This is a genomic window from Aeromonas sp. YN13HZO-058 (assembly GCF_001921245.1).
In the GTDB taxonomy this organism is placed as follows: Bacteria; Pseudomonadota; Gammaproteobacteria; order Enterobacterales; family Aeromonadaceae; genus Aeromonas; species Aeromonas allosaccharophila.
In genome coordinates this window covers 537-45,991 of record NZ_MQSY01000063.1, presented here as the reverse complement: position 1 = coordinate 45,991, position 45,455 = coordinate 537, and the positions used below count along the sequence as shown (strand labels likewise).

Here is a 45,455-nt window from a genome sequence, read left to right as displayed (position 1 = left end):
CTGCTGTTCTGGGGTCAGTGCTTTGCTGATTGGGGTTGTACCACAGCGTTCCGATTGCAGTTGCTGAACCCAGCGACGAAGCACGGTTTCACCGACATCCAGTGAACGGCTTGCTTCGGGGACAGAATATCCCTGGTCGAGCACCAGGGATGCGGCTTCGAGTTTGAATTCGGCAGTAAATGAGCGACGTAATCTTGTCATTGAACACCTCAGGTCATGGTGGCGACTGTACCACCTAAAATGGTGTCCGGGATGATTAGACCACTACAGACTGCCATCAATCCCCCATCAGGCGAGTGGTTTGTTACAATGGGGCGTCCCGACCGCCAAGAGTGCCCCATGTCAACTATCCGGCCACACCTGCTCATCATCGATGCCCTCAACCTCATTCGCCGTCTGCACGCGGTACAGGCCCAGCAGGCACTGACTCCTGCCCAGGCGCTGGTAGCCACCCGCGCCAACCTTATCAATACCTGCCGCAAGCTGCTGACCAATAGCGAACCGACCCATGTCATCGCGGTCTTTGACGGCGAGGTGCATAGCTGGCGCAAAGAGGTCTATCCGGCCTACAAGGAGGGGCGCACGCCCATGCCCCCCGAACTGCGTGAGGGGTTGGCGACCCTGCAGGATGCGTTCTGGGAGTGCGGTGTCGATGCCCTGCTCTCCGAGACCGATGAGGCGGATGATCTCATCGCCACTCTCGCCTGCGGCATCGCCAGCCACGGCCATCAGGCGACCATCATCTCCACCGACAAGGGGTTCTGCCAGCTCATCTGCCCGCAGATCCGGGTGCGCGACTACTTCAACAAACGCTGGCTGGATGCGGCCTTCGTCCAGCAGCAGTATGGGGTAACCCCCGCGCAGCTGGTCGACTTCTGGGCCCTGACCGGTATCAGCGGCTCCAATATCAAGGGAGTACCCGGTATTGGCCCCAAGACCGCCACCCAGCTGTTGCAGCAGTATGGCAATCTGGCGGCCATGCTCGAGGTCTGCCAGCAAGAGGATGCCACCAAACCGTTGATCAAGCTGCGCCAGCACCAGGATGAAGCCCTGCTGGCCCAGCGGCTGGTGCGCTTGCAGCGGGATATTGTGCTGGGATTCAACCTGCGGGACATCCGCTACCCGCCCCAGTCAGACTAAATGGCCGAACAAAAATGCAGGCAAGGGTGCGAACCATGACGAGACTCACCCTCGCTGTTGATGAAAGTGAGTAGAATGTAAAGGAATGTGGTTGGTTTGCTGAGTAAATGCTATAAAGCAGCCCCATCCTCCCCTATACCCTGGAAGTGGAACCCTCTCATGTCCAAAAGAAAAATTACCGTGATCCCCGGCGACGGCATCGGCCCCAGCATCATTGAATCAGCCATCCAGATCCTGACCCATGCGGGCTGCGATTTCGAATACGAATATGCTGATGCAGGTCTGGTTGCCCTCGAGAAACATGGCGAGCTGCTGCCCCAGGCTACCCTGGATCTGATCGAGAAGAACAAGGTAAGCCTGAAAGGGCCATTGACCACGCCGGTCGGCGGTGGTTTTACCTCCATCAACGTCTCCCTGCGCAAGAAATTCAATCTCTACGCCAACGTGCGTCCGGTCATCTCCTTCAAAGGTACCAAGAGCCGTTACGACAACATCGACATCATCACGGTGCGTGAAAATACCGAAGGGATGTACTCGGGTGCAGGCCAAAAGCGCAGCGATGACAACAAGAGCGCCGAGGCGATGAGCATCATCACCCGCGAAGGGGCCGAGCGCATCGTCAAGTTTGCCTTCGAGCTGGCTCGTCAGGAAGGGCGCAAGAAGGTCACCATCATCCACAAGGCGAACATCCTCAAGTCGACCTCCGGCCTGTTCCTCGAAGTGGCCCGTGAAATCGCCAGCCACTACCCGGATATCCAGAGCGAAGAGATGATCGTCGATGCCGCCTGCATGAATCTGGTGATGTATCCGGAGCGTTTCGATGTCATGGTCACCACCAACCTGTTCGGCGACATCCTCTCGGATCTCTGCGCCGGTCTGGTCGGTGGCCTGGGCATGGCACCCGGCGCCAACATCGGCGATGGCGCCGCCATTTTCGAGGCGGTCCATGGCTCTGCGCCCGACATCGCAGGCAAGAACATTGCCAACCCGACCTCGGTGATCCTCGCCTCCATCCAGATGCTGGAATACCTCGGCATGCAGGATAAAGCAGAGCGGATCCGCGAGGCCGTACGAGCTACCATCGAATCCGGTGACCGGGTCACCCGCGATCTGGGCGGCAGCGCCTCCACCAGTGAATTCACCCAGGCGATCATCGATCGACTGTGAGTTAATCCATTGATTTAAAAAGGGAGCTTCGGCTCCCTTTTTTATATTTCCGAATCCTTTGCCACTCCCCGAACAGCAACTATGTTCAATAGAGAAGAAGAACAGGGAGTGTTTTTCATGAAGGGATACGGGTGCTATCTGGTTTCGGGTCTACTGCTGGTGGGTGGCACTGCCAGTGCCTTCGAACAGGCGCAATCAACCCAAACCGCCAAACTGCCGCAGCAGGAAAAACGGACTGCCACCGAGGGATGGCGCTCTAGCCTGGATACCAACGACCTGCTCAAGACGCCCAAACCCCTGTCATTTGGTATTGAAGTCTCCACCGACAACTTCGGTAATCAAAAGATCACCTCCTACCCGCAGCTCAATCTGACCCCGGAGAAGAGCGTCAGTCTGTCGGTCGAACGCTTCAGACCCAAGGTCAAGTTCAAGGCTGGCGGCATGAACACCGCCGTCAGACTGAGAGGAGACGGGATAAAAATGCAGTTCAATCCGGTCGACAAAACCATCCCGCTGCAGATCGAGATCAAGGTGACCGACGACGAATCTTCCCTGCGCCTCGATTACCGTTTCTGATATTTTCCGGCAGCCGGATAGCAAAAGGCCGACAGGTTTCCCTGTCGGCCTTGGTATTTATCGTACGGGCTGAACGCTTACATCACGCCTTGGGCTCGAGCTTGGAGACCCAGTACTTGTTATAAACATGCACGGTGATCTCTTCCCGATCGTGATAGAGCTGCTTGGCCTGGATCACGAACGCGTTGTCGATCTCCTTGAGCATCTCGCGCAATACCTCGATATTGTGCACCGATTCGGCATAACGCTTCTTCATCGGCAGCTTGAGGTTGAACATCGCCTCCTGACAGTCGCCCTCACGGAACCAGTCCGCAATCATGTGAACGACCCGCGCCGGTTTATCGACCATGTCGCACACCAGCCAGTAGGTGTTCTTCTTGCTCGGACGCCAGACGAAACCGTCATCCCGGATATGCTTGACCTGACCGGTATCCATCAGGGATTGGGCCATCATGCCGTTGTCGACCGCCGTCACCATCATGCCACGACGCACCAGCTGATAGGTCCAACCGCCCGGGCAGGCGCCCAGATCCACCGCCTTCAGACCGGAGCAGAGACGCATATCCCACTCTTCCCGCGGCACGAACACGTAAAACGCCTCTTCCAGCTTGAGGCTGGAGCGGCTCGGTGCATCGGCCGGGAAGCGCAGACGCGGGATCCCCATGTGGAATCCAGAGTTGTTGAACGAATAGGAGTAGCCCAGCAACACGTGATCATTGGCCATGAAGAAGGCGTGGAACACCGGACGGTTCGGCGTCTCCTTCTTGGTCAGGATCTCGTTGCTGCGCAGCGCCTGACGAAGCGGTACGGTGAACTTGCGGCAGAAGGCCGACAGCTCTTTCGCTTCGTTGGTATCCGCGGTCTCGACCCGCAGATCGCCGCAAATGGTGTATTCGCGAACCGCCTCGATGATGGGAGTGATCCTGTCCGCGACATCCAGCGCCTTCAGCTCATGGGTCACCACCAGCATCTGACGGATGAAGATGAGCTCCCGGAACGGCAGCTTGCGAGCCAGCAGGTCCGCCTGCTCCTCGTCATACAGTTCGAAGATCACATAACCGCTGTCGTCCTTGACCCGGGCGAAACCGTAGCACTGCATGTTACCGGCACGCTCGGTGATCTCTGCAGCCGCCTCTTTCTCAAAACCGGGGCGGCAATAAAGCAGCAGATTATTCATTTTTTCCTCCAAGACGACAGCCGGCCCAAATCAAAGCCGCCCATCCCAACATAAAACAGAGGCCACCGGCCGGGGTAATCAACCCCAACCCCTTGCTGCCAAGCAGCACCATGGCGTAAATACTGCCGGAGAATCCGATGATCCCCAGCACAAAGGCGGTGCCAGCCAGGTGGATCACCTTGCTGCGCACACCACACCAGCCCAGAACCAGCAGGGCCAATGCGTGAAAAAACTGATACTGCACGGCGGTATTGAACGCCGCCAGACGCTCGGGCGTAATACCGGTCGCCGCCAATCCATGGGCGCCATACGCCCCCAGCATGGTGGCCGTCAACCCGAAGAGACCGGCCAGTATCAGCCAATGTCGATGGATCTGCATCCTCACTCTCCCTCTCTCATCACGGCTGGCCATAAGGCCAACCCTCTCGTGCTATCCGTGCCGGGCGATAAAATGGCTGATAGCCGCCGCCGCATGCTGCATATTCTCCTGCTCACTCACGCCACTGGCTTTACGCGGTTTGAAACCATGATCACCATCGGTCAACCAATGGACCGATACGGCGGGTGAGAAGGGGAAATCGGCCAGTTCGGCGCGACTACCGAAGGTGTCGCGCTCCCCCTGCAACAGCAGGGTTGGCACTGCAATATGCTTGAGTACCTCGCCTCGCCAACTGTCGGGCTTGGCCGGAGGGTGGAAAGGATACCCGAGAATGAGCAATCCTGCAGCATTCATCTCACCCTCGCCTTCACTATACAGCTCCGCCGCCATCCGCCCGCCCATCGACTTGCCCGCCAGAAACAGTCGTGGATGGGCAAACTCGCGGATCATTTCATGCCAATGGGCGAGCAGCACCGGAGCTCTGTCCGGCGGACGGCGTTTGCCATCCTCTGCCCGCCTTGTCATGTAGGGAAAGTTGAAGCGCACCACTTCGATGTCGGGGCCGGCCAGCAGGCGCGACAGCTCGGCAAGAAAGGGGTGATCCATCCCGGCGCCCGCACCGTGGGCCAGTAAAATGCGAACGGGGGCATCAACTGCCCCCTCGCGGATCACCTCAGGCATCGGCAAGCCTTGCCCTGCGACGCGCCTCTTCCTGCTCTACCAGCTCCAGCATCCAGTCGCGGAAGGCTACGATCTTGCCCTGATCCGACTGTTGCTCCTGGCACACCAGATAGAAGGCATTTTTGCTCACCAGTACCTGCTCGAACGGACAGATCAGGCGACCGGCCTCAATCTCGGGTTGCGCCAGCACGCTGTGACCCAGCGCCACACCCTGACCGTGGATCGCCGCCTGGATTACCATGGTGGAGTGGCTGAAGATAGGCCCCTGATTGACGTTGGGTGCATCGATATCGAGCTGGCGGAACCAGGCCTTCCAGTCGCGACGGGAGGTATCGTGCAACAGGGTATGAAGAGTCAAATCTTGCGGCGTACGCAGTGGCTTGGGCCCGGTCAGCAGCAAGGGGGAACAGACCGGGATCAGGTATTCGGTATGGAGCTTGTCGCAACGCAGACCCGGCCAGTTGCCGCGCCCGTAATAGATGGCCACATCCACATCGTCGGTGAGCGACCCTTCGTCAAGATCAACGGCCTTGATCCGCACGTCGATATCGGGGTGGCGCTCGCTGAACTTGACCAACCGCGGCACCAGCCACTGGATGGCGAAACTCGGCTGCAGACTGACGGTCAACGCCCCCTTGGCACTGCGGGCCAGCAGCTTGTCGGTCGCCTCAGAGATGGAGGCAAAGATATCCTTGATATCCAGGAAATAGCCTTGCCCCTCTTCGGTCAGCAACAAGGAGCGGTTTTTACGGCGGAACAGCTTGATGCCAAGATACTCCTCCAGCGCCTTGATCTGGTGACTGATGGCAGCCTGAGTCACAAACAACTCTTCTGCTGCGCGGGTAAAGCTTAAGTGACGAGCCGCTGCTTCAAACGCCTTGAGGGCATTGAGCGGAGGTAAACGACGAGACATGACACCAGCCGACGATGAGTTTTTCTAATGGGGCGCATTATAATTTGTCGGTTGCGGGTCGACCAGTGAATAAACATAATTCGCCCAGCAATCAGTCGTCATATGGCTCACATTTTCTACTACATGTTGGTTTACATGTGTTTTTCGTGAGTCTTTCGACTGTGATTGTGGTGTTGTGTTTCTTCCTCTGCGGGAAGAGGGGCTCAAATCTTCTCGATTTGACCCAGTCTGTCATCTGAATGTGTTTGGCGCCTCCAGCTGGATGGCGCCTTTTTTGATCCCGCTATACCTTGAACTGCCCCACCAGTTGCTGCTGTTTGTCAGCCAGCGCAGAGAGCTCGCGACCATTTTCGGCGGAGGTCGCCGCTTCGGCCCGAATGGTGTGGCTCACATCGCGAATGTTGCTGACGTTGCGGTTGATCTCGTCCGCGACCCGGCTCTGCTCCTGCGCCGCCCGGGCAATCTGCTCGTTCATCTGATGGATGGTGGAGACCGACTGGATGATTTGCTCCAGCACCTGCACCGAGAGATCCACCTTGGCGAGCGTCTCGTCAGCCTGGCCATGACCATCGCGGATCGCCTTGACCACGGCGCCAGTACCGGACTGCAGCTGGCTGATCAGAGTCTGGATCTCGACGATGGCATTCTGGGTACGACCGGCCAGATTGCGCACCTCATCGGCCACCACGGCAAAGCCACGCCCCTGCTCACCGGCTCGCGCCGCTTCAATGGCCGCGTTCAGCGCCAGCAAGTTGGTCTGCTCGGCAATCCCCTGAATAACGGTGAGAATGTCATTGATGTTGCCACTGTTGGCCGAGAGCCGCTCCACCACCGGCTGGGCATCGTTGATGATGGCCATCAGCTTGCGCATCGCCTCCTGGGTGTCAGCCACCACATATTTGCCCTCTTGCGCCGCGGCATCGGTGGTGTTGGCGGCCGCCACCGCCGAGCTGGCATTGCCGGAGACCTGCATCGCCGTGGCGCTCAGCTCTTCAAATGCCGTCGCCACCAGATCGATCTCCTGATACTGGGCCTGCATACCACTACTGGTGCGCTCGGCCACCTGCGCCGCCCGCTCGGCACTGTTGCGGGTGCCGGCAACGGTATCAATCACCTGGCTGATGGTCGATTGCAGCTTGTTGAGGAAGCTGTTGAACCACTTGGCCAGCTCGCCAATCTCGTCTTGCCGCTGGATCTCGATACGCTGGGTCAAATCCCCCTCGCCGCTGGCGATATCCTTGAGGCGAGCAACCACGGCGCGAATAGGTGCCACGATCTGGCGCGCCATCCACCAGATAAAGCTCAGGGCCACCAACGAGATCAGCACTCCGATAGAGAGTTGCGAGACCACGCTGCGATTGGCCTCACTGGCCAGATCATCCTGCAGTTGCTGGGCCGAGGCCAGCACTACGGCCCGTGGTAATTCAATGTAGATGCCCCATTTACGATCGGTACCACGCATGGATACCGGCACAAAACTCTGCAACAGGGCGCCATCGCGGCTCCAGCGCGTCTGTTCCTGACCCTGATTGAGCCAGCCTTGCAGCTCGCTGGCCAGCCCCTGATACTTCTGATCCAGCTCCCGCCCCAAGGTCACATCAAACTCATCGGCCCCCGCCACGCGCCCCTCATGACTGACCAGCAATATTCTGCCTTTGCCGTCATAGAGCTCCTTGTCCATGGTAGAGACCAGATCCTGCAAGGTCGTCAGGGAGATATCAACGCCAGCTACCCCCAGTAATGTTCCCTGCTCCAGCAAAGGTACTGAGACTGAGGTAATCAAGACTTTCTTGTCGCCGACATCGTCCAGATAGGGTTCCAGCAGGCAGAGTGCCCGGGTGCGAATGCTGCAGCGATACCACTCGTTTTCAACACCACCGGCCTCGGTCGGGCTGTCGTCAGCAAGCACATCTTCATTCTGCACCTCGGGCACCAGCTTGCCGTTGTCATACGCCCAATAACTGGAGAAGCGCCCCTTGTCGTTGGCGCCGAGCGCGGTCGAGCCCTCATAGTTACTGTCTTCCCCATCCAGCTGGTCAGGCTCGAACACCGTATAGACACCGAGCAGATTGGTCGATGAGGCGGCGGCATCGTGCAGTTGCTGATTGATGGCGCTGCGCAGCGCCTCTGACTGGACAAAGTTCTCGGCCCCATTCTTGCGCTGGAACAGTACGCTCTCAGCCAGCAAGCTGGCACGAAAATAGGCTTCATCGAGATAGCTGGTCACCTTGGCCGCCTGCTCCGAGCCCATCGCCTTCATCCAGTTTTCGGCTGACTGCTGCGCCTCGTGCAGGGTGGCTTGTCGCACCTGAGCTTGCATCTTGTTCGCGTTGTAAATCGAAGAGGCAACCAGGGCGGCGGCTGTCACTAACAGACAGCAACCGGTGATCAGGGTAATCCGACCCTGGACAGAAAGAGCACTCATGCCAATATTCCTACGTCATACAGATATGGATAGATTATCGACTTTATAAACAAAAACTTAACTCTCTCACAGCAAATCCAGCGAGAGTTGATTAACTTCACCCTCTTTTGGCAAACCCACCACCAATCCCAGCAGGCGAACTGAACGCCCTTGCGCCCGCAGTAGCCCCTCTTTGAGCAGCGGGGCAAACAAGGCTGGCTGATAGCCACCCTGACTGCGATAGACGGTGGTCTGGTGGAAGTCGGCAAACTTGAGTTTAATCCCCTGGCCCATCACCTGCCCGGCAGGACACGCGAGCTGGAATCGCCGCTCCAGCTCCGGCAACAGTTGTTGCAGTACCGTCAGGCAGGCGGCTTCGTCACAGAGATCGCTCGCCAGCGTGGTCTCCACCCCGATGGTTTTGCGGATCCGCTGCGCCTGCACCGGCTGTTCATCCAGCCCCCAGATCCGGGTCGTCAGCATCTCCCCCAGCTTGCCAAAACGACTGCACAGCTCTTGTGCCGACAAGGTTCGCGCATCCTCGCAGGTGTAGAGCCCCTGCGCCTCCAGCCGCTCGGCGGTCTTGCGGCCCACCCCGGGCAGTTTGCCAAGGGGCAACTGGCAGACAAACTCGGCCACCTCGTCGGGGCGAATGACAAACAGACCATCGGGTTTGCGCTGCTCCGAGGCGATCTTGGCGAGAAACTTGTTGGGCGCCACACCCGCCGAGGCGGTCAATCCCAGTTCGGTGACGATGGCTTGCCGGATCTCTTGCGCCATCAGGGTGGCACTGCCACCACAACAGCGACTGTGCGTCACGTCGAGATAGGCCTCATCCAGCGACAACGGTTCAACCTGATCGGTATAGCGCAGGAAAATGGCCCTGAGCTGACGGGAGATATCCTTGTACACCGCCATCCGCCCCGGGATCAGTACCAGCGGCGGGCAGAGCTTTTTCGCCAGGGCACTCGGCATGGCGGAACGCACCCCGAACCGGCGCGCCACGTAGTTGCAGGTCGAGATGACGCCGCGCCGTTCGGAGGCCCCACCGATGGCGAGCGGCACCTCCCGCAGCGCCGGGTTGTCCCGCATCTCTACCGCGGCAAAAAAACAGTCCATGTCGATATGGATGACCTTGCGCATACCACTGTATAAATAAACAGACATGGCATCATCTTACCCCAAGGATAACCGCAGCTCTATCTCTCTCATTGGAGCTAGAATCATAGACTCCAAGGAGACCTTTACCACCACAATGACAAGGAGCGTTCGGGATGAAATATCTTTGGCTGGGACTCGGGTTGCTGCCGCTGACCGGCATCGGCAAGAACAACCCGACGGCAGAGTGCCGCTGGCTGTACGACCGGATTGAGATACTGGAACAGGCCATCAAGAAAGGGGACACGCTCGGCACGGAGCAGGAGTTGTCACGCTGGCGCGAAGAGTTTCGCAAGAAGCAGTGCAAACAGTACGACTACTGAGCCTTACAATATGGCGTGACCGACAACGGCAGATAACAAACGGGCCCCGAACAAGATGATCGGGACCCGTTTTTCAACCCATGGCCAGCTGGATTCAGCAGCAGAGTGCGCTCAAGGCAGCACCATAGGGCCAGCGACGGCGGCCGCCACCTCATCCCCGCGCAGCACCCGTACCAGTTCGAGCGCAAACTCGATGGCACTGCCCGGCCCCTGACTGGTGATAAGGCGATGAGCCTCATCCCTGACTACCCGCTCATGTGACAGCTGCGATGTCGGTAGTCGGGACTGAAAGCCGCGATGACAGGTGACGATGGCACCCTCCAGCAGGCCATGATGTTGCAACACCACCACGGGGGCGGCGCAGATGGCAGCGCGCCAGCGACCAAGAGCAGCCTGCTCTTTGAGCAGAATGATGGCCAGCGGGGTATCGCGGATCACTTCACTGCCGGGCAAACCGCCGGGTACCACGATGGCTTCAAAGTCCCGGCGGGTCAGCTCATCGATATGACAATCAGCCACCAGCTGTACCCCGCGTGACGCTTTCACCTGCCGGGATCCGGCGGGGCAGCAAGAGGCCAGCACCACCTCGATGCTGGCACGCACCAGGGTATCGACAATGGCGACCGTCTCTATCTCTTCCGACCCGGGGGCCACCAGCACCAGTACACTCACTCCCGCCTCCTTGCAGCTTGCTCTGCCATGTAAAGGTCAGGCGGCCTGACTCTTCTCTTTGATCGCCTGATAGAGACCCTGATTGACCGGTACGGCGATGCCATGCCGGGCAGCCTTGGCCAGCAGGAAGCCGGTGATGGCCTCAATCTCGGTCTCTCGTCCCAGCTCCATATCCTGATACATGGAGGAGTAATTGTCAGCGGTCAGTTCCACCACTGTCATCACCCGGCGCTGCAACTCTTCTGCCGTGGTAGTAATGCCTTCGGCGCACATCACATCCGCCACTTCCACGCAGATCTGCTGCAGGGCGTCGGCAAAACGGGGGCCAGCCAGCTCGCCATTTTTCAGCTTGTAGAGGGCAGTCAGGGGATTGATGGCACAATTGATGGCCAGCTTCTGCCACTGACGTACCAATACCTGCTCATCCCAACCAGCCTGACCCAGCGCCAGCGCCAGCTCATCCGCGAGCGCGGCGTGGGCCTTGGCGGCTTCATTGATCGGGCCGAGCCAGGTTTCGCCCTTGCCAGTATGACGGAAGACGAAATGGCCACTCTGCATGGCACCATGGCTGGTGACGCCGGCAATCACCGGGTTGTGCGGGAACATCTCGACCACCTGCTCGGCAATGCCCATCCCGTTGTGCAGCAGCACGATCGGCACGCCAGCATCCAGTTTGCTTACCAGTGGTGCCAGTGCGGCAACCACCTGACTGGCCTTGGTCATCACCAGCAGGCGCTTGATCTTGCCGGGTTTGCTGACAAATCCACGCTCGATATTGAGCAGTTGTACCTGCCCCTCCAGCGAGGTGAAATCGAACCCCGGATGGAGCGTGGACTTATGGTGTTCGCGCAACAAGACTCGGGTGGATTGACCGCTCTGGGTCAGCAGGGAGGCAAAAACGCCGCCGAGGGCGCCACAACCCAACAGTGACCACTGCGGGATCACAGGTGGCATAACGGGCTGTCGGGAATTTTTTAATCCGCTTGGCATGGTGTGACTCTGTCAGGGTAAGGGTTGCAATCCTCTCAACCTGTTACCGGAGATAAGTGAAGAACTCGCTGGTGGACGCTAACGGGTCCACCCATCCTGTGCGCAGGGGATTCTAGCAGAGCAGCCCTATCAAAATCAGCAAATTTGCCCGTTTTCTGGTAGATTTGCCCCCCGATAACGCAACATGAGGAGCTCCGGCTATGCCGTCATTCGATATTGTCTCTGAAGTCAAAATGAACGAGGTGTTGAACGCAGTCGACAACGCCAATCGTGAACTGGCCACCCGTTTCGATTTTCGTGGGGTAGAAGCCAGCTTCGAGTTGAACAAGGAAGAGGTGAAACTGGAAGCCGATGCCGATTTCCAGCTCAAGCAGATGGTCGAAATCCTGCGCGCAGCCCTGCTCAAGCGCAACATCGAAAACAGCTCCATGGAGGTGGGGGACTCCGTTCACTCCGGCAAGCGCTTCCACCTGACCGTCAAGTTCAAGCAGGGGATCGAGAAAGAGATCGCCAAGAAGCTGGTCAAGCTGATCAAGGACTCCAAGATCAAGGTGCAGGTCGCCATCCAGGGTGATGAAGTACGTGTCACCGGCAAGAAGCGTGACGATCTGCAAGAGACCATGGCACTGGTCCGTGGCGCCGAACTGGGTCAACCGATGCAGTTCCAGAACTTCCGCGACTGATTTATCCACTCAGCCGTGGCGCACTCAATGACTCGCGCCACGCTACCTAAATCGCGGCCATAAAAAAACCGGAGCAGATGCTCCGGTTTTTTGTACCCCAAGTTTGATTAGAACTTGTAGGTAACAGAGAAGTAGTGGCCGAAACCGGTAGTATTAAGCACATTAAATGCGCCATTGTTCAGGCCATAAATTTCGTTGAAATACTTCAGACCATAGCCGACAGCATAGCGATCAGAGTGCCAGTAAATACCGTGGAAAGTACCCAGCCCATTAGATGAATAGAACTCATTGCCATGAGTATCACGGTCAAACAGGTAATCCAAATAGCCTTGATAGGAGACGAAGCTGCCGTTGGAGAAGGTATAGAAAGGTTTGAACCAGTTCATGGAGAACTGATAACCGTTCCAGTCACCTTCTTCTTCAGTGAAGCCGCTTTCGGTTGCATGGCGAGCATACAGGTTCATGCCAACTTTACCGAACCAAGGCACCTGAACATCAGCACCCAGACCAATCATATTTTCCATCATATTTGCATCGTCACCGTGTCCGGTTTCAACGCTGTTCAACGTGGCAATATAGAGTTCTTGTACCGGGCCGAAGGAGAGATCTTTACCAGTCAGGGCATCCAAGGAGAGGCGCGGAGCAAATTTCATGAAGATATTGCTGCCGTTATGTTTGTTACTGTGGCTGCTTTGGAAAATATCGAACACATCGACATAGCCATACAGATCAAACAGACCGGAACGACCACCAAATTCCATTTCCAGATAGGTATCGTTGTAATCACCATCAGATTTCAGGAAAGGACGCTGGTCAATGGTATGCATTACGTTGAACTGCATCCACTTGTAGTCATTTTTATGGATATCACCGCTGTAATCAGCAGCAAAGGCCGGAGTAGCGGCAGCAGCCAGCAGACCGGCAGCGATCAGAGTCTTGGTAAATTTGGCCATTTTATTGGTCTCTTGTGCGTTAGTTGAGGTTTTCCGTAGCCTGCCCACAAGGAGCGAGAGGAATTCTAATCAAATAAAATCAGGGGAGAAACAACTTCTCGGGAACTTTATCCGGAAGTGTGAATCTAATCACCCCCGATTCTACGCAAACGCTTGCTATTTGTCAGCCGCTGAGAGCAACTCGCTTCCTTTTCTGGCGACAAGCACTATCAACAACAACACGGGCAAGCCCAATAAACTGGTTCCGACAAAGAAGGCACTGTAGCCAATCTGCTCCACGACCTGCCCAGAAAAACCGGCCAGCAATTTGGGCAACAGCAACATCACCGAGCTGAACAGCGCGTACTGGGTCGCCGAAAATGCCACATTGGTCAGGCTGGAGAGATAGGTCACGAAGGCCGCAGTGGCGATACCGGCACTGAGGTTATCCAGCGAGATGATCAGGGTCAGCAGTTCCAGGTTGTGACCAACCTGATGGAGCAAGGCAAACAGCAGGTTGGTACTGGCGGTAAGCAGCGCCCCCAAAAATAGAATGCGCAACGTGCCAAAGCGCATCACCAGCACGCCCCCAAATGCAGCGCCGACCAGCGTCATAATGACGCCAAACACCTTGGTGATGGTGGCCACTTCAGTCTTGCTGAACTGCATATCCACATAGAAGCTGTTGGACATCACCCCCATCACCACATCGGCAACCCGATAGCAGGCGATCAACGCCAGGATCAGTAGCGCCGATCCGCCATAGCGGCGGAAGAAGTCGGCAAACGGACACCAGACCGCCTCATAGCCCCAGGCTCCGGCACTCGCCAGCGGCGCAGGCCATCCCTGTTCCAGCAGCAACGCCTTGCGCTCGGCCTGTTGCTTGCCCTGCCCGGCCAGATCGATATCCGGTTCGTGGCAAAACAGGGTGGTGATGACCCCGAGTGACATCAAGCCCGCCATCACCAGATAGGTGACCTGCCAGCCACGATAGTCGTAGCCGCTGTTGCTGCCAAACCAGGCCGCCAACGCCAGCGCACCGGCACCCGCCATGATCATCGCCAGCCGGTAGCCGGTCATGTAGGAGGCCGCCATCGCCGCCTGCAGCCGCTCGGGGGCGGATTCGATGCGATAGGCATCGATAACGATATCCTGCGTGGCCGAGGCAAAGGCCACCAGCAGGGCAAACAGCGCCAGCTGGGCCAGCTCGGTCTTGGGATCGCAGAACGCCATGCCGACCAGTGCAGCGGCAATCAGCAGCTGGGAGAACAACATCCAGCTGCGACGACGCCCCAGCAGCGTGGAGAGCAACGGCAGCGGCATGCGATCCACCAGCGGTGACCACAACCATTTAAAGCCATAGGCAAGCGCCACCCAGCTCATGTAGCCGATATCGGTCAGGCTGACATCGGCCTCACGCAACCAGAACGAGAGGGTACCGAACACCAGTAGTAGCGGCAGACCCGATGAAAAACCCATGGCAAAGAGAATAAACACCCGAAATTCGAGATAGACGGCGAGGGACTCTCTCCAGCTTGGTTTGCGGATCATGTTCAACTACCTGACGACGTTGGAAAAGTGCGTCATTTTGGCAGGTTGATGGCAGATAGCCAAGGCGAGCAAAAAGATAGGCCCAAAGAAGCCTTATAGAGACAAGGCCCATCCCAAGCGGGATGAGCCTTGCATTGTGGCATGACGGGATCGCGGTGCCGAACCACGTCCGGCGAGAGTTACTTGCCCGCTTTCTTGTCGACTTTCTTGTCCGCCGGGGTTTCTGCCAACAACACCACCTTCTTCAGAATGATGGGGCTGGTCGGCACATCGTTGGCACGCAGAATAGAGCTGTAACCGGTCTGCACCTGAGCCAGCTTGTCCAGCACCTCCATCCCCTGCACCACCTGACCGAACACGGTATAACCCGCGGCGCCACCGGCGTTGAGGTTGTTGTTGTCGACCAGATTGAAGTAGAACTGGCGAGTAGCGCTGTCGACCGCCTGGGTACGAGCCATGGCGATGGTGCCACGCTTGTTGGGCAAACCACCACGCGACTCGTTGACCACCGGCTCATAGGTAGGCAGTTGCTGGAACTGCTGGTTGTAGCCGCCCCCCTGCACCACGAAATCCTGGATCACCCGGTGAAAGATGCTGCCGTCGTAGCTGCCATCAGCCACGTAGCGCAGGAAGTTCTTTACAGTCTGCGGCGCCTGCTTGGACGCCAGCTCCACCACGATATTGCCGTGGTTGGTCTCCATTCTGACTTTAGGGCCCGCGAACGCCAGCGGGGCGATCAACATGGCCAGCAACCAGAGTTTTTTCATCATCAGACCCCTGCACCGTTCGGTTGACCTTTCAGGTAACCGCGCAGCGCATCATCCGCCATGATCTGCTGCAGCACGCTACCCAGTTGCAGGTTCAGTGTAGACTCCAGATCGGCCATGCTTGGCTCGCTTGGGCTCTCCTTGCTGGAGGACATGTTGAACTGCTTGGTCAGGCGGTTGCCCTGGAAATCGGCGATTACCTGCAGGCTGACACGGGACTTGGTGACATAGGTAAAGGTCTTCTCTTCCACATTGACTGCCGCATTGGAGATCACCAGCGTCAGGTTGGTGGTGCCACTGTTGCCCACTTCCAGACCCTGGCTACGCAGCCCTTCCGCCAGCCGTTCAGCCATCAGCAGGTTGAGTGGACGCTCACTGTTGACCAGCACCGGCGCCTTCTCTTTATGTTTAATGGAGAAGACGTAGGCAGCCTCACGCTTGTCTACCCCTTCCATGGTGATGCGATTGCCAGAGTAGTATTGCTGGTTGGCGGGGATCACCTGCGGATTGAGTAGCGCCGTCTCCGGCCAATGAGTGGCACACCCGCCCAGCATCAGGGCGGCCAGCAGCAAGAGTGACTTTTTCATCATGGTTTCCTTTGGCTTTAGCGTTTGATGGCTTTCAAAATAACGAATTTGCTGTTCGACGCAACGACTTGTGCGTTGGCAAACAAGCGCTTGAGTTTGTTGTGATAGTCCAGATGACGGTTGCCTACTATCCAGAGTTCACCCCCTTGAGGCAACACCCGGTGCGCATCGCTGAACATCTGCCAGGCAATATGATCGGTGATCGCCTGCAATTGATGGAAGGGGGGATTGCAGAGGATCCGATCCGCCGAGCCGACCGCCACCCCGTCGAGACAGTTATTGACCATAAAGCGGGCGCGCGGCAGAGCATCGGGCAGATTGTGCTCAACGTTGAGCTGTGCCGAGGCGACCGCCATATAGGATTCATCGATAAAGGTCACCTCCACCTCGCTGTCTTTGGCAAGCAGCGACAACCCCAGCACCCCGTTGCCACAGCCCAGATCGATCACCTTGCGGGCACTGTGGATGGGCAGGTTGTCCAGCATAAAGCGGGCACCGATATCGAGACTGGTGCGCGAGAAGACGTTGGCATGGTTGTGGATGAGCATGTCAGTTCCCTCCAGCGGCCACACGGTCGGGAAGGGATGGGCCAACGCGGGACGTTCTGCCTGCGGCTCGCAGTGAATGAGACGCGCCTTTTTCCAGGCCAGCGAGGTACGGGTCGGCCCCAGATACTTCTCGAACAGCTTGAGGGTGGAAGTATGAATATCCTTCGCCTTGCCGGCAGCGATGACGCAGGTCGCAGGTGTCACTACATCCCGCAATGCCAGCAGTTGCTGTTCCAGCAGTGCCTGATATTTGGAGACCTTGATCACCACCAGCGCAGGGGCGTCGGGCAACGGTGCCAGCGCATCCTGCAAGGTAATCCCGCCTGCATCCAGCCCGTTTTCAGCCAGATTGGCCAGGGTCGCCCGCTCGCTGATGTAGGAGTCGGTGACGCTACAGGGGGAGTGAGGATGCAGATAGGCTGCCAGTGCGCCAAAGCCGTCATTCATGATGATGACGGGGCCCGCCTGCTCGAGGGGGGACTCCGCCAGGGTGTTGATCAGATATTCGTCAGCCGCATCCCAGGCTTGCAGCGTCTCCTGACTCTGGCGCGGATAGCGGTAGAGCGTGAGCTGGCAATGGGGAGTGTCGAGAAGGGTTTGCATAGGAAGAGTCCAACCTCGGCTTGATTCGTGTATACAGGCGCCAGGGGCGACGCAAAGTGGCGCTATTCTAGCGAGGAGCAGGAATTTCACCAGTTCGATGCGCATCAAGGGGGCAACTGACCGGTGATTTCCCCCTTACGGGGGCTTATTCGATCGCACGACTGCCGATAGAATGGCCCGACATTCACTCTGGAAGCCGATCCGATGACCATCCAACAACTGATTGAAGCCAAGCTGACCGCCGCCCTCTCCCCCACCGTGCTGGAGGTGATCAACGAGAGCCACATGCACCGTGTGGAACCCGGCTCAGAGAGCCACTTCAAGGTGGTGATCGTCAGCGAGCAATTTACAGGGCAGCGGCTGCTGGCACGTCATCGCCAGGTCAATGCCGTGCTGGCCGACGAGCTGGCCGGCGCAATTCATGCACTGGCGCTGCATACCTACACGACAAGCGAGTGGCAGGAAAAAGGCCATGCCCCGCGCACCCCGAGCTGCGTTGGCAAACCGTCACTCTCCTGAACCGGGCGGTACCACACCACTCCCATCGCGCATCTGCCAACAAAAATGAAACAAATCTCCCCCATTGGCCCCGAAAAGACTACATCCAAGGGGGTGTTTTTCAGCATCAAGGCTTGTTGTTGGCAGTTAAAACAACAGCAAATACCCCCATTGAGGTGGTGAAATAAAAAAACCTTTAAAACCACGACTTACAAGGTGTCGGGGGCTTATTCATTGCAGGTTAATTTTGTGATGGCACGGGGATTTTGCCCATTTGGCATGGCAGAAAATGCACCTTAAGTGGTAAACTCAAGCGCTTTTGAGTGAGCTTGCATGTTGAATAATTGTTGAGCCTGACCACCTGGCGCAGCCACAACATCGACTCATTCAACCACCCGTCGTGATGTATTTCTCGGCGCTAACCAACCTCTCCCGTAACGGTAGTGCAATTGAGTATGATTACAATCAAAAGAGGACTGGACATCCCCGTGCTGGGTGCGCCAGAGCAAGTAATCTACGATGGCCCCGCCATCACCCGTGTTGCGACACTGGGCGAGGAGTTTGTGGGGATGCGACCTACTATGTTCGTCAAAGTAGGTGATCGCGTCATCAAAGGTCAGGATCTTTTTGAAGACAAGAAGAATCCGGGCGTTAAATTCACAGCTCCTGCCACCGGTGTGGTTTCAGAAATCAACCGTGGTGCCAAACGTGTTCTCCAGTCCGTGGTCATCGACCTCGACGGTTCCGATGAACAGGTGACATTTGAGCATTTTGCCTCTGCCGAGCTGGCCAAGCTCGAGCGCAGCAAGGTGCAAGAGATCCTGGTCGCATCAGGTCAGTGGACTGCGTTTCGTACCCGTCCGTTCAGCAAAGTCCCCGCGGTAGGCACAGCCCCGCGCGCTATCTTTGTGACCGCAATGGACACCAACCCGCTGGCAGCCGATGCCGAGCTGATCATCAAGGAACAGCCACAGGCCTTCCTCGATGGCCTGGCCGTATTGACCCGCCTGACCGACGGCACCGTCTACGTCTGCAAAGGCGAAGGCAGCCTGCCCCACTCTCCGCTGACCCAGGTCAAGGAAGAGATCTTTGTCGGTCCGCACCCTGCCGGTCTGCCGGGTACCCATATCCACTTCCTGGATCCGGTCAGCAGCACCAAGGTGCAGTGGCACATCAACTATCAGGATGTGATCGCGCTGGGCAAGCTGTTCACCACCGGTGAGATCTGCACCGACAAGGTGATCGCATTGGCTGGCCCGAACGTGCTCAAGCCGCGTCTGCTGCGTACCCGCCTGGGCGCCTGCATCAGCCAGCTCACCAACAACGAGCTGCGTGCCGACGAAAACCGTATCATCTCCGGTTCTATCCTGAGTGGTGCCAAAGCCGAAGGGGTTCACGACTACCTGGGTCGCTACCACAATCAGGTTTGCGTGCTGGGTGAAGGTCGCGAGAAAGAGTTCCTGGGCTGGATCAACCCCAGCGCCAACAAGTTCTCTATCACCCGGACCACCCTCTCTCATCTGATGAAGGGCAAGCTGATCAACTTCACCACCACTACCAACGGTAGTGACCGTTCCATGGTGCCTATCGGCAACTATGAGCGGGTGATGCCACTCGACATCCTGCCTACCCTGCTGCTGCGGGACATGGTCTCCGGCGATAGCGACGGTGCGCAAGCACTGGGCTGCCTGGAGCTGGATGAGGAAGATTTGGCGCTCTGTACCTTTGTCTGCCCCGGCAAGACAGAGTACGGCCCGATCTTGCGTGAGTGCCTGACCAAGATTGAACTGGAAGGTTAAGCGATGAGTTTCAAGCAACTTCTTGAAAATATGGAACACCACTTCGAACCAGGTGGAAAGTACGCCAAGTACTACGCCCTGTTCGAAGCGGCGTACACCCTGTTCTACACCCCGGGTACCGTTACCCGCAACGCCTCCCACGTTCGTGATGCGCTCGATCTGAAGCGCATGATGATCATGGTGTGGCTGGCCGTGTTCCCGGCCATGTTCTGGGGCATGTTCAACGTGGGTAACCAGGCGATTGCCGCCATTGCCCACATGGGCTCGGCTGCTGGTGCCAGCAGCTGGCAATATGCGCTGGCCACCATGCTGGGCGCCTCCCTCGATCCGGCTGTCGCCGGTATCGGCAGCAAGATGCTGATTGGCGCCACCCACTTCTTCCCGATCTACTTGACCGCGTTCCTGGTCGGCGGCTTCTGGGAAGTGCTGTTCGCCATGGTGCGCAAACACGAGATCAACGAAGGCTTCTTCGTAACCTCCATCCTGTTTGCCCTGATCGTGCCGCCCGAGCTGCCCCTGTGGCAAGCTGCGCTGGGTATCACCTTCGGTGTGGTGATGGCCAAAGAGGTGTTCGGTGGTACCGGCAAGAACTTCCTGAACCCGGCGCTTGCTGGTCGTGCGTTCCTGTTCTTCGCCTACCCGGGCCAGATCTCCGGTGACGCCGTATGGGTTGCCGTTGATGGCTTCTCCGGCGCGACTGCCCTGAGCCAGTGGGCCCAAGGCGGCCAGATGTCGCTGATCAACGGTGCAACCGGCCAGGCTATCAGCTGGATGGACGCTTTCCTGGGTAACCTGCCGGGTTCCATCGGTGAAGTCTCTACCCTGATGATCCTGCTGGGTGCAGCCATGATCGTCTACATGCGCATCGCCTCCTGGCGCATCATCGCCGGCGTGATGATCGGTATGATCGCCACCTCCCTGCTGTTCAACGTCATCGGTTCCGATACCAACCCCATGTTCAACATGCCGTGGCACTGGCATCTGGTACTGGGTGGCTTCGCCTTCGGTATGGCCTTCATGGCGACCGACCCTGTCTCCGCTGCCTTTACCAACAAGGGCAAGTGGTGGTATGGCGCCCTGATCGGCGTGATGGTCGTGCTGGTTCGCGTGGTCAACCCTGCGTTCCCGGAAGGCATGATGCTGGCCATTCTGTTTGCGAACCTGTTTGCTCCCCTGTTTGACCACTTCGTCGCTCAGGCAAACATCAAGCGGAGGATTGCACGTGGCGTTTAATAAAGATTCAACCCTCGGCACCGTCAGCGTAGTTACCGGCCTCTGTCTGGCCTGTTCCATCGTGGTATCCGTTGCCGCTGTGGGCCTGCGTTCTACCCAGCAGGAAAACAAGGCGCTCGACAAGCAAAGCAACATTCTCGCCGTAGCCGGTGTGGATGTGAGTGATGTCGCCAAGCGCGACCTGGCCAAACTGTATGGCGAGAAGATCGAAGCCCGTCTGGTGGACCTGACCACAGGTGAATTTGTTGACGGCGATGCCGACAACTTCGACACCAAGCTGGCAGCCAAAGATCCGGCCCGCAGCATCCGTCTTGCTGCCGCTGACGACAAGGCCAGCCTGCGCCAGATCTCCAAACTGGTTCCCGTGTTCTTCGCCAAAGATGCGCAAGGCAAGGTAGACAACATCATTCTGCCCATTTATGGCCAGGGTCTGTGGTCAACCATGTATGCCTTCGTCGCCGTTGCCGCTGATGGCCAGACCATCAAGGGCATCACCTACTACGACCACGGTGAGACTCCGGGTCTGGGTGGCGAGATCGAAAACCCGGCCTGGCAGGCGCTGTTCAAGGACAAGAAACTGTTCGACCAGAATGGCATGCCGGCGCTGCGCGTCATCAAGGGCCATGCCCCTGAAGGTTCCGAGCATGATATCGACGGCCTGTCCGGCGCTACCCTGACCGGTAACGGCGTACAGCATACCTTCGACTTCTGGATGGGTCCCAAGGGCTTCGGTCCTTTCCTGGCCAAGGTTCGTGCAGGAGAAATCAACAATGGCTGACAAGAGCGAAATGAAGAAGTTGCTGTTGACGCCTGTGCTGGGCAACAACCCCATCGCCTTGCAGGTGCTGGGTGTCTGTTCTGCACTGGCGGTTACCAGCCAGATGAAAACTGCGTTTGTAATGACCCTCGCGGTCATGGCGGTCACCGCCTTCTCAAACCTGTTCATCTCCCTGATCCGCAACCAGATCCCGAACAGCGTCCGGATCATCGTGCAGATGGCGATTATCGCCTCACTGGTTATCGTGGTTGACCAGGTGCTCAAGGCGTATGCCTATGACATCTCCAAGCAACTGTCGGTCTTCGTGGGTCTGATCATCACCAACTGTATCGTGATGGGCCGCGCCGAAGCGTACGCCATGAAGAGCGCCCCGCTGCCCTCCTTCCTGGATGGTATCGGCAACGGTCTGGGCTATGGCGCCATTCTGCTGAGCGTGGCAACCGTGCGTGAACTGCTGGGCTCCGGCACCTGGTTCGGCATCGAGCTGCTGCCGCTGGTGAACAACGGTGGCTGGTATGTCCCGAACGGCCTGCTGCTGCTGCCGCCGAGTGCATTCTTCATCATTGGTCTGATCATTTGGGGCGTGCGCACCAAGGATCCCAAGCAGGTGGAGGCGAAGGATTAAGGTATGGAACACTATCTGAGTCTGTTGATTAAATCGATCTTCATCGAAAACCTGGCACTCTCCTTCTTCCTGGGGATGTGTACCTTCCTGGCGGTGTCCAAGAAGGTAAAGACCTCCATGGGTCTGGGTATTGCCGTTATTGTGGTGCAGACCATCGCAGTTCCTGCCAACAACCTGATCTACAACTACGTGCTTAAAGATGGCGCTCTGGTATCCGGTCTGGATCTGAGCTTCCTGAGCTTCATCACCTTCATCGGTGTGATTGCAGCACTGGTACAGATCCTGGAGATGGCGCTGGACAAGTACTTCCCGGCACTCTACAACGCGCTGGGTATCTTCCTGCCGCTCATCACCGTGAACTGCGCCATCTTCGGTGGCGTCTCCTTCATGGTGCAGCGTGACTACAACTTCATGGAGTCTGTGGTCTACGGTGTGGGTTCAGGGGCAGGCTGGATGCTGGCGATCGTTGCGCTGGCAGGTATCCGCGAGAAGATGAAGTACTCCGATGTTCCGGAAGGCCTGCGCGGTCTGGGCATCACCTTCATCACCGCCGGTCTGATGGCGCTGGGCTTCATGTCCTTCTCTGGTATCTCCCTGTAATCGGCTTTCCTGCAATCAGAAAGGAACGATAGATGGAAATTATTTTGGGTGTGGTCATGTTTACCGTGATCCTGCTGGCACTGGTGGCAGTCATTCTGTTCGCCAAGTCCAAGCTGGTGACCGCGGGCGACGTGACAATCAGCATCAATGGTGACCCGGCCAAGGCTGTGACCAGCCCGGCCGGTGGCAAGCTGCTCGGCGTGCTGGCTGGCAGCGGTATCTTCGTCTCCTCCGCCTGTGGCGGCGGTGGCTCCTGCGGCCAGTGCAAGGTACGGGTGAAATCCGGTGGCGGCGACATTCTGCCGACCGAACTGGATCACATCAGCAAGGGCGAAGCCCGTCATGGCGAGCGTCTGGCCTGTCAGGTTACCGTTCGCTCCGACATGGATATCGAACTGCCGGAAGAGATTTTCGGGGTGAAGAAGTGGGAATGTACTGTTATCTCCAACGATAACAAGGCCACCTTCATTAAGGAGCTCAAGCTGCAGATCCCCGATGGCGAGAGCGTCCCGTTCCGCGCCGGTGGTTATATCCAGATTGAAGCTCCGGCTCACCACGTGCACTACAAGAACTTCGATATTCCCGAGGAGTATCGCGGTGACTGGGATCGCTTCAAGATTTTTGAGCTGGAGTCCAAGGTCGATGAGCCGATCATCCGTGCCTACTCCATGGCCAACTATCCGGAAGAGTTCGGCATTATCATGCTGAACGTGCGTATCGCGACCCCGCCCCCGAGCAACTGGACTGCCCCTCCGGGACAGATGTCCTCCTACATCTTCAGCCTGAAGGCTGGCGACAAGGTGACCATCTCCGGTCCGTTCGGTGAGTTCTTCGCCAAGGACACCGATGCCGAAATGGTATTCATCGGTGGTGGTGCAGGTATGGCGCCGATGCGTTCCCATATTTTCGACCAGCTGCGTCGCCTGAAGTCCAAGCGCAAGATGAGCTTCTGGTACGGTGCCCGTTCCAAGCGCGAAATGTTCTATGTCGAAGACTTTGACATGCTCGCCGCCGAGAACGAGAACTTCACCTGGAACGTCGCCCTGTCTGATCCGCAACCGGAAGACAACTGGGACGGCTACACCGGCTTCATCCACAACGTGCTCTACGAGAACTATCTCAAGAACCACGAGGCACCGGAAGATTGCGAGTTCTACATGTGTGGGCCTCCGGTGATGAACGCTGCCGTCATCAACATGCTCAAAGATCTGGGCGTTGAAGACGAAAACATCCTGTTGGATGACTTTGGTGGTTAATCCATGCACAGTGTTGTAAAGACCTGGCTAGCCTTCGGGCTAGCCTTTTTCTTGACTGGGTGCGGTCAGGAAACGGTCCAATCCAAACCGGAGATCCATATCACCGGTAGCACCATGGGCACTTACTACTCCATCAAGGTGGCGGACAGCGCCATCAGCGATCCGGCCAAATTACAGGCCGAGGTCGATGTCTTGCTGGAGCGGGTCAACGATCAGATGTCGACCTATCGCCCCGATTCCGAACTGTCGCGCTTTAACCAGCATCGCAGTGCCACGCCGATCGTGGTGTCCCGTGACACCGCGCGGGTCGTCACAGAGGCCATTCACATTGGCCGTGAGAGCCAGGGGGCGCTAGACGTCACCGTCGGCCCCTTGGTCAATCTGTGGGGCTTTGGCCCGGACAAGAAGCCGACCAAGATCCCCTCTGACGAGCTGATCACCCAGACTCGCCAGAAGACCGGCCTGGGCAACCTGCACGTAGTGACCTCGGTGGATGCCGACACCCTGCAAAAGGATATTCCCGACCTCTACGTCGATCTCTCCGCCATCGCCAAAGGCTTTGGTGTGGACAAAGTGGCCGAGTATCTGGAGTCCCTGGGTGCGCGCAACTATCTGGTCGAAATTGGCGGCGAGCTGCGGATCAATGGCGTCAACGGCAAGGGTCACCCCTGGCGCGTCGCCATCGAGAAGCCCACAGCGGGCACCGGCACGGTGCAAGAGGTGATTGTGCCCGGTGACAACGGGGTGGCCACCTCCGGCGATTACCGCAACTACTATGAACTGGATGGCCAGCGCTTCTCCCACACCATAGATCCGCGCAGCGGCAAACCGATCCAGCACCGTCTGGTATCGGTCACCGTGATCCACCCCTCCTGCATGACCGCAGACGGGCTGGCTACCGTGTTTATGGTGATGGGGACCGAGAAGAGCCTGGCCTATGCCAACGAGCGAGGCCTGGCGATCTTCGTGATCACCAAGACGGACAAGGGCTTTGAAGAAGCCTACTCCGATGCCTTCAAGCCCTATCTGGTCAAGAAGTAAGAGGTACAGATGCAGATTTTTCTGATCACCTTCGGGGTATTCATGCTGGTGATAGCCGCCATGGCTATCGGTTACATCTTCCAGAAGAAGACCATCTCCGGCTCCTGTGGCGGCCTGGGTAGCGTTGGCATCGAGAAAGAGTGCGATTGCCCGGAACCCTGCGACAACCGCAAGAAGAAGATGGCCAAGGAAGAGGCCCGTCGCAAGATGCTGGAAGAGAACCGCATCATCTGATGACCCTAACCTTTCGGTAAACAAAAGCGCGCCATCGGCGCGCTTTTTACTGGGCGTGATCTTGCTACTGCGGTCAGGGCTGACGCTCGATATAGAGGATCACCTCCCCCAGATCGATACCGAACTTGCTGATGGTAGCGCGATTGATCAGGCGATCCTCATCCAGCAGATACATCCAGTCATCGAAGCTCACCCGCACCACATCGCCATCCGGCAGCGCCAGATCGAGCTGGTAGCGCCAGTTGAGGGCAAAGCCTTGGGTTTTACCCACCGCCGCCCCCACCACATCGGAAGCAGTACCACGCCAGTGACCATCATCGCCCTTGCTCAGATACCAGGTACGGGTCTGCTGGCGGCCATCGTCAAAGTAGAACTGCTCGAACAGCTCTCCCTTGCCATCTTTCCAACGACCCACCATATCGACCCGAAAGCGACTGGTCACTTCGCCGCTGCGGTCGGTCACCAGACCGTGAGCCACCAGCTTGCCGTTGAAGAAACGGGCGAGATCCCAGTTTGGCCCCAGCCCCCGATAGTCATCGAGACCGGCACCACAGCCGCTCAGCAGAAAAACGGGGAGCAGCAGCAACCAGCGGTATGCACGATAGAAAGACATCAGAAACTCCATGTTCAGGGTTGGCCACGCAGGCGGCGGGTCAGGGCGGGATCGCGGCTGTTGTCAGCCAGCCAGATGGCAAGAAAAGCGGCCGAGAATTGTGGATCGGCCAGGGTGCCGAGCGGCTTCTCCTGCCACCAGAAGTGGCCTGTCCCGCCCTTGTCGACATAGAAGGTGAGCTTGTCGTCCGCCTGCACATCGGGCCAGAGTGCGGCGAGCTTCCCGAGCCAGCGCTGACGCTCGGCATCAGAGCCAAGACCGAGCCGCTGCCACTCGGCGGCGGTGGCGCTCAGCAAATCTTCCCGCTCGATGGATCTGGCATAGGTGAGGGTCAGAGCCTGTGGATAGTGACCGGGCTGATAGTGCCCGCTCGCACTGTAGAGGGTGGCATCGTAGAGCTTGAACCAGAGCCAGTTCATCTCCCCCTGCCCGACCGGGCGCAGCTGCTGCCAGGGGGCGGCAGAAGCCTGCACTGCGGTTGCTGCAAAGAGCGTAAATGCCAGCAGTAGCGGGTTAATTCCACCCCATATGCCAGTGGTTGGGGTCTTCCAGTTCATGCCAGTCCATCTCCTGTTCCTGCAGGGTGTTGATATCCTGCATCACCACCTGCATCAGCTCCCCTTTCGCGTTCCGCTGGCAGGCAACCACCAGATAGAAGCGCTCAGCGAGCTCGTGCTGGCTCTCTTTGGTCCATTTGGAAAAAAGCAACGAGTCGGTCGAAAAGGCGTTCATCATGACTCACCCTCCAGCTTGACCATTACCCACAGGAGTACGGGCAACCACCACATCCAGATCACTGCCAGCAGCGCCGTGCTGATCCGGATGCCCCAAGGTAAGTGTACTGCCCCCATGGCGGCCCCCGCCACATAGGAGGAGGCACCGCCAAACACGCCAAACAGCGCCTGCTGCCAGCGGGGCAAGCGCAGCAGCCAGCGCATGCCGTGACCCAGCGTCAGGGCAAAACCGAGCCAGAGCAGCACCAGCCAGAGGGGAAAACCGGAAGGAAACCGGAACAAGCCGAGCTGCCAGAGCAGGGCATCCAGCAGACAGCCAGCAACCGCGATGGGAAGCAGCCGCCAGTCACGCTGGCGGCTGGGTGAGAAGAGAAAGTGCAGCAGCAACATTGCCAGCAGCGGGCTCGGCTGCTGCCACTTCACCGCCAGCAACCAGTAGAGGTTGAATCCCAGCAGGTGAGCCCACTGCCACATGGTCAGTGACCGCTTACTGGCACATCACCCGACCAGCCAGCAGGCCCCGGCTTGGCGGCCTCCAGCTGCACCAGACTGATGCTGCGCTCCCAGAATCCCCCCTCGCAATAAGCGAAGTAGAAGTGCCACAACCGGATGAAATCTTGGCTGTAACCGAGCTTGGGCAGCTCGGGCGCCAGTCCCAGAAAACGCTCGCACCAGTGAGCCAACGTGCGGGCATAGTGATGGCCGTGATCGTGCAACCGCACCAGCTGCATGTCGGTTTCCCGCGCCAGCAAGCCAGCCATCTGGGAGACGCTCGGCAGGCAGCCACCGGGGAATATGTAGCGCTGGATGAAATCGACCCCGCGCAGATACTGGGCGTGGCGCTGATCGGCGATGGTGATGGCCTGAATGAGCAGGCGACCACCGGGCTTGAGCAGCCGCGACAGCTGGCGGAAATAGTCGGGCAGGAAGGCGTGACCCACCGCCTCGATCATCTCGATGGAGACCAGCTTGTCATAAGTGCCCTCCAGCTTGCGGTAATCCTCCAGCAGCAAGGTGATGCGATCCCCCAGCCCCTCCCGCGCAATCCACTCCTTGGCATAGTCATGCTGGGCTCGGGAGATGGTGGTGGTAGTCACCCGGCAGCCGTAGTGGCGGGCGGCATAGACGGCGAGACCGCCCCAGCCGGTGCCAATCTCCAGCAGATGATCGTCAGGCCCCAGTTCCAGCCGCTCGCAGATGGTGCGCAGCTTGGCCTGCTGCCCCTCTTCCAGAGTTGCCTCGGCGCTCGGATAGATGGCGCTCGAGTACTGCATATGGCTGTCGAGAAAACCCTGATAGAGGCTATTGCCGAGATCGTAGTGGGCGGCGATGTTGGAGCGCGACCCGGTCAGGGTATTGCGATTGAGCCAGTGGCGCACCTTGTTGAAGGGAAAACTGAGCCAGCCCAAGCGCCGCTCAAGGGAGTCGAGCAGAGTCAGGTTGCGAGCCAGCAGCCGTACCAGCGCCACCGGATCCGAGCTAGTCCAGAGCCCCTCCACCCAGGTTTCTCCGGCGGCAATGCTGCCCCCCAGCAACAGGCGGCGATAGAAGGCCGGATCCTGCACCACCAGTTCGGCATGCAGATCGGTGCCCGCGACGCCAAAGCTGTGGCGCTCACCACCATCCCACAGCAGCAGCTGGCCATGTTCGAGACGCCCCAGCAGTTTGAGCAGCAATTGCCTTGCACTTTTATCGATGAATGAGGCTGAGAGGGTAGATTGAGCAAGTTCCATTAGCGGCTCTCCGGATGGGTAAATATCGGTGTTCGTTTGATAAAAAGACGCAGGGCCTGCCAGTAGATCCCGAGCAGCACCTTCATGGTCATCCAGGGCCAGCGGGCCAGCAGATCCACCAGCCCCTTGCGCGACAAGGGTTCGCGCGTGAGCGCCAGGGTGGCGTCAAACAGCTTGGCTTCACCGGATACGGGATGACTCTCGATATGGATCAGTGTCTCCTGCGCGGGCGGACGAATGCGCCAGTGGTAGCGCATCGCCAGCCCCATAAACGGGGAGACATGAAAATCCTTGTCATGGGGGGCTAGCGCCGCCAGATCAAGCAGGTAGTAGTGACGCTCGTTCCAGGGGGTGTTCGACACCTCCGCCAGCAGATAACGCGCCTCCCCCTGCCGGTAGCAGAAGTAGAAGTTGACCGGGCTGAAGTAGAACCCCAGACAGCGCACATTGCCGAGCAGCAGCACCCGTCCCTCTGGGTCGGCATCGCCACCCAGCTCGCTCACCTTCTGCCACACCGCCTGCTTGAGGCTTCCCTCACTGCCCTTGAGATAGTCATGGCGGTGAAACGAGAGCAGCCCCGCCCGCTCCACCCCGAACCAGCGCCCCTGATCGAGCTGCGGCAGTTCGTCGAGATCCAGTCCCAGCATAAAGAGGCTGTAGGAGAAAGCGTGGGCCCGCGGCGCAAAACGGCGGTGGCGCACCGAACCCTGCCAGATGGCGCTGGTGACGCCAGCCAGTTCGTCGGCACGCTCATGTCCAGTGGCCACGGTGGCGCCGCTCATAGCTCGGCTCCGAAGCGCCTGGCGACGTCCAGCGCGCTGCGCACCCCATCCTCATGAAAGCCGTTGTACCAGTAGGCGCCGCAGAAGTGGGTATGATGCTGGCCGCAGATCTCCGCGCGCCGCTGCTGGGCAGCAATAGAGGCCTTATTGAACACCGGATGGTGGTAGACGAAGCGGCGCAGCACCTTGCTCTCATCCACCTTGCCCCTGGGATTGAGGCTGACGCAGAAGGGCTCTGGCGAGTTAACCCCCTGCAGGATGTTCATGTTGTAGCTCACCAGCGGCCGCGCCTCGTCGTTGCCATCGAGCTGATAGTTCCAGCTGGCCCATGCCTTGCAACGGGTGGGTAGGCAGCGCGCATCGGTATGGAGCCAGACATCGTTGGCCTGATAGGGCATGTCGCCGAGGATGGCTTGCTCCCGCTCGCCGGGATCTGCCAGTAGCGCCAGCGCCTGATCGCTGTGGCAGGCGAAGATCACCTCGTCAAACCGCTCCTCGCCATAAGAGCTCTGGATCACCACGCCGTCCGCGTCCCGCCGCACGCTCTGCACCGGACAGGCGAGGCGGATCTGCGACTGCCAACCCGCCGTAAGGGGGCCGATATATTCCCGCGAGCCACCCGGAATCACGTACCACTGTGGGCGATTGGCCACATCGAGCAGGCCGTGGTTGGCAAAAAAACGCAGGAAGAAGCCAAGGGGGAAGGCGCGCATATCGGCCAGGGTCGATGACCAGATCGCCGCCCCCATAGGCAAGATGTAATGGCGGGCGAAGTAGTCGCTAAACTCCCCCGCCAGCAGAAAGTCCCCCAGGGTCAGCTCGGGGCCAGCCCCCTGATGTTGACCATCAGCCAGCCAGGCCCGCGCCTCCCGGTTGAACCGCAAGATCTCGGCGACGAAGCCATAGAAACGGGGGCTTAGCAGATTGCTGCGCTGGGCAAACAGGGTATCGAGATTGTGGCCGTTATATTCCAGCCCCTCCGGGCTTTTCACCGAGAAGCTCATCTCGGCCGGTTGCCGTTCCATGCCGATCCGCGCCAGCAACTTCAAGAAGTTGGGGTAAGTGCGATCGTTGAAGACGATAAAACCGGTGTCGATGGCATAGCTGCGGCCAGCCAGATCCACATCGACGGTGGCGGTGTGACCGCCCAGGGTCGGCGCCGCCTCGAACAGGGTGATGTCATGGAGTTTGTGGAGCAGAAAACCGGCGGTGAGCCCCGAGATCCCTGAACCGACGATGGCGATCTTTTTCTTCATGAATGGCTTCCTTTCGATACGAGTGCGCGGCCAAGGCGCAGCCAGAGCCCCACCGGCAGCGCACCAAGCAGGCGCAGCAACCAGATGAAACGGCGGGGAAAGTGGATCTGGTGACGACCGGCTGTCAGCCCGTCCATGATGGCGCGGGAGGCCTGCTCCACCGTCACCAGACAGGGCATGGGAAAATCATTTTTGGCGGTCAGCGGCGTCTGGACAAAGCCGGGGCGGACAAGGGTCACCCCGATCTCTTTGCTGGCCAAATCGAGGCGCAAGGTATCCGCCAGATAGTCGAGGGCCGCCTTGGAGGCGCCATACGCCTCGGCTCGCGGCAGCGGCAGCCAGCTCACCGATGAGCTGACGATGGCCAGCCGTGATCCCGCCCCCAGCAGTGGCAAGAAGGCAGCCAACGCATGGCCGGTGGCTGTCAGATTGGTGTCGATGACACGGGCAAACAGCTCGCTGTCAAACCCCTCGCCGACATCCATGTACTCGCAGTTGCCTGCGTTGAGGATCAGCAGATCCAGCGGAGGCAGCGTAGCGGCTATCCCGTTCATTGCGGCCACATCCCGGGCATCGAACTGCAGCGGCGTGACGCCATGAAGCCCCAACTCCTGCAGCCGTTCGCCATCGCGGCCGCAGCCCCACACCTGCCAGCCAGCACGCCGGTAATCTAGCGCCAGTTGACGACCTATACCGGAGGTCGCCCCGGTAATAAGCACCCGGCCGCTCATGCGCCGAGCCTCCCCTTGATAGTGCGCACCACGGGCCCGAGCAACGGTAACTGCTCGTAGAGCATGGCGCCCAGGTCAAAATAGTCCCGGTGCTGACACACCTTGCCCGCCTCGTCGAATTCGAGACGGGTGGCCCCCTCCACCGTCACCGGCTCACCACCGCGCAATCTGGGGTGCGAGAAGGTCATGGTCCAGCCGAGCCAGGCCTGCTGCCCTTGCTGCTGCTGACTGGTGATGACGAAACGGCAGTAGGCGAGGTGCTGATAGAGGGCGGCAAAATAGTCGCCAAGGGCCGCCAGCCCCTCGATGTGGTGGGCCGGGTCGGTAAAGACCACCTGTTCGGCATAGACCTCGGGCAAGCGATGCAACTGCTGTTTGTCCAGTTGCTGATAGAGGCCAATAAAGCGGGCCAGCGGCTCGTTCATCCTATTTCTCCAGAGAGCGAAACATCTCGATGGCTCTCACCCGGGCAACGGCGTGATCCACCATGGGAGCCGGATAATCCTGTCGCCCCTTGAGCCGCAGCCAGTCGTGGGGCTGATGCACATAAGCGGCGGGAATATCGGCCAGTTCAGTTACCCAGGTACGGATAAACTCCCCTTGTGGATCAAATCGTTGCCCCTGAGTGGTGGGGTTGAAGACCCGAAAGTAGGGGGCAGCATCGGCACCTGTGCCCGCCGCCCACTGCCAGCCGCCATTGTTGGCCGCCAGATCCCCGTCGATGAGTCGACTCATGAAGTAATCCTCCCCGAGCCGCCAGTGGATATGGAGATCCTTGGTAAGAAAACTCGCCACTATCATCCGCAGCCGGTTGTGCATCCAACCGGTGGCGTTGAGGCAGCGCATCGCCGCATCGACAATGGGGTAGCCGGTACGTCCCTCGCACCAGGCGGCAAAGGCATCCGGGTCCCAGCTCCACGGCAAGGATGCCGTCTCGGGCTTGAAGGGGCGATTCATGGAGAGGGTCGGGATCAGCACCAGCAGGTGGCGATAGAACTCGCGCCAGACCAGTTCATTGAGCCAGACAAAGCCGGGCTGGGCCTTCGACTGGGGCCGATAGCCGAGCCGCTGCTGGAGCGCCGCCACGCACTGACGGGGGCTGATGATGCCCGCCGCCAGATAGGGGGAGAGCACGGAGGTGCCCGCGATGGCAGGAAAATCCCGGGTCTCCCCATAGTCGAGCACCGCCTGCTCCAGAAAGTCATTCAGACGGCGGCTTGCCTCCGCCTCCCCCACCGGCCAGCGGGGATCAGCCGTCAGCTCGCCGAGTGCCTCATCAGCCCACTCCCGCTCGGCCAGCGGCTGCCACGGCAAGGGCTCACCACGGGGCGCAGGGGCGCGATGAATGACGAAGCCATCCTCATCGAGAGCCTTGAGCCAGGCTCGGCTGAAGGGGGTAAAGACCTTGAACATCTCACCCGACCCGGTCAGCACCCGCCCCGGCGGCAATACGCTGCAGCCGTTGAGCCAGTGACAGCTCACCGCCTGCTCTGCCAGTGCAGCAGTGACAGCGTGGTCGCGACGCTGCTCGTCGATCTCGATAGCCTGATTGGCATAGAGCTGGGTCACCCCCAGCTCCCGGCTTAAATCAGCCAACGCAGCGGGCACCTCGGCAAAGGTCTCCACGCGCAGCAGATGGAGCGGGATGCCGAGCGCTGCCAGCTCACGGCCCAATTCATCCACCTGCGCCAACATAAAGCGCTGACGGATGGGGGCCATCTTGTGCTGCCGCCACTGGGTGGGGGAGACGATAAAGAGCGCGGCCACCGGCTCATCATCGGCGCAGGCATGGCGCAAGGCCGGGTTGTCGGCAAGGCGCAGATCATTGCGCAACCAGACCAATTTCATGATTTTTTCCTCCCGCGTCCGCAGGTGCCAGCCGCAGCAGGTGCGTCTGCCATCAGCTCGGCAAGGCTCGCCTGCCAGCCGTGGGCGTTAAGCCATTCGCTATCGTAGAGGCGCCCCAACTCGCCAAACAGGCGCGTGCCGGCGGGCCACCCGGCGGCCAGATCCTGCTTGCCAAGCCCTGCCCCCAGCAGCACCAGCCAGGGGGTGACGGCGCGTCCTTCCAGCAGGCTGGCATGGCGCGGCTCCACCGCGCCCAGCAGTTGCACCTCATAGCCCTGACCGATCAGCTCGTAAGCGGCCCACACCAAATCGAGGGGGCCGACTTGTCCCCAGCTCGCCAACGTGACCGGCACGCCCTTCTCCTGCTCGATCAGGTGGCGGGCGAAGCGGGTATGGAGCCAGCCCAGCCACACCTGTTGCAGCAGATCGCCATCGGGCCGCTCGCGCCACAGCCCGAGCAGCCGCTCCACCAACGGTTGCAGCACCCGGCTGCGTACCAGCTCGAACGGGTAGCTCGCCAGCAGATCGTTCAGCTCGGCCTCCGCCTTGCGCTGGTTAAAGGCGAGCAGCGCCTGACTGAACTGCTCCAGAGTCTGTTGCCAGTGATCGCTCACTGGCTCGGCATGGGGTTCGCTCAAGAGCCCTTTCACCTGCCCGATGCTCACTCCCCGCTCCAGCCAGCTCAGGATCTCGCCGATCTGGCGAATATCCTGCTCACTGTAGAGGCGGTGGCCCTTTTCGGTGCGGGCTGGCTGCACCAGCCCGTAGCGGCGCTGCCAGGCGCGCAGGGTCACGGCGTTGACGCCGGTGAGGCGGGAGACCTCGCGAATGGGGTAGATCCCCTCATCAGCCAAAGGAGCAACTTCTTGTGATAAATCAAACATGACAACGTCCATCAAACAGAAGGGTGAAGTGCCCCGGCGCAAGGCCTGCGCCGGGGCAACAGAACAGATTCAGAGCCCGTCACGCAGTTTCAGCGTGTCGGGGTGAAGGTCGAGATAGACTTCTCGACCGTACAAAACAGCATTCTCAGAGCCCGTAGCGCAATTTGAGCGTATCGGGGTGCGGATTGAGATAAACCTGCTCGGCGAGATAGGGATTGGGGTACTCACGCAGGTAGTGACGGATCAGGGTGAGCGGCACCAGCAAGGGGAAGACCCCGGTGCGGTACTTGTCGATGGTATCGGCCAGCTCCTGCTTCTGGGCCGGGGTCAGCACCCGCTTGAAGTAACCCTGCAGGTGCATCAGCACATTGGTGTGACTGCGGCGGTTGGCCCGCAGGGTCAGCGCCGTCATCAATCCCTTGATGTAGTTGTCGGCCACCTCCTGCAGGTTGGCGGCTTTGCCCACGTTGCCGAGCAGCTTGCCGAGCGCCCGGTAATGGGTGGTCGCATGGGAGAGCACCAGATACTTGTAGCGGGAGTGGAAGCGGATCAGCGCAGAGGCGGTGATGCCACGGGCACAGAGCTGCTGCCAGTCGTGGTAGGCGAATACCCGCAGCACGAAGTTCTCGCGCAGAATGGGGTCGCACAGGCGGCCATCTTCCTCTACCGGCAGCAAGGGATTGGCCTCCATCAACGCCTTGGCAAAGAGGCCGATCCCCTCCTTGGCGCTCCCCTCATTGTTGGCGCCATAGACCTTGACCCGCTCCATGCCACAGCTGGGGGATTTGGCGCAGAGGATATAACCGGAGATAAAGTCGAGCTGGCGGGCTTTCTGTTCGCTGAAGGCAATCAGCTGTTCGGTGACATCGAAGCTGCCATTGCTCGCCTCGGCGCGGATTTCGCCGTTGCGCTTGACCAGCCGGATGGCGGCGCGGGGCGCCCCGAGGCCAATGGCCATCTCGGGACAGACGGGGTGATAGTCAAAGTGAGCGCCAAGATCCCGTTCGCAGAAGCTGGAGCGCTTGTGGCCCCCATCGAAACGCACCTCTTGGCCCAGCAGGCAGGCACTGATACCGACTTTAATCTTGTACATGACATCACCCCTTGTATAAGTCTTGATTCAGTTATAGCAGTTATACAAAAAAATGGAAGTTGTATAACTATTGCGGACTGATACGACACAAGGAGAAGAAAGGGATCACCGGAAAAAGAAAAAACCCATGGCGAACGCCATGGGCAAAAATCAAGACACTACGGACTACAGGAAGGGGGATTAGAAGCTGTACTTCACACCCAGGCTGGAAATGGAGCCTTTTTGCAGATCCCAGTTACGATAGGTGTAATCGGCAGTCAGCGCCCAGTTCTGGTTGAGCTTGTAGGCACCGCCCACCTTGAAGTCGTGCATATCGTCGGTCATGTTGGCGTAGCGATAGGCGGTGGAGAGCTCGATATCGCCGATGTCGTAGCGCAGACCCACTTCACCGTACATGCTGCCGTCGCTCTTGCGGGTGACAATATCCCAACCCTTGACGTCATAGGCCTGCTCGCGCTCCATGGTGTAACCCATCAGACCGGTTTCACCGTAGAGGTTCAGGCCGGTGCTGAGCGGGGTAAACACACCGATACCCAGGCTGCCGATCCCCATGCTGTCATTGCCGTGCTGGGCAGAGGTGCCCTCGGAGAGCAGACGGCCGTAGAAGTTGTTGGCGAACGATTTGGAGAGATCCAGCGTCACACCGCCAAAATCGCGAGTCCCCTCACTGCTGGCATCACGGGGGAACAGAATCTTGTTGTTGCTCAGATAGTCGGATTTGGTGTGTGCCCAGGTCAGGCCGCCCTTGGCGTAGCTGAAGGCATCCTGCGCCATGACGGAAGTAGAGGCAAACCCGGCCAGAACCAGAAGAGAGACAGTTGCTTTTTTCATGATGATAACTCCATGTGATTGGGCCCGTTGCTAGCGAGCTGGTATGGAGTCATTGTGCGGCGAGGTTCCCTGCTTGCCGAGCGGCAAGCTGTTGCAAAACCATGTCAGATGTAAGCAGATATTGCTGGGGGTGTCAGCGGCAACAAGTTGCCGGCCCACACGGTTTGCATGGGCCGGATCCGCGAAAAAATCAGCGGAACACCACCTCGTCAATTTCGACCCGCACCAGTGGCTGACCGGTCAATCCGGCAGGACGGGGGATCTCGAGGGCGAGCGATGGACGGGCTTGCCCCTTGCGCAGATAGGTTTCCGGCAGGCGGTTCTCGGCGACCCAGAAGCGGGCCTCCTGACGGCTCAGCTGCACCCCGTCAGCACTGAACAGGGTCACCATGCCACGCACCCCGACCACATTGCGGCTGCCGGTATTGCTCACCATAAAGGTCAGCGCCAGCGGGTCAGATCCCTCGATTTTGTCCAGCTTGACCACCACACCGTCGCGCGCCATCTGGGCGAGCAGTTCCGGATTGGCCTTAGCCTGATCGGTCAGCACCGGGGCAGCAACCGCCACCACGGCCCCCGCGTTCCCCTCGGCAGCCACGCTCTGCACGGGTTCTGCCGGTTTGACCACCAGATACTCCCAGGTGAAGTCATCGTTGAGTTGAACCTGCCGGCCATCGGGCAGCGTCACCTGAGAGAGAGGAGCCGCCTGTGCCAGCACGGGAGTGAGACACAGGGCAACCAGCAGACGGGACAAGGGTTTCATAGGGCGAAGCTCGGTAACGGATGAAAGGGCGACAGTATAAACAGTCCCGTTACCCCTTGCCTATGACTGCACTCACGTTCTTGCCCCCCGCTCCTCCCGCAAGCTAGATGGCGAGATCGTGCCGCTCTTTCTGCGCCATATCCAGGGTCACCAGATCGAACTCGGTCCCCTTGAGAGCAGACAAAATATCTGATTGCATATCAAAGGCCTGGGCACGCTGATGCTCGGGCAGACGCACCCGGGCCAGGGTGGTGGAACAGTCGCACAGGGTATGGAAAAAGACCTGCGCCTCATCCAGCCCCATGTCGGCCAGTATCTGCTCGGCCTGATCCACCATCCGCAGATAGCGCTGTTTGAGCAGCCGTGGATTGGTGAAGCGATTGCTCAGGCAACCGTTGCTCCCCTTGCCCCAGCGACCGAGCTGACGCTTGTTGAAGCCATAGCGAAAATCGCGGCTCATCACCCCGTTGTCGGCAAAAAACCAGATGGTATTAGCAGGCAGGGAACCAAACTGGGCCAAATAGTCATCCCGCTCCTCCACCGCCGCCGGGATCAGCAAGGGCAGGTGCGCCCACTCGGGACGGCTCTGCACATGCTCACCAATGCGGCGAACCGGGTCGATCAGGCCTTCCATATTTGGCAGGCGATCACAGAAGACGATCTCGTCGCTCTTGACGATCCAGTGCTCGATGCCATAACGCTGGCAATAACGGCGGGCACGAGCCACTTCGCTGCGACTGCGGGTCGGGTTATCGAGGGTGATGGCGCGGATCTTGACGCCGCTGGCACGGCACAGATCGATGCTGTAGCAGGATTCCAACCGTCCCGAAAAAGAGACAATCAGCTCGTCAAAACTTGCCAGTCGCTCAATCAGCAGCTGTTCCCTGGCTTGAAAAGAGTGATCATATCCCTGATTCAGTACAACAACATTGGCACCCATTAAACAGCTCCGAATGATGAACAGGTGCAGTATTGTGCGGGAAACAAGCTGAATAGACCCTTACAGAGTCCGGTTAAAATTAAAACTTGATGATTATTTCCTGTGATTCTGCCGCTAAATCTTCATTTTGGGCGTCATAGATTCGCAATCTGGCCTGACAAACCTGATGGGCCCGCAAGAAACCCTGCGCCTGATCCAGCGAGGTAAAGGTCAGGCGCCCTCCCTCGCTGTCGGTCAGGCAGAGGCACTCCCCTTCCGCCTCGATGCAGAGCTGATATCCGCTGCCATCCTTGCAGGCGATGATCAGGGTCGCCTCGGGGTAGTGACTCAACCAGTTGCGAAACCGGCCATGCTCCATAGTGCTCCTACAGGGGTATCACCCCTTGCCGGTGGTGGGCAAACAGCCCAGCTCACCCAACTGCTGGCGGCAACTTGCCGCATCGGTAAAGACAATCCCCCTGATGCCGAGGGCCTCGGCGGCCGCAATGTTGGCGGGACTGTCATCGATGAAGAGGCACTCTGCCGATTTCAGATCGAACGATACCAGCAGATAGCGATAGATATCCGGCTCCGGCTTCATCATCCGCACCCGCGCCGAGACCACCTTGCCACTGAAGAAGCGCCAGAATGCCTGATGCTGCTCCAGCCAGTCGATGCTGGCATGGCCCATGTTGGAGAGGGCATACAGGGTGTGCCCCGCCCCATGCAGCTCGGCTATCAGGGTTAGCATAGCGGGATCTGGCAGCAGGGAGGCGGGCACCGCCTGCAAAATGGCCAGATTCTGTGCCGCAGAGAGGCCGGTGCGCGCTTGCGCTTCGCGGGCCATGGTGTGCAGCGACATGGTGCCTCTGTCCACCTCCAGCCAGTCCGGGTGGTTAAAGAGCTGTTCCGCCAGCTGTTCGGCTCCTTGCGAGCCACGCACCGAACGCACTATGCCGACCGGATCCCAGCTCACCACCACCCGTCCCAGATCGAAAATAATCGCCATCGTTTTACCTCCCCCACTGCGTTTCAGTCGTCAAAACAGCGTCAATAGAACATCACTCTCACACCATTTTCTTAACCGGATACCCTGCCCCCATCCCCGCCCGTGGGCAAGTTTTACTTGCATCAGACCGGCAAATCCCTTAATGGTTAGGGCGTTACCATCAGGATTTTGACCATGCAGCCAACATTCTTCTTTGCTTTCTCGTTTATCCGGCCCGCTTGAGGGAAGGCCTGTCGTCGTGTGAGCAGAAAGCAAAGACGAATCGAGCCTCCCCTAGCGGAGGCTTTTTTTTGCATTAATATCAATCGATTACTTGGATAGGGAACAATCATGGCAACGCTCGACGAGATCAGACAAGACATCACCCGGTTGGATCAGGAGCTGCTTGCCCTGCTGGCGAAACGCAAGACCCTCAGCATCGAGGTGGCCCGTGCCAAACAGGCCAACCCGCGCCCCATCCGTGACCACCAGCGGGAGCAGGAGCTGCTGGTCGCCCTGATCCAGAAAGGCCGCGTGCTGGGGCTGGATGCCCAGTACATCACCCGCATCTACCACACCATCATCGAGGACTCGGTACTCTCCCAGCAGGCCTATCTACAGAGCCTGCTCAACCCGGAGCAGCAGGAGCCGATGACCAGCGTCGCCTATCTGGGGCCGCGCGGTTCCTACTCCAGCCTCGCCGCCCGCAAATATCTGGCGCGCTACAAGGATCAGGTGATCGAGGTGAACTGCCAGAACTTCCGCGAAGTGCTGGATGCGGTGGAGTCGGGCCGCGCCGCCTTTGGTGTGTTGCCCATCGAAAACACCAGCTCGGGCTCCATCAACGAAGTCTATGACGTGATGCAGCACACCAGCCTCTCCATCGTCGGCGAGCTCACCTACCCCATTGAGCACTGTATTCTCACCGCCGTGCCGACCGAGCTGAGCCGTATCAAGACCTTCTATGCCCACCCGCAGGTGTTCCAGCAGTGCTCCCACTACCTGAGCAAGCTGGAAGGGGCCCGTCACGAGATCTGCGACTCCTCCTCCAGCGCCATGATGAAGGTGAAGGAACTGGCGAGCCCGGAGGCAGCCGCCATCGGCAGCGCAGCCGGCGGCGAGCTCTATGGCCTGGACGTGCTGGCCGAGCAGCTTGCCAACCAGAAAGAGAACTACAGCCGCTTTATCGTGGTGGCGCGCAAGCCCATCGACGTGGCGCCGCAGATCCCGGCCAAGACCACTCTCATCATGTCCACCTCCCAGAAGCCGGGTTCGCTGGTCGAGGCGTTGCTGGTGCTGCGCAACCACGAGATCAACATGACCAAACTGGAGTCCCGTCCGGTGCAGGGCAACCCGTGGGAAGAGATGTTTTATCTCGATGTCTCCGCCAACCTGCAGACCCCGGCGATGCAGGCCGCACTGGTGGAGCTGACCAAGATCACCCGCTATATCAAGGTGCTTGGCTGCTACCCGAGCGAGGATGTGAAACCCACCGCAGTGCCGCCGGTGCTGATGGGGAGCTAAACATCCCAAAACGACAAAAGGCGAGCACCCTGCTCGCCTTTTATTTTGATGCTTGTTTCAGGCCCCGCCCATCAGCTCAGAACTGACCGGCCATCAGCTGGTTGATGTTGTAGAGGGCGCGGGTATCGAGCTCCATCTCGGTGGCATAGGTGTTGCCGCGCGGATAGGAGGCAACCACCCGGGCACCGCGCACCACGCCCGCCACCGACACATCCAGCGAGTTGGAGGTCTGGGTCAGATCGCGGTAGCTGCTCTGGCCGCGCACCTGCTGACCGTTGAGCTGCTCGGCCAGCTCGCGATAGGCATCCATCTTGGAAGCGCGAATGGCTTGCAACATCTTCTCAGACTGGGAGGGGCCGGGCTGGATGTCGATCACCGCATACCCCACCGCCTTGAGCACCGGAAAATCATCGGGCTTGCCACCCTGGGTGTAATCCACCACCCGGTTGTAGCTACAGCCGCTGAGCAAGAGTGCCAACAGGCAACCAAACAGGATTTTCATGATTCGCTCCTCACGGGGTCAGGTTGACCAGATGGCCACCCGGTCTGGCCTGACTGTCACGCATCAGATAACCGCGATTGATCGATGCCCGGCCAAACGAGTTGTTGGCACCGAACAGATATTGTTGCGGGATCAGGCTCTGAGCCGTGGTCTCCACCATCTTGGTGCGCATGTCGATAACGCGGGCGTTGACCAGGATCCCCTTGCTGTTGCGACTGAAGGTGCCGACCAGAATGCGAGAGATAGGCAAACGGGAAGAGAGATCCCTGTAGTTGCGGCTCAGTACGAAATCCCCCTGCGGCGTCACCTTGATGCTGCCGGTCAGCTTGAAGTCCACCACCACCTCGCCGCGGCGGTTGAGCTCGTAGATAAAGCTCTCCTCAATCTGCTGCCCCATCCAGTTGGTATCCTGCAGGGTATCGAGATCGACAAAGGAAGCCACTGCTATGGGTTCGGTCAGGGTGGTCAGCGATTTGCGCTCCATCAGCTGATCGGTCATGCGCGCCACCAGCCAGTTGAGCTCCATCCCCTGCGCCGCCTGGCGGGGGTCACCCTGATCCCGATTGATAGGGTCGGAGCCGCACCCGGCCAATGCCAGGGCGAGCGCCAACGCCGTGATGAGTTTGTTCATGGATACCTTTCCTGTATCTGCACCTGACTTATTATCGGACGCGCCGGACAAAGCTTGAGCCGGGAATGAGGCATGATTCTTGCTTTTTAATGGTCATTGTCAGCGCCAGCGTGCGCTGCCACCCGGCAAGTGTTGTGAACCATGTCGGCCAGCGGGCGCCATTTCCTCAAAAATGGCGCGGCTGCCCGCCAACTCAAGGTATCTGTTATGAAATTACCGCTGCTGTTGACCCTGCTGCTGGCCAGCCTGAGCGCCCGCGCCGAGCTTATCGAAGCACAGGGCAGCGCCGCCATTCTGGGGGGCGATGAAGTCTATGCCCGCGAGCAGGCAACCCGTGATGCCCTGCGTCAAGCCCTGCTGGCCAGCGGCGCGGCCGTTTCCAGCGTCCAGCGTCTGGAAAATGGCAGCCTGCGTTCCGAGCAGATCCAGATCCGCTCCGGCGGCGACATTCGCCAGTACCGGCTCAAGCGGGAAGAGGTGCGCAACGGCCGCATGTATATCACGCTAGTGGCCGATATTCAGGCCGAGCGCCAGATCTGCCAGACCCAGCACTTCGCCAAGGATTTGACACTGGTGAGGCTGCGGATGCGCTATCCGGATCAGGCCAGCTACGGCGCCATGGACGACATGCCGGAAAACCTCTCGCGCCGGTTGTTCGAAACCCTCGCCAACGCGCCGCAAGGGGTCGCGGTGCGCCAGTGGCTGGATGAAAACCTGCGCATCGATCCGCTCCATCTGCAACAGGGGGATCGCAGCGCCCTCGAGGAGATCAAGGCGCTCAGCCTGCGTACCGACAGCCAATATCTGGTGCTCGGCAGCATCGACGATCTCTCCATCGAGCCGCAGGGCAATAAGCTGACCAGCTGGTATGAGGATCCGGTGCGCAACTTTCGCATGCAGCTCTACCTGTTCGACGGCATCAACGGCAGCCTGATCAACCGCAAGGTTTACGAAGGGCGCGCCACCTGGACCTTTGGCAAGCGGGAACAGGTGGGCAGCAGCAGCGGCCAGTTCTGGCAATCGAGCTATGGCCAGGAGGTCAACTACCAGTTGCAACAAGCGGCTCAGGATCTGGTGGCCCAGCTCACCTGCGCCCCGGTCACCGCCCGGGTGGTCGGCCAGAACGAACGCGGTCCCTACATCAATCTGGGGCGGCGCAACGGAGTCAAGCTTGGCGATCAGTTCCGCATCCAGCACAACGCCGACTTTATCGACCCCTACGGCAAGTCGCGCATGATGCGCAACCCGGCCGACGGCCTGTTCGAGGTGGTGCAGGTATTCGACGATGGCGCCATCATCAGCAGCCAGAACAAATATTCGCCATTTAACATCCAGAATGGGGATTTGGCAGTATTGGAATAAGAATCAAGGGTTTAAAAGGGAGTTGCTTCTTGTATAATGCCCGCCACACAGCTCCCGTAGCTCAGTAGGATAGAGCTGTCCCCTCCTAAGGGATGTTTATTGCTTAAAAATCTATCCAAACAGGCTGTTATAAGATTTTTTAAATATTAGGAATTATAAATATTTCCTTTAAAAACATAGCTTTATAGCTCAAAAAGCATTCATAAACAACCGGGCTGCTTGTTTTTTGATCTGCTCAATCGATGCCTGTTTTGCGCTATTTAAGAGCTATTCACGCTATTCAACTCTACTTTTGCGCTATTTTGCCGCTATAATGTCTCAATAGAACATTTTTCGGTGGTACCTAATGGCTCCCAAAAATCCGGCTACATCCATACGCAAAGAAGAGTTCGATCTTAAGACGCTGCTCCAGGGTCACCCTGCGGCCATAATTAAAGGGAAATTCTCATTTACCTTTAAAGACCAGTACATAGATAGTCTTCCATTTATTAATGATAAAAATAAATGTGTTGAATTAACGCACTATAGTTCTGACGATGAAAAATATAATGAAAAGAACAAACCAAGATTAAAACTAAGAATCGGAAACAGTGTTAAGACATTCTATATTGTTTACGATAAAAATCGGAGGCAGAAAATTGGCAATTGGACGCCTCGCACTAAAAGTGGACATTACCAAAAAGGTTTTTTTAGCGTTACACAGGCTAAGGAAGAGTTTAAGAGATTAGTTAGTGATGCTGAAAAGATTAATCCAGAAAAGTGGAAATATCAGTCTTTTACATTGAGAACATATCTTTTAGAGCATTATAAAAACGACCGTGAAAATAAATCAAACAAGAGAAATTTATTAAGCCCTGTTACCGACAAAACAATAAGGGAAATCTCATCTGCCTTTGAACCATGGTTAGACCTCAAGCTATCTGAATTTAATGAAGATCATCCAGTAATATTCAAAAAGTATTGGCAGAACAAAGAAACGCCAATAACATCAGAAACAATGAGGAAATACTATTCCTTATTAAATAGCTTGTTTAATATGTGTGTTACGTGCACCTATTTACCAAAGAATAAAATTGATAGGCATATTTTTCTGTTCCCCAGAAACCCTAAGAGGCCTGTCACAACATATACTGACCCCACAAATGAAGTCGTGGAATTTATTTTTAATGAAGACACTCCAGGTGGTGGGGATTCCAAGATCATAGTTGCAACCATGTTCCTATGCGGGGCAAGAAACTCTGAAATATATAGAAACACAAGCAACAACTTTAATATTAATGATAGAACCATACGTATTCCTGAGCACATTAGTAAAAACAAGGCTGCACGCATTGTTGCTATTGAGTCAGACTCATACTGGAATTATGTAGCGAAATACAAAATTCTAAAAAGCTTGAGTGATCGAGAGGGTGAGTTAATGTTTCCTTGTTGTCGCGACGCAAAGGCCCCCCATGTAACTTCGAGCCTTTATCAGAAAACTTGGCAGGCAGTTAAAAAAGAGTTTAATTTTCCTAAGATAGGCCGACTATATGATGCCAGACATACTTTTGCCAAAAAAGCACTAGAAAGCGGAGTGCCTATTCAAGATTTATCTAAGATCACTGGACACAGCCTCGAAACGTTGATGAATTACTATATTGACAACAATATCAGCCAAGCTACAAGAGAAAAGTTAAGGAGTGCAACCAATTCTAATGCAGCTATAAAGGTGCAACAGGAAACGAATTTCCCTCCATCTGTTAATAGCTTATATGAAAGCTATGTTAGGAGATGTATAAAGAAGAATATAAAAGATGAACTCTCTACTTTCGTACAAGAAATGAAAGATTTGGGTGACCAAAACCAACTAAATGCAGAGCAAATTTTTTGGCTTAAAGAAATGCTGTAGCTTGAATATAAAGCCTTTACTTTCTTGAAATGGATTTGCTGAATGAGGCCATATTTCTAGGTATAGGCCATGAACATGATTCAGTTCGTTCATTTGCTAATGGAGGGGGCGGGTGCCCTCCATATCAGCAACATCAACAATTATAACCAGTGAGGTAACTGTCAGAAAATCTGAACATGGAGTACGATGATGAGAACAAATCATTGTCAATACTGGAACAGTAAAATATGTCACTTTCAGTTTATCAACCCAGTACGCAGGCTAGTTCAGCCCCCACCCTTATGACGACTCTCAACATCCCTCAAGATCCACTGAGTGCACATCTCTGGTTCATAGCTGGCGTAGCTCCTGGCATCATTCATCGACTAGCTGAATTGATGAACACAGACTCAGGTTTGATATGCCGCTTAGCAGGCATTAGCCGGAGCACTGTTGCTCGCAAGCTGAGGATTGAGGCTCCCCTATCAATCTCGCAGGGCACCAGGGTATACGGCGTTGTACAGGCCCTAGATGCGGTGCTCTCCCTCCATGAGCACGACACCACCAGAGCGATTTCATGGTTAAGCCGCCCAGCCTGGGGCTTAGGTGGCGTGGCTCCAGCCACATTGCTGAATACACCGATGGGGGTTCAGGCTGTTGTGAATTTGGTGGGACGGATTAGGCATGGGGTTTGCGTATAAGCAATAAGTCGGGGGGCGGTGAGAATAAAACCATCCAGATTGGCCAAATTTCCACCAAACAGAATTATTTTCAAACTTTTTCACATCCCCCCACTTGAAAAATTCGGAAAACTGTCCATTTACTAATTATGAGAGCTATAAATTAATTTTTTCCATTTCAACATTCCGCTGCTGCGCAGCGAAGAGAAACCAGTTTTACTACCCCCCATAAGCTATTTTTTTAAATAAATGAAATTTAAAGAGCACTGATAAATTAAAGTTCCTTAACTTAGCTTAAGATATCAATGCTCCATCACTCAGTAATAAATTAGATTCATATAAACAGAAAACAGAAAACAGAAAACAGAAAACAGAAAACAGAAAACAGAAAACAGAAAA

The 45,455-nt window shown here is 57.7% G+C and carries 51 protein-coding genes and 1 other annotated feature; of the genes, 18 read left to right on the top strand and 33 right to left on the bottom strand.

Going from position 1 to position 45,455, the window contains the following annotated elements; genetic code table 11:
* A partial coding sequence (locus BSP75_RS17260) for a transposase (RefSeq protein WP_148140754.1) occupies positions 1-201 on the bottom strand: 201 nt, incomplete at its 3' end.
* 138 nt (positions 202-339) lie between these two features.
* Here BSP75_RS17260 and xni point away from each other — a divergent pair.
* From xni to BSP75_RS17245, 3 genes are all read left to right on the top strand, one after another.
* Entirely contained in the window at positions 340-1,140 is an 801-nt protein-coding gene (gene xni, locus BSP75_RS17255) for a flap endonuclease Xni (RefSeq protein WP_075114017.1), read from the top strand.
* 159 nt (positions 1,141-1,299) lie between these two features.
* On the top strand, positions 1,300-2,307 hold the full coding sequence (locus BSP75_RS17250; protein WP_042058388.1) for an isocitrate dehydrogenase: 1,008 nt from the start codon (positions 1,300-1,302) through the stop codon (positions 2,305-2,307).
* 117 nt (positions 2,308-2,424) lie between these two features.
* Positions 2,425-2,883, top strand: coding sequence for a hypothetical protein (locus tag BSP75_RS17245; RefSeq protein ID WP_075114016.1), 459 nt, complete (start codon positions 2,425-2,427; stop codon positions 2,881-2,883).
* Positions 2,884-2,965: 82 nt separating this feature from the next.
* Here BSP75_RS17245 and rlmM read toward each other — a convergent pair whose 3' ends face one another.
* The 6 genes from rlmM to dinB all read right to left on the bottom strand — a co-directional run bounded on the left by rlmM (position 2,966) and on the right by dinB (position 9,580).
* Positions 2,966-4,060 carry a 23S rRNA (cytidine(2498)-2'-O)-methyltransferase RlmM gene (rlmM, locus tag BSP75_RS17240; RefSeq protein ID WP_042058383.1) on the bottom strand — a complete coding sequence of 365 codons (1,095 nt, stop codon included), beginning with the start codon at positions 4,058-4,060 and terminating at the stop codon, positions 2,966-2,968.
* Positions 4,053-4,439, bottom strand: coding sequence for a DUF423 domain-containing protein (locus tag BSP75_RS17235; protein ID WP_058052208.1), 387 nt, complete (start codon positions 4,437-4,439; stop codon positions 4,053-4,055). The genes rlmM and BSP75_RS17235 overlap by 8 nt, the downstream gene beginning before the upstream one ends.
* Before the next feature lie 51 nt (positions 4,440-4,490).
* Positions 4,491-5,120: an alpha/beta family hydrolase gene (locus BSP75_RS17230; RefSeq protein WP_075114015.1), complete on the bottom strand. Its 630-nt coding sequence runs from the start codon at positions 5,118-5,120 to the stop codon at positions 4,491-4,493.
* Positions 5,113-6,033, bottom strand: a complete 921-nt coding sequence (locus BSP75_RS17225) for a transcriptional regulator GcvA (RefSeq protein WP_042058376.1) — start codon at positions 6,031-6,033, stop codon at positions 5,113-5,115. Before BSP75_RS17225 ends, BSP75_RS17230 begins: the two co-directional genes overlap by 8 nt.
* Before the next feature lie 283 nt (positions 6,034-6,316).
* Positions 6,317-8,458 carry a methyl-accepting chemotaxis protein gene (locus BSP75_RS17220; protein WP_075114014.1) on the bottom strand — a complete coding sequence of 714 codons (2,142 nt, stop codon included), beginning with the start codon at positions 8,456-8,458 and terminating at the stop codon, positions 6,317-6,319.
* 66 nt (positions 8,459-8,524) lie between these two features.
* Positions 8,525-9,580 (bottom strand): DNA polymerase IV, encoded by a 1,056-nt coding sequence (dinB, locus tag BSP75_RS17215; protein ID WP_075114013.1) that lies wholly within the window; start codon positions 9,578-9,580, stop codon positions 8,525-8,527.
* 131 nt (positions 9,581-9,711) lie between these two features.
* Here dinB and BSP75_RS17210 point away from each other — a divergent pair, with 131 nt between their 5' ends.
* On the top strand, positions 9,712-9,918 hold the full coding sequence (locus BSP75_RS17210) for a hypothetical protein (RefSeq protein ID WP_075114012.1): 207 nt from the start codon (positions 9,712-9,714) through the stop codon (positions 9,916-9,918).
* 111 nt (positions 9,919-10,029) lie between these two features.
* Here the strand turns inward: BSP75_RS17210 and BSP75_RS17205 are convergent, their stop codons facing one another.
* Both BSP75_RS17205 and BSP75_RS17200 read right to left on the bottom strand, forming a co-directional pair.
* Entirely contained in the window at positions 10,030-10,590 is a 561-nt protein-coding gene (locus BSP75_RS17205) for a DJ-1 family glyoxalase III (RefSeq protein ID WP_075114011.1), read from the bottom strand.
* Between the two features lie 36 nt (positions 10,591-10,626).
* Positions 10,627-11,580: a 2-dehydropantoate 2-reductase gene (locus BSP75_RS17200; RefSeq protein WP_075114010.1), complete on the bottom strand. Its 954-nt coding sequence runs from the start codon at positions 11,578-11,580 to the stop codon at positions 10,627-10,629.
* Positions 11,581-11,780: 200 nt separating this feature from the next.
* Between BSP75_RS17200 and BSP75_RS17195 the strand changes: the two genes are divergently transcribed.
* Entirely contained in the window at positions 11,781-12,263 is a 483-nt protein-coding gene (locus BSP75_RS17195; protein ID WP_042058365.1) for a YajQ family cyclic di-GMP-binding protein, read from the top strand.
* Between the two features lie 107 nt (positions 12,264-12,370).
* Here the strand turns inward: BSP75_RS17195 and BSP75_RS17190 are convergent, their stop codons facing one another.
* From BSP75_RS17190 to BSP75_RS17170, 5 genes are all read right to left on the bottom strand, one after another.
* Entirely contained in the window at positions 12,371-13,216 is an 846-nt protein-coding gene (locus BSP75_RS17190) for an outer membrane protein OmpK (protein WP_075114009.1), read from the bottom strand.
* Between the two features lie 156 nt (positions 13,217-13,372).
* The gene (locus BSP75_RS17185; protein WP_075114008.1) at positions 13,373-14,752 is read right to left on the bottom strand and encodes an MFS transporter; all 1,380 of its coding nucleotides are present in this window, start codon (positions 14,750-14,752) and stop codon (positions 13,373-13,375) included.
* Positions 14,753-14,925: 173 nt separating this feature from the next.
* A complete protein-coding gene (locus BSP75_RS17180) occupies positions 14,926-15,513 on the bottom strand; it encodes a peptidylprolyl isomerase (protein WP_042657198.1) in 588 nt (195 codons plus the stop codon).
* Between the two features lie 2 nt (positions 15,514-15,515).
* A complete protein-coding gene (locus BSP75_RS17175) occupies positions 15,516-16,100 on the bottom strand; it encodes a YajG family lipoprotein (protein WP_005349692.1) in 585 nt (194 codons plus the stop codon).
* Positions 16,101-16,117: 17 nt separating this feature from the next.
* On the bottom strand, positions 16,118-17,251 hold the full coding sequence (locus tag BSP75_RS17170) for a methyltransferase (RefSeq protein WP_075114007.1): 1,134 nt from the start codon (positions 17,249-17,251) through the stop codon (positions 16,118-16,120).
* 204 nt (positions 17,252-17,455) lie between these two features.
* Here BSP75_RS17170 and BSP75_RS17165 point away from each other — a divergent pair, with 204 nt between their 5' ends.
* The 9 genes from BSP75_RS17165 to nqrM all read left to right on the top strand — a co-directional run bounded on the left by BSP75_RS17165 (position 17,456) and on the right by nqrM (position 25,315).
* Entirely contained in the window at positions 17,456-17,770 is a 315-nt protein-coding gene (locus BSP75_RS17165) for a BolA/IbaG family iron-sulfur metabolism protein (RefSeq protein ID WP_075114006.1), read from the top strand.
* Between the two features lie 434 nt (positions 17,771-18,204).
* Positions 18,205-19,548 carry a Na(+)-translocating NADH-quinone reductase subunit A gene (locus tag BSP75_RS17160; protein ID WP_075114005.1) on the top strand — a complete coding sequence of 448 codons (1,344 nt, stop codon included), beginning with the start codon at positions 18,205-18,207 and terminating at the stop codon, positions 19,546-19,548.
* A gap of 3 nt (positions 19,549-19,551) precedes the next feature.
* On the top strand, positions 19,552-20,781 hold the full coding sequence (locus BSP75_RS17155) for an NADH:ubiquinone reductase (Na(+)-transporting) subunit B (RefSeq protein WP_042058348.1): 1,230 nt from the start codon (positions 19,552-19,554) through the stop codon (positions 20,779-20,781).
* Positions 20,771-21,559: a Na(+)-translocating NADH-quinone reductase subunit C gene (locus BSP75_RS17150; protein WP_075114004.1), complete on the top strand. Its 789-nt coding sequence runs from the start codon at positions 20,771-20,773 to the stop codon at positions 21,557-21,559. Before BSP75_RS17155 ends, BSP75_RS17150 begins: the two co-directional genes overlap by 11 nt.
* On the top strand, positions 21,552-22,184 hold the full coding sequence (locus BSP75_RS17145; protein WP_005338644.1) for an NADH:ubiquinone reductase (Na(+)-transporting) subunit D: 633 nt from the start codon (positions 21,552-21,554) through the stop codon (positions 22,182-22,184). The genes BSP75_RS17150 and BSP75_RS17145 overlap by 8 nt, the downstream gene beginning before the upstream one ends.
* A gap of 3 nt (positions 22,185-22,187) precedes the next feature.
* Positions 22,188-22,784, top strand: coding sequence for an NADH:ubiquinone reductase (Na(+)-transporting) subunit E (gene nqrE, locus BSP75_RS17140; RefSeq protein ID WP_005338645.1), 597 nt, complete (start codon positions 22,188-22,190; stop codon positions 22,782-22,784).
* Positions 22,785-22,816: 32 nt separating this feature from the next.
* Positions 22,817-24,040 carry an NADH:ubiquinone reductase (Na(+)-transporting) subunit F gene (nqrF, locus tag BSP75_RS17135; protein WP_005338656.1) on the top strand — a complete coding sequence of 408 codons (1,224 nt, stop codon included), beginning with the start codon at positions 22,817-22,819 and terminating at the stop codon, positions 24,038-24,040.
* A gap of 3 nt (positions 24,041-24,043) precedes the next feature.
* Positions 24,044-25,081 (top strand): FAD:protein FMN transferase, encoded by a 1,038-nt coding sequence (locus BSP75_RS17130; protein WP_075114003.1) that lies wholly within the window; start codon positions 24,044-24,046, stop codon positions 25,079-25,081.
* A 9-nt stretch (positions 25,082-25,090) separates the two neighbouring features.
* Complete coding sequence (gene nqrM, locus BSP75_RS17125) at positions 25,091-25,315, top strand: (Na+)-NQR maturation NqrM (protein WP_005338668.1); 225 nt, start codon at positions 25,091-25,093, stop codon at positions 25,313-25,315.
* 73 nt (positions 25,316-25,388) lie between these two features.
* Here the strand turns inward: nqrM and BSP75_RS17120 are convergent, their stop codons facing one another.
* From BSP75_RS17120 to BSP75_RS17040, 17 genes are all read right to left on the bottom strand, one after another.
* Positions 25,389-25,928 carry a DUF3833 domain-containing protein gene (locus BSP75_RS17120; protein WP_075114002.1) on the bottom strand — a complete coding sequence of 180 codons (540 nt, stop codon included), beginning with the start codon at positions 25,926-25,928 and terminating at the stop codon, positions 25,389-25,391.
* A 14-nt stretch (positions 25,929-25,942) separates the two neighbouring features.
* Positions 25,943-26,485 (bottom strand): chalcone isomerase family protein, encoded by a 543-nt coding sequence (locus BSP75_RS17115; protein WP_075114001.1) that lies wholly within the window; start codon positions 26,483-26,485, stop codon positions 25,943-25,945.
* Positions 26,442-26,660, bottom strand: coding sequence for a TIGR02450 family Trp-rich protein (locus tag BSP75_RS17110; RefSeq protein ID WP_042058497.1), 219 nt, complete (start codon positions 26,658-26,660; stop codon positions 26,442-26,444). The genes BSP75_RS17115 and BSP75_RS17110 overlap by 44 nt, the downstream gene beginning before the upstream one ends.
* Positions 26,660-27,136, bottom strand: a complete 477-nt coding sequence (locus tag BSP75_RS17105) for a DUF2878 domain-containing protein (protein ID WP_075114000.1) — start codon at positions 27,134-27,136, stop codon at positions 26,660-26,662. The genes BSP75_RS17110 and BSP75_RS17105 overlap by 1 nt, the downstream gene beginning before the upstream one ends.
* Positions 27,137-27,138: 2 nt before the next feature.
* On the bottom strand, positions 27,139-28,395 hold the full coding sequence (locus BSP75_RS17100; RefSeq protein WP_075113999.1) for a cyclopropane-fatty-acyl-phospholipid synthase family protein: 1,257 nt from the start codon (positions 28,393-28,395) through the stop codon (positions 27,139-27,141).
* Positions 28,395-29,177: a DUF1365 domain-containing protein gene (locus BSP75_RS17095; protein ID WP_075113998.1), complete on the bottom strand. Its 783-nt coding sequence runs from the start codon at positions 29,175-29,177 to the stop codon at positions 28,395-28,397. The genes BSP75_RS17100 and BSP75_RS17095 overlap by 1 nt, the downstream gene beginning before the upstream one ends.
* Positions 29,174-30,433 (bottom strand): FAD-dependent oxidoreductase, encoded by a 1,260-nt coding sequence (locus BSP75_RS17090; RefSeq protein ID WP_075113997.1) that lies wholly within the window; start codon positions 30,431-30,433, stop codon positions 29,174-29,176. The genes BSP75_RS17095 and BSP75_RS17090 overlap by 4 nt, the downstream gene beginning before the upstream one ends.
* Positions 30,430-31,164, bottom strand: a complete 735-nt coding sequence (locus BSP75_RS17085) for an SDR family NAD(P)-dependent oxidoreductase (RefSeq protein ID WP_075113996.1) — start codon at positions 31,162-31,164, stop codon at positions 30,430-30,432. Before BSP75_RS17085 ends, BSP75_RS17090 begins: the two co-directional genes overlap by 4 nt.
* On the bottom strand, positions 31,161-31,589 hold the full coding sequence (locus BSP75_RS17080; RefSeq protein WP_075113995.1) for a nuclear transport factor 2 family protein: 429 nt from the start codon (positions 31,587-31,589) through the stop codon (positions 31,161-31,163). The genes BSP75_RS17085 and BSP75_RS17080 overlap by 4 nt, the downstream gene beginning before the upstream one ends.
* A gap of 1 nt (position 31,590) precedes the next feature.
* Positions 31,591-33,012, bottom strand: a complete 1,422-nt coding sequence (phrB, locus tag BSP75_RS17075; protein WP_075113994.1) for a deoxyribodipyrimidine photo-lyase — start codon at positions 33,010-33,012, stop codon at positions 31,591-31,593.
* The gene (locus BSP75_RS17070) at positions 33,009-33,896 is read right to left on the bottom strand and encodes a MerR family transcriptional regulator (RefSeq protein ID WP_075113993.1); all 888 of its coding nucleotides are present in this window, start codon (positions 33,894-33,896) and stop codon (positions 33,009-33,011) included. The genes phrB and BSP75_RS17070 overlap by 4 nt, the downstream gene beginning before the upstream one ends.
* A 145-nt stretch (positions 33,897-34,041) precedes the next feature.
* On the bottom strand, positions 34,042-34,989 hold the full coding sequence (locus BSP75_RS17065; RefSeq protein WP_075113992.1) for a DUF523 and DUF1722 domain-containing protein: 948 nt from the start codon (positions 34,987-34,989) through the stop codon (positions 34,042-34,044).
* A 180-nt stretch (positions 34,990-35,169) separates the two neighbouring features.
* On the bottom strand, positions 35,170-35,820 hold the full coding sequence (locus BSP75_RS17060) for an autotransporter outer membrane beta-barrel domain-containing protein (protein WP_042058315.1): 651 nt from the start codon (positions 35,818-35,820) through the stop codon (positions 35,170-35,172).
* A 190-nt stretch (positions 35,821-36,010) separates the two neighbouring features.
* A complete protein-coding gene (locus BSP75_RS17055; RefSeq protein ID WP_075113991.1) occupies positions 36,011-36,583 on the bottom strand; it encodes a DUF3157 family protein in 573 nt (190 codons plus the stop codon).
* Between the two features lie 103 nt (positions 36,584-36,686).
* Entirely contained in the window at positions 36,687-37,523 is an 837-nt protein-coding gene (locus BSP75_RS17050; protein ID WP_042058310.1) for a hypothetical protein, read from the bottom strand.
* 79 nt (positions 37,524-37,602) lie between these two features.
* Positions 37,603-37,881: a DUF6482 family protein gene (locus tag BSP75_RS17045; protein ID WP_075113990.1), complete on the bottom strand. Its 279-nt coding sequence runs from the start codon at positions 37,879-37,881 to the stop codon at positions 37,603-37,605.
* A gap of 18 nt (positions 37,882-37,899) precedes the next feature.
* Positions 37,900-38,511: an HAD family phosphatase gene (locus BSP75_RS17040; protein ID WP_075113989.1), complete on the bottom strand. Its 612-nt coding sequence runs from the start codon at positions 38,509-38,511 to the stop codon at positions 37,900-37,902.
* Positions 38,512-38,681: 170 nt separating this feature from the next.
* Positions 38,682-38,803: a sequence feature (Phe leader region), on the top strand.
* Between the two features lie 38 nt (positions 38,804-38,841).
* Here BSP75_RS17040 and pheA point away from each other — a divergent pair.
* Entirely contained in the window at positions 38,842-40,014 is a 1,173-nt protein-coding gene (pheA, locus tag BSP75_RS17035; RefSeq protein WP_021230338.1) for a prephenate dehydratase, read from the top strand.
* A gap of 76 nt (positions 40,015-40,090) precedes the next feature.
* Here pheA and BSP75_RS17030 read toward each other — a convergent pair whose 3' ends face one another.
* Positions 40,091-40,516, bottom strand: a complete 426-nt coding sequence (locus BSP75_RS17030) for an LPP20 family lipoprotein (RefSeq protein ID WP_042058298.1) — start codon at positions 40,514-40,516, stop codon at positions 40,091-40,093.
* 10 nt (positions 40,517-40,526) lie between these two features.
* The gene (locus BSP75_RS17025) at positions 40,527-41,147 is read right to left on the bottom strand and encodes a FlgO family outer membrane protein (RefSeq protein ID WP_075113988.1); all 621 of its coding nucleotides are present in this window, start codon (positions 41,145-41,147) and stop codon (positions 40,527-40,529) included.
* 207 nt (positions 41,148-41,354) lie between these two features.
* On the opposite strand from BSP75_RS17025, the gene BSP75_RS17020 reads away from it, so the two are divergent.
* The 3 genes from BSP75_RS17020 to BSP75_RS17010 all read left to right on the top strand — a co-directional run bounded on the left by BSP75_RS17020 (position 41,355) and on the right by BSP75_RS17010 (position 45,077).
* A complete protein-coding gene (locus BSP75_RS17020; RefSeq protein ID WP_075113987.1) occupies positions 41,355-42,509 on the top strand; it encodes a flagellar assembly protein FlgT in 1,155 nt (384 codons plus the stop codon).
* A gap of 346 nt (positions 42,510-42,855) precedes the next feature.
* The gene (locus tag BSP75_RS17015) at positions 42,856-44,397 is read left to right on the top strand and encodes a site-specific integrase (protein ID WP_075113986.1); all 1,542 of its coding nucleotides are present in this window, start codon (positions 42,856-42,858) and stop codon (positions 44,395-44,397) included.
* A 227-nt stretch (positions 44,398-44,624) separates the two neighbouring features.
* The gene (locus BSP75_RS17010) at positions 44,625-45,077 is read left to right on the top strand and encodes an antitoxin Xre/MbcA/ParS toxin-binding domain-containing protein (RefSeq protein ID WP_075113985.1); all 453 of its coding nucleotides are present in this window, start codon (positions 44,625-44,627) and stop codon (positions 45,075-45,077) included.
* The last annotated feature ends 378 nt before the right edge of the window (positions 45,078-45,455 follow it).

What these genes read in the sequence shown, in the direction of transcription:
- BSP75_RS17060 (WP_042058315.1), bottom strand. Translation starts at nt 35,820, where the DNA reads ATGAAAAAAGCAACTGTCTCTCTTCTGGTTCTGGCCGGGTTTGCCTCT.
- BSP75_RS17030 (WP_042058298.1), bottom strand. Translation starts at nt 40,516, where the DNA reads ATGAAAATCCTGTTTGGTTGCCTGTTGGCACTCTTGCTCAGCGGCTGT.
- BSP75_RS17015 (WP_075113986.1), top strand. Translation starts at nt 42,856, where the DNA reads ATGGCTCCCAAAAATCCGGCTACATCCATACGCAAAGAAGAGTTCGAT.
- dinB (WP_075114013.1), bottom strand. Translation starts at nt 9,580, where the DNA reads ATGCGCAAGGTCATCCATATCGACATGGACTGTTTTTTTGCCGCGGTA.
- BSP75_RS17225 (WP_042058376.1), bottom strand. Translation starts at nt 6,033, where the DNA reads ATGTCTCGTCGTTTACCTCCGCTCAATGCCCTCAAGGCGTTTGAAGCA.
- BSP75_RS17180 (WP_042657198.1), bottom strand. Translation starts at nt 15,513, where the DNA reads ATGAAAAAACTCTGGTTGCTGGCCATGTTGATCGCCCCGCTGGCGTTC.
- BSP75_RS17130 (WP_075114003.1), top strand. Translation starts at nt 24,044, where the DNA reads ATGCACAGTGTTGTAAAGACCTGGCTAGCCTTCGGGCTAGCCTTTTTC.
- BSP75_RS17210 (WP_075114012.1), top strand. Translation starts at nt 9,712, where the DNA reads ATGAAATATCTTTGGCTGGGACTCGGGTTGCTGCCGCTGACCGGCATC.
- BSP75_RS17110 (WP_042058497.1), bottom strand. Translation starts at nt 26,660, where the DNA reads ATGAACGCCTTTTCGACCGACTCGTTGCTTTTTTCCAAATGGACCAAA.
- BSP75_RS17010 (WP_075113985.1), top strand. Translation starts at nt 44,625, where the DNA reads ATGTCACTTTCAGTTTATCAACCCAGTACGCAGGCTAGTTCAGCCCCC.
- BSP75_RS17080 (WP_075113995.1), bottom strand. Translation starts at nt 31,589, where the DNA reads ATGAACGAGCCGCTGGCCCGCTTTATTGGCCTCTATCAGCAACTGGAC.
- BSP75_RS17155 (WP_042058348.1), top strand. Translation starts at nt 19,552, where the DNA reads ATGAGTTTCAAGCAACTTCTTGAAAATATGGAACACCACTTCGAACCA.
- BSP75_RS17020 (WP_075113987.1), top strand. Translation starts at nt 41,355, where the DNA reads ATGAAATTACCGCTGCTGTTGACCCTGCTGCTGGCCAGCCTGAGCGCC.
- BSP75_RS17040 (WP_075113989.1), bottom strand. Translation starts at nt 38,511, where the DNA reads ATGGCGATTATTTTCGATCTGGGACGGGTGGTGGTGAGCTGGGATCCG.
- BSP75_RS17105 (WP_075114000.1), bottom strand. Translation starts at nt 27,136, where the DNA reads ATGTGGCAGTGGGCTCACCTGCTGGGATTCAACCTCTACTGGTTGCTG.
- BSP75_RS17070 (WP_075113993.1), bottom strand. Translation starts at nt 33,896, where the DNA reads ATGTTTGATTTATCACAAGAAGTTGCTCCTTTGGCTGATGAGGGGATC.
- BSP75_RS17055 (WP_075113991.1), bottom strand. Translation starts at nt 36,583, where the DNA reads ATGAAACCCTTGTCCCGTCTGCTGGTTGCCCTGTGTCTCACTCCCGTG.
- nqrM (WP_005338668.1), top strand. Translation starts at nt 25,091, where the DNA reads ATGCAGATTTTTCTGATCACCTTCGGGGTATTCATGCTGGTGATAGCC.
- BSP75_RS17200 (WP_075114010.1), bottom strand. Translation starts at nt 11,580, where the DNA reads ATGCCAAGCGGATTAAAAAATTCCCGACAGCCCGTTATGCCACCTGTG.
- BSP75_RS17220 (WP_075114014.1), bottom strand. Translation starts at nt 8,458, where the DNA reads ATGAGTGCTCTTTCTGTCCAGGGTCGGATTACCCTGATCACCGGTTGC.
- BSP75_RS17115 (WP_075114001.1), bottom strand. Translation starts at nt 26,485, where the DNA reads ATGAACTGGAAGACCCCAACCACTGGCATATGGGGTGGAATTAACCCG.
- BSP75_RS17230 (WP_075114015.1), bottom strand. Translation starts at nt 5,120, where the DNA reads ATGCCTGAGGTGATCCGCGAGGGGGCAGTTGATGCCCCCGTTCGCATT.
- BSP75_RS17245 (WP_075114016.1), top strand. Translation starts at nt 2,425, where the DNA reads ATGAAGGGATACGGGTGCTATCTGGTTTCGGGTCTACTGCTGGTGGGT.
- BSP75_RS17085 (WP_075113996.1), bottom strand. Translation starts at nt 31,164, where the DNA reads ATGAGCGGCCGGGTGCTTATTACCGGGGCGACCTCCGGTATAGGTCGT.
- BSP75_RS17025 (WP_075113988.1), bottom strand. Translation starts at nt 41,147, where the DNA reads ATGAACAAACTCATCACGGCGTTGGCGCTCGCCCTGGCATTGGCCGGG.
- BSP75_RS17050 (WP_042058310.1), bottom strand. Translation starts at nt 37,523, where the DNA reads ATGGGTGCCAATGTTGTTGTACTGAATCAGGGATATGATCACTCTTTT.
- BSP75_RS17160 (WP_075114005.1), top strand. Translation starts at nt 18,205, where the DNA reads ATGATTACAATCAAAAGAGGACTGGACATCCCCGTGCTGGGTGCGCCA.
- BSP75_RS17170 (WP_075114007.1), bottom strand. Translation starts at nt 17,251, where the DNA reads ATGCAAACCCTTCTCGACACTCCCCATTGCCAGCTCACGCTCTACCGC.
- BSP75_RS17120 (WP_075114002.1), bottom strand. Translation starts at nt 25,928, where the DNA reads ATGTCTTTCTATCGTGCATACCGCTGGTTGCTGCTGCTCCCCGTTTTT.
- BSP75_RS17190 (WP_075114009.1), bottom strand. Translation starts at nt 13,216, where the DNA reads ATGGCCAAATTTACCAAGACTCTGATCGCTGCCGGTCTGCTGGCTGCT.
- BSP75_RS17065 (WP_075113992.1), bottom strand. Translation starts at nt 34,989, where the DNA reads ATGTACAAGATTAAAGTCGGTATCAGTGCCTGCCTGCTGGGCCAAGAG.
- nqrF (WP_005338656.1), top strand. Translation starts at nt 22,817, where the DNA reads ATGGAAATTATTTTGGGTGTGGTCATGTTTACCGTGATCCTGCTGGCA.
- BSP75_RS17090 (WP_075113997.1), bottom strand. Translation starts at nt 30,433, where the DNA reads ATGAAGAAAAAGATCGCCATCGTCGGTTCAGGGATCTCGGGGCTCACC.
- BSP75_RS17165 (WP_075114006.1), top strand. Translation starts at nt 17,456, where the DNA reads ATGACCATCCAACAACTGATTGAAGCCAAGCTGACCGCCGCCCTCTCC.
- pheA (WP_021230338.1), top strand. Translation starts at nt 38,842, where the DNA reads ATGGCAACGCTCGACGAGATCAGACAAGACATCACCCGGTTGGATCAG.
- BSP75_RS17195 (WP_042058365.1), top strand. Translation starts at nt 11,781, where the DNA reads ATGCCGTCATTCGATATTGTCTCTGAAGTCAAAATGAACGAGGTGTTG.
- rlmM (WP_042058383.1), bottom strand. Translation starts at nt 4,060, where the DNA reads ATGAATAATCTGCTGCTTTATTGCCGCCCCGGTTTTGAGAAAGAGGCG.
- phrB (WP_075113994.1), bottom strand. Translation starts at nt 33,012, where the DNA reads ATGAAATTGGTCTGGTTGCGCAATGATCTGCGCCTTGCCGACAACCCG.
- BSP75_RS17145 (WP_005338644.1), top strand. Translation starts at nt 21,552, where the DNA reads ATGGCTGACAAGAGCGAAATGAAGAAGTTGCTGTTGACGCCTGTGCTG.
- BSP75_RS17045 (WP_075113990.1), bottom strand. Translation starts at nt 37,881, where the DNA reads ATGGAGCATGGCCGGTTTCGCAACTGGTTGAGTCACTACCCCGAGGCG.
- BSP75_RS17175 (WP_005349692.1), bottom strand. Translation starts at nt 16,100, where the DNA reads ATGAAAAAGTCACTCTTGCTGCTGGCCGCCCTGATGCTGGGCGGGTGT.
- nqrE (WP_005338645.1), top strand. Translation starts at nt 22,188, where the DNA reads ATGGAACACTATCTGAGTCTGTTGATTAAATCGATCTTCATCGAAAAC.
- BSP75_RS17235 (WP_058052208.1), bottom strand. Translation starts at nt 4,439, where the DNA reads ATGCAGATCCATCGACATTGGCTGATACTGGCCGGTCTCTTCGGGTTG.
- BSP75_RS17100 (WP_075113999.1), bottom strand. Translation starts at nt 28,395, where the DNA reads ATGGAACTTGCTCAATCTACCCTCTCAGCCTCATTCATCGATAAAAGT.
- BSP75_RS17095 (WP_075113998.1), bottom strand. Translation starts at nt 29,177, where the DNA reads ATGAGCGGCGCCACCGTGGCCACTGGACATGAGCGTGCCGACGAACTG.
- BSP75_RS17250 (WP_042058388.1), top strand. Translation starts at nt 1,300, where the DNA reads ATGTCCAAAAGAAAAATTACCGTGATCCCCGGCGACGGCATCGGCCCC.
- xni (WP_075114017.1), top strand. Translation starts at nt 340, where the DNA reads ATGTCAACTATCCGGCCACACCTGCTCATCATCGATGCCCTCAACCTC.